General features: G+C 68.6%; 56 protein-coding genes, 2 tRNA genes and 2 pseudogenes (2 of these 60 running past the window's edge). 23 read left to right on the top strand and 37 right to left on the bottom strand.

Annotation, left to right across the window (positions count from 1 at the left end; all coding sequences use genetic code 11):
* Positions 1-782: the 5' portion of an SDR family oxidoreductase gene (locus ACIRVK_RS03575; protein ID WP_404243562.1), read on the bottom strand. It extends 73 nt beyond the left edge of the window; only the first 782 of its 855 coding nucleotides appear in the window; the start codon lies at positions 780-782; its stop codon lies off the left edge, out of view.
* 92 nt (positions 783-874) lie between these two features.
* Between ACIRVK_RS03575 and ACIRVK_RS03580 the strand changes: the two genes are divergently transcribed.
* Positions 875-1,276 (top strand): winged helix-turn-helix transcriptional regulator, encoded by a 402-nt coding sequence (locus ACIRVK_RS03580; protein ID WP_404243563.1) that lies wholly within the window; start codon positions 875-877, stop codon positions 1,274-1,276.
* Positions 1,277-1,364: 88 nt separating this feature from the next.
* Here the strand turns inward: ACIRVK_RS03580 and ACIRVK_RS03585 are convergent, their stop codons facing one another.
* The 5 genes from ACIRVK_RS03585 to ACIRVK_RS03605 all read right to left on the bottom strand — a co-directional run bounded on the left by ACIRVK_RS03585 (position 1,365) and on the right by ACIRVK_RS03605 (position 8,295).
* Entirely contained in the window at positions 1,365-2,444 is a 1,080-nt protein-coding gene (locus tag ACIRVK_RS03585) for a 2-oxoacid:ferredoxin oxidoreductase subunit beta (protein WP_404243566.1), read from the bottom strand.
* Positions 2,437-4,380 carry a 2-oxoacid:acceptor oxidoreductase subunit alpha gene (locus tag ACIRVK_RS03590; protein WP_404243568.1) on the bottom strand — a complete coding sequence of 648 codons (1,944 nt, stop codon included), beginning with the start codon at positions 4,378-4,380 and terminating at the stop codon, positions 2,437-2,439. The genes ACIRVK_RS03585 and ACIRVK_RS03590 overlap by 8 nt, the downstream gene beginning before the upstream one ends.
* A 268-nt stretch (positions 4,381-4,648) precedes the next feature.
* Entirely contained in the window at positions 4,649-5,308 is a 660-nt protein-coding gene (locus tag ACIRVK_RS03595; protein ID WP_404243907.1) for a LuxR C-terminal-related transcriptional regulator, read from the bottom strand.
* Positions 5,309-5,564: 256 nt separating this feature from the next.
* The gene (locus ACIRVK_RS03600; protein ID WP_404243570.1) at positions 5,565-6,929 is read right to left on the bottom strand and encodes a sensor histidine kinase; all 1,365 of its coding nucleotides are present in this window, start codon (positions 6,927-6,929) and stop codon (positions 5,565-5,567) included.
* A 121-nt stretch (positions 6,930-7,050) separates the two neighbouring features.
* Entirely contained in the window at positions 7,051-8,295 is a 1,245-nt protein-coding gene (locus ACIRVK_RS03605) for a sensor histidine kinase (RefSeq protein WP_404243572.1), read from the bottom strand.
* 185 nt (positions 8,296-8,480) lie between these two features.
* Between ACIRVK_RS03605 and ACIRVK_RS03610 the strand changes: the two genes are divergently transcribed.
* From ACIRVK_RS03610 to ACIRVK_RS03670, 13 genes are all read left to right on the top strand, one after another.
* Positions 8,481-8,876 carry an NADH-quinone oxidoreductase subunit A gene (locus tag ACIRVK_RS03610; RefSeq protein WP_404243574.1) on the top strand — a complete coding sequence of 132 codons (396 nt, stop codon included), beginning with the start codon at positions 8,481-8,483 and terminating at the stop codon, positions 8,874-8,876.
* Positions 8,867-9,499, top strand: coding sequence for an NADH-quinone oxidoreductase subunit B (locus ACIRVK_RS03615; RefSeq protein ID WP_404243576.1), 633 nt, complete (start codon positions 8,867-8,869; stop codon positions 9,497-9,499). The genes ACIRVK_RS03610 and ACIRVK_RS03615 overlap by 10 nt, the downstream gene beginning before the upstream one ends.
* Positions 9,496-10,845, top strand: a complete 1,350-nt coding sequence (locus ACIRVK_RS03620) for an NADH-quinone oxidoreductase subunit C (RefSeq protein WP_404243578.1) — start codon at positions 9,496-9,498, stop codon at positions 10,843-10,845. Before ACIRVK_RS03615 ends, ACIRVK_RS03620 begins: the two co-directional genes overlap by 4 nt.
* Positions 10,842-11,810: an NADH-quinone oxidoreductase subunit H gene (locus tag ACIRVK_RS03625; RefSeq protein WP_404243580.1), complete on the top strand. Its 969-nt coding sequence runs from the start codon at positions 10,842-10,844 to the stop codon at positions 11,808-11,810. The genes ACIRVK_RS03620 and ACIRVK_RS03625 overlap by 4 nt, the downstream gene beginning before the upstream one ends.
* A 2-nt stretch (positions 11,811-11,812) precedes the next feature.
* Positions 11,813-12,472 carry a NuoI/complex I 23 kDa subunit family protein gene (locus tag ACIRVK_RS03630; protein ID WP_404243582.1) on the top strand — a complete coding sequence of 220 codons (660 nt, stop codon included), beginning with the start codon at positions 11,813-11,815 and terminating at the stop codon, positions 12,470-12,472.
* Entirely contained in the window at positions 12,469-13,200 is a 732-nt protein-coding gene (locus ACIRVK_RS03635) for an NADH-quinone oxidoreductase subunit J (RefSeq protein WP_404243584.1), read from the top strand. Before ACIRVK_RS03630 ends, ACIRVK_RS03635 begins: the two co-directional genes overlap by 4 nt.
* Positions 13,200-13,598: an NADH-quinone oxidoreductase subunit NuoK gene (nuoK, locus tag ACIRVK_RS03640; RefSeq protein ID WP_404243586.1), complete on the top strand. Its 399-nt coding sequence runs from the start codon at positions 13,200-13,202 to the stop codon at positions 13,596-13,598. Before ACIRVK_RS03635 ends, nuoK begins: the two co-directional genes overlap by 1 nt.
* A complete protein-coding gene (locus ACIRVK_RS03645) occupies positions 13,595-15,589 on the top strand; it encodes an NADH-quinone oxidoreductase subunit L (protein WP_404243588.1) in 1,995 nt (664 codons plus the stop codon). The genes nuoK and ACIRVK_RS03645 overlap by 4 nt, the downstream gene beginning before the upstream one ends.
* Before the next feature lie 6 nt (positions 15,590-15,595).
* Positions 15,596-17,194, top strand: coding sequence for a NuoM family protein (locus ACIRVK_RS03650; protein ID WP_404243590.1), 1,599 nt, complete (start codon positions 15,596-15,598; stop codon positions 17,192-17,194).
* Positions 17,191-18,699 (top strand): NADH-quinone oxidoreductase subunit N, encoded by a 1,509-nt coding sequence (locus ACIRVK_RS03655; protein WP_404243592.1) that lies wholly within the window; start codon positions 17,191-17,193, stop codon positions 18,697-18,699. Before ACIRVK_RS03650 ends, ACIRVK_RS03655 begins: the two co-directional genes overlap by 4 nt.
* A 197-nt stretch (positions 18,700-18,896) precedes the next feature.
* A complete protein-coding gene (gene htpX / locus ACIRVK_RS03660) occupies positions 18,897-19,760 on the top strand; it encodes a zinc metalloprotease HtpX (protein ID WP_404243594.1) in 864 nt (287 codons plus the stop codon).
* Positions 19,757-20,149: a YccF domain-containing protein gene (locus tag ACIRVK_RS03665; RefSeq protein ID WP_404243596.1), complete on the top strand. Its 393-nt coding sequence runs from the start codon at positions 19,757-19,759 to the stop codon at positions 20,147-20,149. The genes htpX and ACIRVK_RS03665 overlap by 4 nt, the downstream gene beginning before the upstream one ends.
* 270 nt (positions 20,150-20,419) lie before the next feature.
* Entirely contained in the window at positions 20,420-20,986 is a 567-nt protein-coding gene (locus ACIRVK_RS03670; RefSeq protein WP_404243598.1) for an SMI1/KNR4 family protein, read from the top strand.
* A 129-nt stretch (positions 20,987-21,115) separates the two neighbouring features.
* Here the strand turns inward: ACIRVK_RS03670 and ACIRVK_RS03675 are convergent, their stop codons facing one another.
* Entirely contained in the window at positions 21,116-22,375 is a 1,260-nt protein-coding gene (locus tag ACIRVK_RS03675) for an APC family permease (protein WP_404243600.1), read from the bottom strand.
* Between the two features lie 222 nt (positions 22,376-22,597).
* On the opposite strand from ACIRVK_RS03675, the gene ACIRVK_RS03680 reads away from it, so the two are divergent.
* Positions 22,598-22,864 (top strand): GlsB/YeaQ/YmgE family stress response membrane protein, encoded by a 267-nt coding sequence (locus tag ACIRVK_RS03680; RefSeq protein ID WP_404243602.1) that lies wholly within the window; start codon positions 22,598-22,600, stop codon positions 22,862-22,864.
* Between the two features lie 138 nt (positions 22,865-23,002).
* Here the strand turns inward: ACIRVK_RS03680 and ACIRVK_RS03685 are convergent, their stop codons facing one another.
* Positions 23,003-23,491 carry a YajQ family cyclic di-GMP-binding protein gene (locus ACIRVK_RS03685; protein ID WP_404243604.1) on the bottom strand — a complete coding sequence of 163 codons (489 nt, stop codon included), beginning with the start codon at positions 23,489-23,491 and terminating at the stop codon, positions 23,003-23,005.
* A 224-nt stretch (positions 23,492-23,715) separates the two neighbouring features.
* Between ACIRVK_RS03685 and ACIRVK_RS03690 the strand changes: the two genes are divergently transcribed.
* Positions 23,716-23,797 (top strand) — tRNA-Tyr (locus tag ACIRVK_RS03690).
* 134 nt (positions 23,798-23,931) lie between these two features.
* Here the strand turns inward: ACIRVK_RS03690 and ACIRVK_RS03695 are convergent.
* The 19 genes from ACIRVK_RS03695 to ACIRVK_RS03785 form a co-directional block, all read right to left on the bottom strand.
* A complete protein-coding gene (locus ACIRVK_RS03695; RefSeq protein WP_404243605.1) occupies positions 23,932-25,344 on the bottom strand; it encodes a tyrosine-type recombinase/integrase in 1,413 nt (470 codons plus the stop codon).
* A 61-nt stretch (positions 25,345-25,405) separates the two neighbouring features.
* A complete protein-coding gene (locus ACIRVK_RS03700; protein WP_404243607.1) occupies positions 25,406-25,594 on the bottom strand; it encodes a helix-turn-helix transcriptional regulator in 189 nt (62 codons plus the stop codon).
* 449 nt (positions 25,595-26,043) lie between these two features.
* Complete coding sequence (locus tag ACIRVK_RS03705) at positions 26,044-27,519, bottom strand: ATP-binding protein (protein ID WP_404243909.1); 1,476 nt, start codon at positions 27,517-27,519, stop codon at positions 26,044-26,046.
* A 2-nt stretch (positions 27,520-27,521) separates the two neighbouring features.
* Entirely contained in the window at positions 27,522-28,355 is an 834-nt protein-coding gene (locus tag ACIRVK_RS03710; RefSeq protein WP_404243609.1) for a bifunctional DNA primase/polymerase, read from the bottom strand.
* Positions 28,352-29,203 (bottom strand): hypothetical protein, encoded by an 852-nt coding sequence (locus ACIRVK_RS03715; RefSeq protein WP_404243611.1) that lies wholly within the window; start codon positions 29,201-29,203, stop codon positions 28,352-28,354. The genes ACIRVK_RS03710 and ACIRVK_RS03715 overlap by 4 nt, the downstream gene beginning before the upstream one ends.
* A gap of 91 nt (positions 29,204-29,294) precedes the next feature.
* The gene (locus ACIRVK_RS03720; RefSeq protein ID WP_404243613.1) at positions 29,295-29,765 is read right to left on the bottom strand and encodes a hypothetical protein; all 471 of its coding nucleotides are present in this window, start codon (positions 29,763-29,765) and stop codon (positions 29,295-29,297) included.
* 16 nt (positions 29,766-29,781) lie between these two features.
* Positions 29,782-30,084, bottom strand: coding sequence for a hypothetical protein (locus ACIRVK_RS03725; protein ID WP_404243615.1), 303 nt, complete (start codon positions 30,082-30,084; stop codon positions 29,782-29,784).
* 272 nt (positions 30,085-30,356) lie between these two features.
* Complete coding sequence (locus ACIRVK_RS03730; protein ID WP_404243617.1) at positions 30,357-30,881, bottom strand: hypothetical protein; 525 nt, start codon at positions 30,879-30,881, stop codon at positions 30,357-30,359.
* An 88-nt stretch (positions 30,882-30,969) separates the two neighbouring features.
* The gene (locus ACIRVK_RS03735) at positions 30,970-31,197 is read right to left on the bottom strand and encodes a hypothetical protein (protein ID WP_398963045.1); all 228 of its coding nucleotides are present in this window, start codon (positions 31,195-31,197) and stop codon (positions 30,970-30,972) included.
* Between the two features lie 26 nt (positions 31,198-31,223).
* Positions 31,224-33,722 carry a hypothetical protein gene (locus tag ACIRVK_RS03740; RefSeq protein WP_404243619.1) on the bottom strand — a complete coding sequence of 833 codons (2,499 nt, stop codon included), beginning with the start codon at positions 33,720-33,722 and terminating at the stop codon, positions 31,224-31,226.
* Between the two features lie 101 nt (positions 33,723-33,823).
* Complete coding sequence (locus ACIRVK_RS03745) at positions 33,824-34,216, bottom strand: hypothetical protein (RefSeq protein ID WP_404243621.1); 393 nt, start codon at positions 34,214-34,216, stop codon at positions 33,824-33,826.
* Between the two features lie 2 nt (positions 34,217-34,218).
* Positions 34,219-35,532 (bottom strand): hypothetical protein, encoded by a 1,314-nt coding sequence (locus ACIRVK_RS03750; RefSeq protein ID WP_404243623.1) that lies wholly within the window; start codon positions 35,530-35,532, stop codon positions 34,219-34,221.
* 117 nt (positions 35,533-35,649) lie between these two features.
* Entirely contained in the window at positions 35,650-35,838 is a 189-nt protein-coding gene (locus tag ACIRVK_RS03755; protein ID WP_404243625.1) for a hypothetical protein, read from the bottom strand.
* Positions 35,839-36,063: 225 nt separating this feature from the next.
* Complete coding sequence (locus tag ACIRVK_RS03760; RefSeq protein ID WP_404243626.1) at positions 36,064-36,201, bottom strand: hypothetical protein; 138 nt, start codon at positions 36,199-36,201, stop codon at positions 36,064-36,066.
* Between the two features lie 29 nt (positions 36,202-36,230).
* On the bottom strand, positions 36,231-37,289 hold the full coding sequence (locus ACIRVK_RS03765) for a hypothetical protein (RefSeq protein WP_404243628.1): 1,059 nt from the start codon (positions 37,287-37,289) through the stop codon (positions 36,231-36,233).
* A 40-nt stretch (positions 37,290-37,329) separates the two neighbouring features.
* Positions 37,330-37,707: an RRQRL motif-containing zinc-binding protein gene (locus ACIRVK_RS03770; RefSeq protein ID WP_404243630.1), complete on the bottom strand. Its 378-nt coding sequence runs from the start codon at positions 37,705-37,707 to the stop codon at positions 37,330-37,332.
* Positions 37,707-38,036 (bottom strand): hypothetical protein, encoded by a 330-nt coding sequence (locus tag ACIRVK_RS03775; protein WP_404243632.1) that lies wholly within the window; start codon positions 38,034-38,036, stop codon positions 37,707-37,709. The genes ACIRVK_RS03770 and ACIRVK_RS03775 overlap by 1 nt, the downstream gene beginning before the upstream one ends.
* The gene (locus tag ACIRVK_RS03780) at positions 38,033-38,479 is read right to left on the bottom strand and encodes a Pycsar system effector family protein (RefSeq protein ID WP_404243634.1); all 447 of its coding nucleotides are present in this window, start codon (positions 38,477-38,479) and stop codon (positions 38,033-38,035) included. Before ACIRVK_RS03780 ends, ACIRVK_RS03775 begins: the two co-directional genes overlap by 4 nt.
* Positions 38,476-38,769, bottom strand: a complete 294-nt coding sequence (locus tag ACIRVK_RS03785; RefSeq protein ID WP_398963018.1) for a hypothetical protein — start codon at positions 38,767-38,769, stop codon at positions 38,476-38,478. Before ACIRVK_RS03785 ends, ACIRVK_RS03780 begins: the two co-directional genes overlap by 4 nt.
* Before the next feature lie 806 nt (positions 38,770-39,575).
* Between ACIRVK_RS03785 and ACIRVK_RS03790 the strand changes: the two genes are divergently transcribed.
* Together ACIRVK_RS03790 and ACIRVK_RS03795 are read left to right on the top strand one after the other, a co-directional pair.
* Entirely contained in the window at positions 39,576-40,292 is a 717-nt protein-coding gene (locus tag ACIRVK_RS03790; protein ID WP_385228908.1) for an XRE family transcriptional regulator, read from the top strand.
* Positions 40,293-40,294: 2 nt separating this feature from the next.
* Positions 40,295-40,768, top strand: a complete 474-nt coding sequence (locus tag ACIRVK_RS03795) for an NUDIX domain-containing protein (protein WP_404243637.1) — start codon at positions 40,295-40,297, stop codon at positions 40,766-40,768.
* Here ACIRVK_RS03795 and ACIRVK_RS03800 read toward each other — a convergent pair.
* Together ACIRVK_RS03800 and ACIRVK_RS03805 are read right to left on the bottom strand one after the other, a co-directional pair.
* Positions 40,756-41,322, bottom strand: coding sequence for an HD domain-containing protein (locus tag ACIRVK_RS03800; RefSeq protein WP_385228914.1), 567 nt, complete (start codon positions 41,320-41,322; stop codon positions 40,756-40,758). The two genes, ACIRVK_RS03795 and ACIRVK_RS03800, sit on opposite strands and share 13 nt — an antisense overlap.
* 1 nt (position 41,323) lies before the next feature.
* The gene (locus ACIRVK_RS03805; protein ID WP_404243639.1) at positions 41,324-41,785 is read right to left on the bottom strand and encodes a GntR family transcriptional regulator; all 462 of its coding nucleotides are present in this window, start codon (positions 41,783-41,785) and stop codon (positions 41,324-41,326) included.
* Between the two features lie 297 nt (positions 41,786-42,082).
* Between ACIRVK_RS03805 and ACIRVK_RS03810 the strand changes: the two genes are divergently transcribed.
* On the top strand, positions 42,083-44,011 hold the full coding sequence (locus ACIRVK_RS03810; protein ID WP_404243641.1) for a hypothetical protein: 1,929 nt from the start codon (positions 42,083-42,085) through the stop codon (positions 44,009-44,011).
* A 210-nt stretch (positions 44,012-44,221) separates the two neighbouring features.
* Here ACIRVK_RS03810 and ACIRVK_RS03815 read toward each other — a convergent pair whose 3' ends face one another.
* Positions 44,222-45,064, bottom strand: coding sequence for a hypothetical protein (locus tag ACIRVK_RS03815; RefSeq protein ID WP_404243643.1), 843 nt, complete (start codon positions 45,062-45,064; stop codon positions 44,222-44,224).
* A gap of 334 nt (positions 45,065-45,398) precedes the next feature.
* Between ACIRVK_RS03815 and ACIRVK_RS03820 the strand changes: the two are divergent.
* Positions 45,399-45,488, top strand: a pseudogene (locus ACIRVK_RS03820) (DUF6233 domain-containing protein); the annotation flags it as partial.
* A gap of 67 nt (positions 45,489-45,555) precedes the next feature.
* Here the strand turns inward: ACIRVK_RS03820 and ACIRVK_RS03825 are convergent.
* A complete protein-coding gene (locus tag ACIRVK_RS03825; RefSeq protein WP_404243917.1) occupies positions 45,556-45,717 on the bottom strand; it encodes a hypothetical protein in 162 nt (53 codons plus the stop codon).
* Positions 45,714-46,914 (bottom strand): annotated as a pseudogene (locus ACIRVK_RS03830) (IS701 family transposase). The gene ACIRVK_RS03825 and the pseudogene ACIRVK_RS03830 overlap by 4 nt, the downstream one beginning before the upstream one ends.
* Positions 46,915-47,116: 202 nt before the next feature.
* On the opposite strand from ACIRVK_RS03830, the gene ACIRVK_RS03835 reads away from it, so the two are divergent.
* Positions 47,117-48,127 (top strand): hypothetical protein, encoded by a 1,011-nt coding sequence (locus tag ACIRVK_RS03835; RefSeq protein WP_404243645.1) that lies wholly within the window; start codon positions 47,117-47,119, stop codon positions 48,125-48,127.
* Between the two features lie 441 nt (positions 48,128-48,568).
* On the opposite strand, the gene ACIRVK_RS03840 is transcribed toward ACIRVK_RS03835, so the two are convergent.
* Together ACIRVK_RS03840 and ACIRVK_RS03845 are read right to left on the bottom strand one after the other, a co-directional pair.
* Positions 48,569-50,239: an HNH endonuclease gene (locus tag ACIRVK_RS03840; RefSeq protein ID WP_404243647.1), complete on the bottom strand. Its 1,671-nt coding sequence runs from the start codon at positions 50,237-50,239 to the stop codon at positions 48,569-48,571.
* Positions 50,240-50,537: 298 nt separating this feature from the next.
* The gene (locus ACIRVK_RS03845; protein ID WP_404243649.1) at positions 50,538-51,968 is read right to left on the bottom strand and encodes a DUF262 domain-containing protein; all 1,431 of its coding nucleotides are present in this window, start codon (positions 51,966-51,968) and stop codon (positions 50,538-50,540) included.
* 298 nt (positions 51,969-52,266) lie between these two features.
* Here ACIRVK_RS03845 and ACIRVK_RS03850 point away from each other — a divergent pair.
* A tRNA-OTHER gene (locus tag ACIRVK_RS03850) sits at positions 52,267-52,334 on the top strand.
* Between the two features lie 180 nt (positions 52,335-52,514).
* Positions 52,515-52,928 carry a hypothetical protein gene (locus tag ACIRVK_RS03855; RefSeq protein ID WP_404243650.1) on the top strand — a complete coding sequence of 138 codons (414 nt, stop codon included), beginning with the start codon at positions 52,515-52,517 and terminating at the stop codon, positions 52,926-52,928.
* On the opposite strand, the gene ACIRVK_RS03860 is transcribed toward ACIRVK_RS03855, so the two are convergent.
* The 3 genes from ACIRVK_RS03860 to ACIRVK_RS03870 all read right to left on the bottom strand — a co-directional run.
* The gene (locus tag ACIRVK_RS03860; RefSeq protein ID WP_404243652.1) at positions 52,895-53,578 is read right to left on the bottom strand and encodes a collagen binding domain-containing protein; all 684 of its coding nucleotides are present in this window, start codon (positions 53,576-53,578) and stop codon (positions 52,895-52,897) included. The two genes, ACIRVK_RS03855 and ACIRVK_RS03860, sit on opposite strands and share 34 nt — an antisense overlap.
* Before the next feature lie 364 nt (positions 53,579-53,942).
* Positions 53,943-54,599 carry an SDR family oxidoreductase gene (locus tag ACIRVK_RS03865; RefSeq protein WP_404243654.1) on the bottom strand — a complete coding sequence of 219 codons (657 nt, stop codon included), beginning with the start codon at positions 54,597-54,599 and terminating at the stop codon, positions 53,943-53,945.
* Between the two features lie 243 nt (positions 54,600-54,842).
* Positions 54,843-55,610: the 3' portion of an amidohydrolase family protein gene (locus tag ACIRVK_RS03870; RefSeq protein ID WP_404243656.1), read on the bottom strand. The gene runs 522 nt beyond the window's last position; the window shows 768 of its 1,290 coding nt (coding positions 523-1,290); its start codon lies off the right edge, out of view; the stop codon is at positions 54,843-54,845.

Raw genomic sequence — 55,610 nt, forward strand, 5'->3', positions numbered from 1 at the left:
CCGCTGGTCACGACCAGCTCGCCCTTCTCTACGGAGGCGTCGACGCCGGCAATGACCGCCGCGACCGGCTCGGGCAGCCCGGCGCCGGTCAGGATCCCGGTGTAGGCCTCCACGGTGACCGGGTTGTAGACGATCTCCTTGCCGGTCTGCTTGCTGAGCTCGGCCGCGTACTCGGCGAAGCTCCACGCCTCGTCGCCGCCGAGCTCGTACGTCTCGTTCTCGTGGCCCTCGCCGGTCAGCACGGCCACCGCGGCGGCCGCGTAGTCGGCGCGCGAGGCGGAGGAGACGCGGCCCTCGCCGGCCGCCTGCACGACGGCGTTGTACTCAAGGACGGGGCCGAGGTTCTCGGTGTAGTTCTCGTGGTACCAGCCGTTGCGCAGCAGCACGTAGGGCACGCCGGAGTTGACGAGGATCTCCTCGGTGCCGCGGTGGTCGTCGGCGAGGGCGGCCTTGAGGGTGCCGGGGGCGCTGGTGTAGGCGAGCAGGGCGACACCGGCGGCCTTGGCGGCCTCGATGACGACCCGGTGCTGGCCGACCCGGTCGTTGCCGACCTCGCTGCTGCTGATGAGCAGCACCTTGTCGCCGGCGGCGAAGACGCTGTCGAAGGTCTCGGGGGCGTTGTAGTCGGCGACCGCGAGCTTCACGCCGCGCGCGGCGAGGTCGGCGGCCTTCGCCTCGTCCCGTACGACGGCCGTGATCTGCTCCGCGGGAACCTTCTCCAGCAGCTGCTCCACGACGCGGCGGCCGAGGTGTCCGGTGGCTCCGGTGACGACGATGCTCATGATCTGCGATCTCCTTGTGGGGTGCGGATGCCACTAACCCTAGGGGTTGCGCTAACTCTGCGAAAGTACCCACTTTGAAGTAAGGTACTGGCATGGCCGTAAGCACCCCCGAACCCATCGCCAAGTACGACACCGGCGAGGCGATGTGCCCCTACCGTCTCGTCCTGGAGCACGTCACCAGCCGCTGGGGCGTCCTGGTGCTGATCGAGCTCCTGGACCGCCCGTACCGCTTCAGCGAACTGCGCCGGGCCATCGGCCGGGTCAGCGAGAAGATGCTCACCCAGACCCTCCAGACCCTGGAACGCGACGGCCTCGTCCACCGCGACGCCCAGCCCGTGATCCCGCCCCGCGTCGACTACTCCCTGACCGACCTCGGCCGCGAGGCGGCCGAGCAGGTGCGGGGGCTTGCGGTGTGGACGCAGGAGCGGATGTGGCAGGTGCAGGAGGCGCGCGAGGCGTACGACACGCGAAAGCGAGTCTCCGAGCAGGGCTGAGGCGCCGGTCCGGGCGTCTGAGCTGTGCCGAGGGCCCGGGTGCAGTGCCTACGTGCACCCAGGCCCTCGTAGAAGCGCCGTCAGGCCGTCAGCCGACGACCGTCCAGGTGTCCCCGCCCGCCAGCAGCGCGGCCAGGTCGCCCTTGCCGTGCTGTTCGACCGCCGTGTCGAGCTGGTCGGCCATCTGGGTGTCGTACACCGGCCGGTCCACCGAGCGCAGGACGCCGATCGGCGTGTGGTGCAGGGTGTCCGGGTCGGCGAGGCGGGAGAGGGCGAACGCGGTGGTCGCGGACGCGGCGTGCGCGTCGTGGACCAGGATGTGGGACTCGTTGTCCGCGGTCACGTCGACCACCTTCAGGTCGCCGGTGACCTCGTCTCGTACGACCCCCCGCGAACCGTCCGCCCCGAAGCGGATCGGCTGGCCGTGCTCCAGGCGGATCACCGCTTCCTCGGCCTGCTGCTTGTCCTTGAGGGCGTCGAAGGCTCCGTCGTTGAAGATGTTGCAGTTCTGGTAGATCTCGATCAGGGCCGTGCCGGGGTGGGCGGCGGCCTGGCGCAGGACCTCGGTGAGGTGCTTGCGGTCCGAGTCGATGGTCCGCGCCACGAAGGACGCCTCCGCGCCGAGGGCGAGGGAGACCGGGTTGAACGGCGCGTCCAGCGAGCCCATCGGCGTCGACTTGGTGATCTTGCCGACCTCGGAGGTCGGGGAGTACTGGCCCTTGGTCAGGCCGTAGATCCGGTTGTTGAACAGCAGGATCTTCAGGTTGACGTTGCGGCGCAGGGCGTGGATGAGGTGGTTGCCGCCGATGGAGAGCGCGTCGCCGTCACCGGTGACCACCCATACCGACAGGTCCCGCCTGCTGGCCGCGAGCCCTGTCGCGATCGCCGGCGCCCGGCCGTGGATGGAGTGCATGCCGTACGTGTTCATGTAGTACGGGAAGCGGGAGGAGCAGCCGATGCCGGAGACGAAGACGATGTTCTCCTTGGCCAGGCCCAGCTCCGGCATGAAGCCCTGCACGGCCGCCAGGATCGCGTAGTCGCCGCAGCCGGGGCACCAGCGCACTTCCTGGTCGGACTTGAAGTCCTTCATGGACTGCCGGGCCGCGGCCTTCGGGACGAGTGTGAGCGCCTCGATCGTGCCCGTGCCTTCCGTGGTCGTCTCAGCCATCGATGGCCTCCTTGAGAGCCGTGGCGAGCTGCTCAGCCTTGAACGGCATGCCGTTGACCTGGTTGTACGAGTGGGCGTCGACCAGGTACTTCGCCCGGATCAGCGTGGCGAGCTGCCCGAGGTTCATCTCGGGGATCACCACCTTGTCGTACCGCTTCAGGACCGTGCCGAGGTTCCGCGGGAACGGGTTGAGGTGGCGCAGGTGGGCCTGCGCGATGGACTCGCCGGCCGTCCGCAGCCGCCGTACCGCCGCCGTGATCGGCCCGTACGTCGAGCCCCAGCCCAGCACCAGCGTGCGCGCCTCGTGCGGGTCGTCGACCTCGAGGTCGGGGACGTCGATGCCGTCGATCTTGGCCTGCCGGGTGCGGACCATGAAGTCGTGGTTGGCGGGGTCGTAGGAGATGTTGCCCGTGCCGTCCTGCTTCTCGATGCCGCCGATGCGGTGCTCGAGACCGGGCGTGCCCGGGATGGCCCAGGGCCGGGCGAGGGTCTGCGCATCGCGCTTGTAGGGCCAGAAGACCTCGGTGCCGTCGTCCAGGGTGTGGTTGGGGCCCTGCGCGAACTGCACCGTCAGATCCGGCAGCGCGTCCAGCTCGGGAACGCGCCAGGGCTCCGAGCCGTTGGCGAGATAGCCGTCGGAGAGCAGCATCACGGGCGTTCTGTACGTCAGCGCGATCCGCGCCGCGTCCAGCGCCGCGTCGAAGCAGTCCGCCGGCGTGCGCGGCGCGACGATCGGCACCGGTGCCTCGCCGTTGCGGCCGTACATGGCCTGCAGCAGGTCCGCCTGCTCGGTCTTGGTCGGCAGACCCGTCGACGGCCCGCCGCGCTGGATGTCGATCACCAGCAGCGGCAGCTCCAGGGAGACCGCCAGCCCGATGGTCTCGCTCTTCAGCGCCACACCGGGACCGGAGGTGGTGGTCACGCCCAGGGAGCCGCCGAAGGCCGCGCCCAGGGCGGCGCCGATGCCGGCGATCTCGTCCTCGGCCTGGAAGGTCCGCACGCCGAAGTTCTTGTGCTTGGACAGTTCGTGCAGGATGTCCGAGGCCGGCGTGATCGGGTAGGAGCCCAGGAACAACGGCAGGTCGGCCTGGCGCGAGGCGGCGATCAGGCCGTAGGCGAGGGCGAGGTTGCCGGAGATGTTGCGGTACAGGCCCGGCGGGAACGCGGTCGTGGCCGGGGCGATCTCGTAGGAGACGGCGAAGTCCTCGGTCGTCTCGCCGAAGTTCCAGCCCGCCCGGTAGGCCGCCAGGTTCGCCTCGGCGATCTGGGGCTTCTTCGCGAACTTCGCCCGCAGGAACTTCTCCGTGCCCTCGGTCGGCCGGTGATACATCCACGACAGGAGCCCCAGCGCGAACATGTTCTTGCTGCGCTCGGCCTCCTTGCGGGACAGGTCGAAGTCCTTCAGCGCCTCCACCGTCAGCGTCGTCAACGGCACCTCGTGCAGGCTGTAACCGTCGAGCGAGCCGTCCTCCAGGGGCGAGGTCGCGTAGCCGACCTTCTGCATCGCCCGCTTGGTGAACTCGTCGGTGTTGACGATGATCTCCGCGCCGCGCGGCAGGTCGCCGATGTTGGCCTTGAGGGCGGCGGGGTTCATGGCGACGAGCACGTTGGGCGCGTCACCGGGGGTGAGGATGTCGTGGTCGGCGAAGTGGAGCTGGAAGGACGAGACACCCGGGAGGGTTCCGGCAGGCGCCCGGATCTCGGCGGGGAAGTTCGGAAGAGTGGAAAGATCGTTGCCGAAGGACGCCGTCTCCGAGGTGAAACGATCCCCGGTGAGCTGCATCCCGTCACCGGAGTCTCCCGCGAACCTGATGATCACCCGCTCCAGCCGGCGTACGTCCTTCGTCCCCGCCGGCCTGCGCTGCTCTCCTACGGCGGGTCCGTCCGCCGGTTCCGCGTCTGCCTGCTCCGTTGTCCTGCTGACCTGGCTGGTCACTGAACTGGACCTCCCTCGAGGCGGCTGTCTGGGACCGGCCTTCCCGCAGGCCTTCCCAGGATCAACCCTACGTCCGTTAGGGTCGCCTTCCCTCGGCCATTCGCATGATGGACACGGTTTTGAGATGGTCCGACGCCCTGGATTGTCATGATTTCCCGCTCCCTGGCGCCTCCCTCGAAGACGCTGACCACCGTTTGTCCGGTTCTCGGGCCGGACGGACGGCGGATTCCTCACGGAGCGGCGATTCTGACCCGCCGTCAGCTCATCATCAGGAGTTCAGGTAGGTCAGAACCGCCAGGACACGCCGGTGGTCCCCGTCGCTCTGGGACAGCCCGAGCTTCAGGAAGATGTTGCTCACGTGCTTCTCCACGGCCCCGTCGCTGACCACCAGCTGCCGCGCGATCGCCGAGTTCGTCCGTCCCTCGGCCATCAGCCCCAGGACCTCCCGCTCGCGGGGTGTGAGTCCCGCCAGCACGTCCTGCTTGCGGCTGCGCCCGAGCAGCTGTGCGACCACCTCCGGGTCCAGTGCGGTGCCGCCCCGGGCCACCCGTACCACCGCGTCCACGAACTCACGCACCTCGGCCACCCGGTCCTTGAGCAGGTAGCCGACGCCGTGACTGGAACCGGCGAGCAGCTCGGTGGCGTACCGCTCCTCCACGTACTGCGACAGTACGAGTACCCCGAGACCGGGATGTGCCTTCCTCAGCTGTACGGCGGCCCGTACGCCCTCGTCCGTGTGCGTCGGCGGCATCCGCACGTCCGCGACCACGACGTCGGGCAGCGCGCCCTGGCCGTCCAGCTCCTCGATGGTCTTGATCAACGCGTCCCCGTCGCCGACCCCGGCGACGACGTCGTGCCCGCGGTCGGTCAGCAGCCGCGTCAGGCCCTCCCTGAGCAGCACCGAGTCCTCGGCGATGACCACCCGCACCCTGTCCTCCACGATCTCCGGCCCCCCCCCACGCCCGATTCCGTCTGCCAGTGGTCCAGCATTCCAGCATCCGGACCCGACCGGGCCCCGGCCACGAGATTTCAGCGGGGAATCAACGGGAAAACACGCACGACACGACCGGTTCCGGCCGCCTGACGGCGCGTTGGCGATCATCGACCGGCGCGAGCGGCCCGCGGGGGAGGGGAGGGCAGGCTGGTCCTGAGGGTGAGGGGAGAGGAACCCCAGCCGACCGGCGTCACCCGAGCGCCCGCTCCCCCCGCCACGGCAGCTCCGCCGTCACCCGCGTGGGCCCGCCCGCCGGCGAGTCCACCACCAGGATCCCGTCCACCGCGTCCAGCCGTTCCGCGAGCCCCGCGAGGCCGGACCCCGTGGAGGCGTCCGCGCCGCCCACGCCGTTGTCCATGACCTGCACCATCAGCCGGCCCTCGACCCGCCACACGTCCACCGCCGCCCAGGTGGCCCGCGCGTGCTTGCTGATGTTCTGCAGCAGCTCCGACACGGTGAAGTAGGCGATCCCCTCGATGGCCGGCGCCGGCCGCTCCGAGAGCTCCACGTCCACCTGCACCGGCACCGTGCAACGGGACGCCACCGCGGACAGCGCCGCGTCCAGCCCCCGGTCCGTCAGCACCGCCGGATGGATCCCCCGCGCCAGGTCCCGCAGCTCCTGCAGTGCCGTCTTCACCTCACCGTGCGCCTCGTCCACCATCCGCGCCGCCGCCCGCGGGTCCTCGGCGAGCTTCTCCTTCGCCAGCCCCAGATCCATCGCCAGCGCCACCAGCCTGGCCTGCGCCCCGTCGTGCAGGTCCCGCTCGATGCGGCGCAGGTCGGCCGCCGCCGTGTCGACCACGACCCCCCGGTCCGACTCCAGCTCCACCACCCGCGCCGACAGCCGCGACGGCCCCAGCAGCCCGTGCACCATGACCCGGTCCACCATCGTCAGCGCCCGCACGATCCACGGCGTGGCCAGCGTGAACAGCAGCCCCACCAACGCCGTGACGGTGATCTCGAACGCGTTGTCGAGGTAGACCGCGTGGTGCGCGTCGCCGTACAGCTGGAGCCCGCCCTGACCGGCGTACACCGGGAAGACCCAGAACCACAGCGGATACGTCAGCAGCGCCCACCCGTACGCCCAGAAGTTCACGGCGACCACGAACGAGAACACCGACCAGGGGAACTGCACCAGCGCGTACAGCAGCGTCCGCCACGAGGTGCCGCTCTTCAGTACGGCCCCCATCCACGCCATCAGGCCGGACTTCCTCATCCGCAGCGGCTCGGGGTCCCCGACCTCCAGCCCCAGCATCCCGCGCGCCCGCGCCCGCTCCAGTGCCCCGAACCCCCGGCAGCCGGCGAGCCCCGCCGCCAGTACCGGGATCCCGAGGAACGTCACCAGCAGCCCGGCCCCGAGCGCCACCATCGTCACCGCGTACGTGAAGAGCATGACCGCGATCGGCAGGCTCAGCAGCACATACCCGAACTCGCGCCAGCTGCGCGCCTCGAACGGCGCCCGCAGCCCTGCCGGCAGTCGGCGCCGCCGCGGCTCCGCGAGCCCGAAGTCACTGTCGTACCCGTGCCCGTAGCCCTGTCCGTACTCCGTGGCCATCGGCGTCGTCCGTTTCTACTCGTCCGTCCCTCGTGCGGCCTGTCCCGCCCTGCCTCCACCTTGCTGCGTCGCAGGTGCGGGGACCATGGAGTGCGTCGGCATCTTCGGAGGGGGGTTTTCCCTACCCTCTGGCCCCCTTGGCCCCCTTGGCCGTCGTGGCGCCCGTGGCGCCCGTGGCGCCGGAACGGTCCCGCCAGGGCAGCTCCGCCGTGACCACGGTCGGCCCGCCCTGCGGCGAGTCGACGACGAACAGCCCGTCCACCGCGCCCAGCCGCTCGGCGAGCCCCCGCATGCCCGAACCGCCGTCGAGCCGCGCACCGCCCCGGCCGTCGTCCTCCACCTGGATCAGCAGCCGGTTCTCCGTCCGCCACACCTCGACGACCGCGTTCCTCGCCCCGCTGTGCTTGCTGATGTTCTGCAGCAGCTCCGAGACGGTGAAATAGGCGATGCCCTCGATCGCCGCGGCCGGCCGGGACTCCAGGTCCACGGTCACCTTGACCGGCACGGTGCACCGCGAGGCCACCGCGGACAGCGCCGCGTCCAGCCCCCGGTCCGTGAGGACGGCGGGATGGATGCCCCGGGCGAGGTCGCGCAGTTCCTGCAGCGCCAGCTTCACCTCGCCGTGCGCCTCGGCGACCATCTCCGCCGCCGAGTCCGGATCCTCGAGCAGCTTCTCCTTCGCCAGGCCCAGCCCCATCGCCAGATTGACCAGCCGGGCCTGCGCCCCGTCGTGCAGATCGCGCTCGATGCGCCGCAGATCCGCGTTGGCCGTGTCCACCACGACCCCCCGGTCCGACTCCAGCTCGGCGATGCGCCGCTCCAGCTCGTCGGAGGGCGACAACAGCCCGCGCACCATCGCCCGGTCCGCGTTGGCCAGCCCCCGCGCGATGAACGGCAACACCGGCCACAGCACGAACAGCGAGGTCAGCGTGGTGACGAAGGTGAGGATGCCCCAGGGTAGCCGGACGAACCCGTACAGCGCCCCGCGCCAGGCGACCGGGTCCTTCAGCGCCATCCACAGCCACGGCAGGAAGCCGCCCGCCGCCGCCCGGCCCGGCAGCCGGCTCGGCTCGTCGACCCGCACCCCGAGCAGCCTCCTGGCCCGCGCCCGCTCCATCCTGCCCAGCAGCCGCGAGCCCACCAGCCCCGCCGCCAGCAACGGGAACCCGACCACCGTCACGGCCAGCCAGAAACCCGTGAACAGCGCCACCACCACGTAGACGAACCCGACCAGTGCCACCGGAAGGTTCACCAGGAGATGCGCGATCTCCTTCCAGGTGTGCCGGTCGTAGGCGAAGCGCACGGGTGGCAGGCGGTCGTCTGCGCCCTCCGGGGCCCGGGCCCGGCGCGAGAATCCTTCGGTCATATGGGCTAGCGTGCCGCGCGCCGGGCGCCCGCGCCATGAGGTCGGCCGCCTCCGTCCACTGGGGAAAACCCCACCTCGGAATCTCAAGGAGATCTCAAGGCGTGACGGGCTGCTTACCGCCCCTTTATCAGGGCCTAGACTCCGTGCGTACAGATCGTCGAACAGCAGCGAGTGAGGGGACGGACGTGCGGGAACCGACCGTCGTCGTCGCGGCGGGCTACTTCCAGTCGTACTCGGTCGTCGGACTGCTCGCCGTGGTCGGCGTGCTCTTCGTGGCCGTCGCCTTCGGCGCGGGCCGCCTGCTGCGACCGGTGGTCCCCACCCCCGAGAAACTCCTGACCTACGAGTGCGGAGTCGACCCCGTCGGCGAGGGCTGGGCCCACACCCAGGTCCGCTACTACGTCTACGCCTTCCTGTACGTCGTCTTCGCCGTCGACTCGATCTTCCTGTTCCCCTGGGCGACGGTCTTCGCCGCCCCCGGTTACGGTGCCACGACCCTCGTCGAGATGTTCGTCTTCCTCGGCTTCCTGGCCGTGGGCCTGCTGTACGCATACAAGAAGGGCGTTCTGGCATGGACGTGACGCCAGACACCGACGTCAACGACGCGCAGCCGGTCCTGCTGCCCGAGCCGAAGCGGCTGGGCGCCCTCGCCCGCCTCGCCCCCGAGCCGATGAAGGTGATCCTGAACTGGGGCCGGCGCTACTCGCTCTGGGTCTTCAACTTCGGCCTGGCCTGCTGCGCCATCGAGTTCATCGCCGCGTCGATGGCCCGCCACGACTTCATCCGCCTCGGCGTCATCCCCTTCGCGCCGGGCCCCCGCCAGGCCGACCTGATGGTCGTCTCCGGCACGGTCACGGACAAGATGGCCCCCGCGGTGAGGCGCCTGTACGAGCAGATGCCCGAGCCCAAGTACGTCATCTCCTTCGGCGCCTGCTCCAACTGCGGCGGCCCGTACTGGGACTCCTACTCGGTCACCAAGGGCGTCGACCAGATCATCCCCGTCGACGTCTACGTCCCCGGCTGCCCGCCCCGCCCCGAGGCCCTCCTCCAGGGCATCCTCAAACTCCAGGAGAAGATCGCCCGGGAGTCGCTGGGGGAGCGGTACGGGACCACCGGCGCCGGACGCCCCTCGGCGGCAGCGCTGCAGAGCGGCCTGGTCAAGGGCCCAGGGCAGCCGGGTGCGGCTCCCGAGGAGGGCCGATGACCACGGTCGGCTGGCTGCCCGCCCCGGTCGAGGATCTCTTCGGTACGGAGGCCACGGCCGACGTGTCCTACGAGGTCCTGACGGTGGACGTGCCACCCGAGTCCTGGCTCGCCGCGCTGGCGGCGGCCCGTGACCGGCTGGGCTGCACGTACTTCGACTGGCTCAGCGCGGTCGACGAACCCGGCACGGGATTCCGCGTCTGCGCCCACGTCGTGGCCCTCTCGCCGGTCCGCCGCCTCCTCGTCCGCACGACCGTCCCCCACGGCGCGCCGACCCTGCGCAGCGCGGTGGACGTCTACGCGGGCGCCGCCTGGCACGAGCGCGAGACCCACGAAATGTTCGGTGTGGTCTTCGAGGGGCACCCCGCCCTGGACCACCTCCTCCTTCCCGAGAACTTCGAGGGCCACCCCCTCCGCAAGGACTTCGTCCTCGCCGCCCGCGTCGCCAAGGCCTGGCCCGGCGCCAAGGAACCCGGCGAGTCCGAGCACGGCGGCCCCAAGCGCCGCCAGATGCTCCCCCCGGGCGTCCCCGACCCCAACGAATGGGGCCCCCTGAAGGGCCAACTCCCCCCGGCACCGACCCGCCCGGGCCGAGCCGCCCCCGGCGAACGCCCCACCCGAACCCCGGCCGACCGCCCACCCCGCCGAACCCGCACCGCCTCCCAAGGCTCGACAAGCCAGACACCGCCGACCGCTGGCGAGCCTCCGACGACCGCGGGCACGGGCGGCTCTCCCGGCGACTCGGCACCCGCGCCGGCCACACCCCCGCGCCGAATGCGCTCGGCGACGGAGGGCTCGGCGAGCCAGTCTGCCGGGGGTGCGTCCGGGGCTGGGCCACGCCGGGCTCGTACAGCGGCTGACGGTTCAGTGAGTCAGGCGACCTCGGGAACGGGGGGCGCCCCGGGCGACTCGCGGCCCGCGACCGAGGGCACCGCGCCTGTGCCGGAGGCACCCGAGTCCGCGGCCGACGCCGCCACGTCGGGGCTGGCGAGCTCCGAGGCCTCGACCGGCGTTTCGGAGACCCCGCCGGCTGGGGTTCCGGTCGCCCGGCGTCGTGCGCGGAGCGCGGGTGAGGGCTCGGCGAGTCAACGGCACGCGGCACCGGCGGAGGCCACTCCCGAGGGCGCCCCGTCCCCGCGCGGCGAGACCACCTCCCCTCCCAAGCCCTCGACCGCCCCGCGCAGCCCCGACGCGCCCTGGCACCACGCGCGCCCGGCCTTCGACGAACCCGCGCCGAGCGACCCCCCGACCCCCGAGCCGGAACCACGCACGGACGCCGACCAGCCGGCTGCCGACGGGCCCGCGCCCGAGGACGCCCCCGACAACCCCGCAGGAGGTTCGCAGTGAATGACGCGCTCGACGTCGCCCTGCGTCTCCTGGTCGTCTTCGTCGTCTTTCTCACCTTCCCCCTGGTCGTGGGACAGACCGAACACAAGGTGATGGCCCATATGCAGGGCCGCCTCGGACCGATGTACGCGGGCGGATTCCACGGCTGGGCCCAACTCCTCGCCGACGGCGTCAAGTTCGCCCAGAAGGAAGACGTCGTCCCGGCCGGCGCCGACCGCCGTGTCTTCCAACTGGCGCCTGCCGTGGCCCTCCTCCCGTACCTCGTCGTCCTCCTCGCCATCCCCATCGGCCCCGGCGAGGGCGCGGTCGGCCAGGTCCTGGACGCCGGCATCTTCTTCGTCCTCGCGGTGATGGGCGTCGGCGTCCTCGGCTCCCTCATGGCCGGCTGGGCCTCCGCCAACAAGTTCTCCCTCCTCGGCGGCCTCCGCACGGCCGCTCAACTCCTCGCCTACGAACTCCCCATGCTCCTCGCCGCCGCCTCCGTCGCCATGGCGGCCGGCACGGTCTCCCTCCCCGGCATCCTCGACGCCTTCCACTGGTGGTGGCTGCCCTGGCAGATCGTCGGCGCGGTCGTCTTCTTCGTGGCGGGGCTGGCCGAGCTCCAGCGCCCCCCCTTCGACATGCCCGTCGCCGACTCGGAGATCATCTTCGGCGCCTACACCGAGTACACCGGCCTGCGCTTCGCCCTGTTCCTCCTCGCCGAGTACGCCGGAATCATCGTCCTGTGCGGCCTGACCACCGTCCTCTTCCTCGGCGGCTGGCACGGCCCCTGGGGCGCCGACGGCCTCGGCTGGGTGTGGACCCTGCTGAAGACGGCCGTGCTCGCCTTCGTCGTCATCTGGCTCCGCGTCACCTACCCCCGCCTGCGCGAGGACCAGCTGCAGAAACTCTCCTGGACCCTCCTCGTCCCCCTCTCCCTCGCCCAGATCGCCCTCACCGGCATCGTCAAGGTGGTGATCCACTAGCCATGTCCGAGCCCCTCCCGCCCACCAGCCGCGGCGCTCACCCGCCCGCCCGGCCCCGCATCCCCGGCTCCGGCCTGGCCAAGGGTCTGGCCGTCACCCTTCGCACGATGACGAAGAAGACCGTCACCGAGCAGTACCCCGACGTCCAGCCCGACCTTCCGCCCCGCAGCCGCGGTGTCATCGGCCTGTTCGAGGAGAACTGCACGGTCTGCATGCTGTGCGCCCGGGAGTGCCCGGACTGGTGCATCTACATCGACTCCCACAAGGAGACGGTGCCGCCCGCCGCCCCTGGTGGCCGCGAGCGCAGCCGCAACGTGCTCGACCGCTTCGCCATCGACTTCTCCCTGTGCATGTACTGCGGTATCTGCATCGAGGTATGCCCTTTCGACGCCCTGTTCTGGTCCCCGGAGTTCGAGTACGCCGAGACCGACATCCACGAACTCACCCACGAACGCGACAAGCTCCGCGAGTGGATGTGGACCGTCCCCGCCCCACCCGCCCTCGACGCCGGTGCGGAGGAGCCGAAGGAGATCGCCGCCGCCCGCAAGACGGCCGAGAAGCTCGCCGCCGTGCAGGCCGAGACGCCGTCCGAGCCCACGGGGCCGGGGCCGACCGGGCCCGAGCCGACCGGTCCCGCCGATCCGCGAGGAGGTGAGTCGTGACCCTCGCCGCAGTCAGCGCCACGGCGGCCCACGCGACCACGGCCTCGCCGCACAGCCACGGCTTCCTCTCCCCGACCGGCGTCGAGATCGCCTTCCTCCTCGTCGGCCTGGTCACCTTCGGCGCTGCCCTGGTCACCGTCACCACCCGGCAGCTCGTCCACGCCGCCCTGTGGCTGGTGGTCACCCTCGGCGGGCTGGCCGTCGAGTACCTCCTGCTCACGGCCGAGTTCATCGCCTGGGTGCAGGTCCTCATCTACGTCGGTTCGGTCGTCGTCCTCCTTCTCTTCGGTCTGATGCTCACCAAGGCCCCCATCGGCCGCTCCCCGGACGCCGACTCCGGCAACCGCTGGGCCGCCCTCACCGTGGCCGTCACCGCGGCCGCCGCCCTCGTCTGGGTCGTCGTCGACGCCTTCCGCACGACCTGGATCGACCTGGACGGTCCCGCCTCCGGAACCACCGCCGTCACCGGCGCCAGCCTCTTCAAGAACTGGGTCCTGCCCTTCGAGGCCCTCTCCGTCCTCCTCCTCGCCGCACTGGTCGGCGCCATCGTCCTGTCCCGCAAGGCTAAGTCCGAGTCGAGCCCTCCCCCTGTGAACTCCCGGGCGTCGACCGATGGTTCCCCATCCGTCCCAGATTCCCGGAATCACCCGATCGGGGGACGGACCCCGGCCGAGCGTCCCGTCCCGCCCGAGCGCCCCGCCGCGGCCGAGCAGGAAGGCGCACGCTGATGCACCTCGCCTATCCCGCGGTCCTGGCCGCCCTCCTCTTCTGCACCGGTCTGTACGGAGTGCTCGCGCGTCGTAACGCGATCCTCGTCCTCATGTCGGTCGAGCTCATGCTCAACGCCGTCAACCTGAACCTGGTCGCCTTCGACGCCTGGCTCAGCCGGACCGCCCGGGAGACCCTCCACTCCGGCCAGGCGCTGACCCTGTTCACCATCGCCATCGCCGCCGCCGAGATCGGCATCGGCCTGGCGATCGTCCTCGCCGTCTACCGCAACCGCGGCACCTCGGACATCGACAAACTCCGCGACACCGCCGAGGGCCACGAGTCCGACGGCCCCGACCGCGACGCCCCTACCACCGAGCAGGCCGGCCGGGCCGGGAAGACCGAGGCCACCGCGTGACCACGACCACCCTCGCCGTCCTCGTCCCCCTCCTGCCGTTCCTCGGGGCCGCCGTCGGTCTGCTGTTGGGCCGTACGGCCCCCGGCTTCGTCCGTCCGCTCGCCGTCCTGCCGACCCTCACGGCCCTGGTACTCGCCGTACTGGTCGCCGCGGACCAGGGCGGCGGCCGCGCCGTCGACGCACACACCGAACTCACGCCCACCGGCTCGGTCCCGGTCGAACTCGCCCTGCACATCGACGGTTTCGCCGCTCTCGTCGCCGTCCTCGTCGGCGTCGTCGCCACCTGCGTGCAGATCTACTCCACGGGCTACCTGCGCGACGACCCGCGCTACCCCTCCTACGCCGCTCTCGTCTCCCTGTTCACCTCCGCGATGCTGCTCGTCGTCTACTCCGGCGACCTGATCGTGCTGCTGGTCGGCTGGGAGATCATGGGCATCTGCTCCTACTTCCTGGTCGGCCACTACTGGGAGACCCCGGAGGCCCGCGCCGCCTCCGTCAAGGCGTTCCTGGTGACCAAGCTCGGTGACGTCCCCTTCCTGATCGGCCTGTTCGCGCTCGCCACCGACGCCGGCTCCTTCCGCATCACGAAGGTCCTCGACACCGTCGCGAACGACGGACTCGACCACCCGGTACTCGTCGCCCTGCTGCTCCTGGCCGGCGTGGCCGGCAAGTCGGCGCAGTTCCCCCTGCACACCTGGCTACCCGACGCGATGGCGGGCCCGACACCCGTCTCCGCGCTGATCCACGCCGCGACGATGGTCGCCGCCGGTGTCTACTTCGTCGCCCGGCTCCTCCCGGTGTTCGAGGCCTGCAGAGCCGCGATGATCGTCCTCGCCGTCATGGCCGCCGTCACGATGCTCGGCTCCGGCCTCGCCGCCCTCGCCCAGGACGACATCAAGCGGGTCCTCGCCTACTCGACGATCGGCCAGCTCGGTTACATGACCGGCGCCCTCGCCGTCGGCGACCGCTCGGCCGCCGTCTTCCACCTCCTCACGCACGGCGCCTTCAAGGCGCTGCTGTTCCTCGCGGCCGGTGTGGTCATCCACGCCGCCGGCACCAACTCACTGGCCGCCATGTCCCGCATGACCAACCTGCGTGACCGCATCCCCGACGCCTTCTGGACGATGACCGTGGCGCTCCTCGCGCTCGCCGCGATCCCACCCTTCAGCGGCTTCTTCTCCAAGGAGTCCGTCCTCGGTGCCGCCGAGCACGTCGTCACCGGCCACACCGAGCACGCCCCCGGCGCCGCGGGCTGGATCACCCTGGTCGCCGGCCTGCTCACCGCCCTGCTCACCGCCGCGTACGCGATGCGCCTGTGGCTGCTGGCCTTCCACGGCCGGGGCGCCGATGCCCCCGACCACGGCAGGCAACCCCTGACCATGACCGTCGTGCTGTGGGTGCTCGCCCTACCGTCCCTCGCGCTCGGCGGCTTCACCTTCCGCCTGCTGCCCGACTGGTTCGACGGCCAGGACCTCACCCCGACCCTGACCACCTCCGTCGTCGGCACGGGCGTGGCCCTGGTCGGCGGCATCGTCACCTACGCGGCCTGGCGCCACACCACCGCCCTCGCGGCGCACGTACCGCTGGGTGCGGTCGCGGCCCACCCCGAGGGCGACGCCGCACAGGTCGAGGCCGAGGCCATCGCCAGCCACGCGCCCGCCTACGGGGGAGTCGCCCACGCGCCCGACCCGGCCGATCCGGGACGGCTGCTGCTCGGCCCGCTGCACCGGCACGCGGCCGTCGGCTTCCACCTCGACGCCGTGTACGCGGCCCTGTTCGTCCGCCCGGTCCAGGCCGGAGCGAGTCTCGTCCGCTTCCTGGACCGAGAGGTCGTCGAGACCTACGTACGCGGCGCGGGCGCCCTGCCCCGCCTCCTCGGGGCCGCCGTACGGCGGGCCCAGACCGGCAACGTGCAGACCTATGTGAGCGCGCTGCTCGCCGGCACCGTCGTCCTGGCGGTCGCCGCCCTCCTCGTCGCCACGGGAGCGTGAGCAGGCGTGATCGGTATCAACGAGTCCGTGATGCAGTTCCTTCTGGCGTTCGTCGTCGTCGGCCCGCTCCTCGGCGCCGCCGCCGCTCTCCTGCCCGCTCCGCCCGGACTGAAGGGGAAGTCACCGGAACAGGCCGTACTCCGCCACGGCGTGACCGTGACCGGCACGGTCCTCATCGCCTCGATCGTCCTCGCGCTCGGTTTCGACCACGACCACCCGTCGAAGATGCAGGCCAGCACCGACATCAGCTGGATCCCCGCACTCGACGTGCGCATCCACCTGGGCATCGACGGCATCTCCCTCCCCCTCCTGGTCATGACCGCGCTGCTGACCTTCCTCTGCGCGCTCTACTCCTACTTCAGGCAGCAACATCAGCGGCTGACACCGCGGGCTGCGGGCCCGAGCCCGAAGGCCTTCGTCGCACTGCTGCTGGTCCTCGAGTCCGGCACCCTCGCGACCTTCGCCGTCCTCGATCTGCTGCTGTTCTTCCTGGCGTTCGAGACGGTGCTCATCCCGATGTACTTCCTCATCGCCCGCTGGGGCGGCGAGGACCGGACCAGGGCCGCCTGGCGGTTCATCCTCTACACCCTGCTCGGTTCGGTCGTCATGCTGCTCGGCCTGCTCCTGATCGGGATCAAGGCCGGCACCTTCGACATGGTGGCACTCGCCACTGACAATGGCCGGTCGCTGACTGCATCCGTGCAGGTCATCGCGGTTCTGGCGATCGGGATCGGGCTCGCGGTGAAGACGCCGATGTGGCCGTTGCACAGCTGGCTGCCCGACGCCCACACCGCCGCGCCGACCGTCGGCTCGGTCCTGCTGGCCGGCGTCCTGCTGAAGATGGGTACGTACGGGTTCGTCCGAATCCTCCTGCCGATCGCACCGCACGGCTTCCACACCTTCGCCCCCTACCTCGCGGCCTTCGCCGTCGTCGGGATCATCTACGGATCCCTCGCCTGCCTGGCCCTCGCCAAGCGGGGCGCGAAGGGCGATCTCAAGCGGCTCATCGCGTACTCGTCCGTCGGCCACATGGGCTTCGTCCTGCTCGGCATCGCGACCATGACCCCGACCGGCGTCAACGGCGCCCTCTTCGCCAACATCGCCCACGGCCTCATCACCGGCCTCCTGTTCTTCCTGGTCGGCGCGCTGAAGGACCGCACGGGCAGCACAGACCTCGACACCCTGGCCGAGGAGACCGGTGCAGCGCTCTACGGCAAGGCCCCACGGCTCGGCGGCCTGCTCGCCTTCGGCGCGGTCGCTTCCCTGGGCCTGCCCGGACTGGCCGGATTCTGGGGTGAGATGCTCGCCCTGTTCGGCGCCTTCAAGCCCGCCGCCGACCTCAGCCGCCCGGCCTTCCTCACCTTCATGTCCATCGCCGCCCTCGGCACCCTTCTCACCGCCGCGTACATGCTCGCCGTGGTCCGCCGCGTCTGCATGGGCGCCGTACCGCAGGAAGCGCCGCGACTGGCCGACGTCCACACGTACGAGTTCGCGGCCTGGACGCCCCTGGTCGCCCTCACCGTCGTCGCCGGGCTGTGGCCCAGAGCCCTCCTCGGCCTCACCGACCCGGCCGTCCAGCAACTCCTCGCAGGAGGCACCCGATGAGCCCCCTGGCCGCGAACCTGGTCCAGTCCGTCGACTGGCTCGCCATCGCGCCGCCCACCATCGCGGCAGCCGCCGGACTCGTCGTCCTCGTCGCCGACCTGTTCGTCCCCGACGCCCGCAAACCGCTCCTCGGCTGGTTCTCCGTGGCGGGTCTGGCCGTCGCCGCGCTGATGCTCCTGCCCCTGCTGGACGGCGACCGCGCCACCTTCTGTGTGCACGGCACACGCGCGTGCAGCTACACGGCGGACCACTTCACCCTCGTCATCCAGTTCCTCGTGCTCGGCGGCGCCCTCCTCGCCGCCCTGCTGTCCGTCACCACCCTCAAGGACAGCGGCAGGCAGCTCCCCGAAGGCGAGTACTGGTTCCTCCTGCTGTCCTCCGCGGCCGGCGCCGCCCTGCTGCCGGCCTCCCGCGACCTCGCGACCCTGATCGTCGCCCTGGAAGTCGCCTCCCTGCCCGCCTTCGCACTCGTCGGCATCCGGCACGGCGACAAGAAGTCCTCCGAAGCGGCCCTGAAGTTCTTCCTCTCGTCGGTCACCGCCACCGCCGTCAGCCTCATGGGCATCAGCTTCGTGTACGCCTCCACCGGCACGCTCTACCTCACCCAGGTCGCCGACCGCATCCAACACGTCGACGGGCAACTCCACACGCTCGCCCAGACGGGAGTCGTCCTCACCCTCGTCGGCTTCGCCTTCAAGACGGCCGCCGTGCCCTTCCACTTCTGGGTGCCCGACACCTACGTCGGAGCGCCCCTCCCGATCGCCGCCTACCTGTCGGTCGTCGGCAAGGCCGTCGGCTTCACCGGCCTCATCCTCGTCACCGTCGTCGCCTTCCCCTCGTACGCCGACGTCTGGGGCCCCGCCCTCGCGGCACTGGCCGCGCTCACCATGACCGTCGGCAACCTGGGCGCCCTTCGCCAGCAGGCCACGCGCGCGTACAGCGCGGTACGCCTCCTCGCCTGGTCCTCGGTCGGGCAGGCCGGCTACCTCCTCGTACCGATCGCCGCGGCCGCCTACTCGGACAACGCCCAGCACTCCGTCGGCTCCACGGTCGCCTACGCCCTGATGTACGCGGCCGTGAACCTCGGCGCCTTCGCCGTGGCCGCACTCGTGGGCCGCACAAGAACCGCGAACCGCATCACCGACTACCGCGGCCTCTACGCCACGAACCCCCTCGCCGCCCTCCTCCTGGCCTTCTTCCTGCTCTGCCTCGCCGGACTGCCACCCGGCATCATCGGACTCTTCGCCAAGGTCACCGTGTTCTCCGCAGCCGTGAACGCCGGCCTCGGCTGGCTGGCCGTCGTCATGGCCGTCAACGTCGTCATCGCGCTCTTCTACTACCTCCAGTGGACGGCCCTGCTGTTCCGCGCGCCCGAGGGCGAACCCGTCAAGCACCACCTCCCGGCGCCCCTGACGGCCGCGATCACCCTCACCGGAGTCCTCGGCGTCGCCCTCTCCGGAGCCCCCCAGCTGGTCCTCCGCTTCGCCGCCACCGGCCTCTTCTGAGCAGCCCACCGAGCACCTCACCCGGACGGCCGAGGCATGTCCCCGTACGCACAAGGGAACTAGTGACCCTCGCCTGGCGTTGAGCAGGACGGGAGGGTCCACTGGACGTGACGACCACGACACCAGTGGCACCGGAGACAGGCAAGCAAGATCCGCAAGCAAAGGGTTCCCCTGCTGCACGACTTGGAGGGCGTACCGTGCACCGCCGGCACAACGGGCTAAGGACCGCAGTACTCCTCGGAGGACTGTCCGCCCTCATCATCGTCATCGGCAGCTTCTTCGGCCGCATGGGGCTCGTCGTCGCGGTTCTCGTCGCACTGGGCACGAACGCGTACGCGTACTGGAACAGCGACAAACTGGCGCTACGCGCGATGCGCGCGCGACCGGTGAGCGAGTTCGAGGCGCCGGCCCTCTACCGCATGGTCCGCGAGCTCTCCACCCAGGCCCGCCAGCCCATGCCACGCCTGTACATCTCCCCGACGGAGGCCCCCAACGCCTTCGCCACGGGCCGCAACCCGCGCAACGCCGCCGTGTGCTGCACGGAAGGCATCCTGCGCATCCTGGACGAGCGAGAGCTGCGCGGCGTCATCGGCCACGAGCTCAGCCACGTCTACAACCGCGACATCCTCATCTCGTCGGTCGCCGGAGCCCTCGCCTCCGTGATCATGTTCCTGGTCAACTTCGCCTGGCTGATCCCGATCGGCCGCTCCGAGGACGACGACGGCCCCGGCCTCCTCGGCATGCTGCTCATCATGATCCTGGGCCCCCTCGCGGCCACCGTCATCCAGCTCGCCATCAGCCGCTCCCGTGAGTACCAGGCCGACGCGTCCGGCGCCCAGCTCACCGGCGACCCACTCGCCCTTGCCGGCGCGCTGCGCAAACTGGAGACGGGCACCCAGCAGCTGCCCCTGCCGCCCGAGCCGCGCATCGAGACCGCGAGCCACATGATGATCGCGAACCCCTTCCGCCCCGGTCAGGGTCTTTCCAAGATGTTCTCGACGCATCCGCCGATGGCGGACCGCATCGCCCGGCTCGAGAAGATGGCAGGTCGCCCCCAGTGAAAACCATCCTGAACGTCATCTGGCTCGTCCTCAGCGGCTTCTGGCTGTTCCTCGCCTACCTCGGCGCGGGCCTCCTTCTCTGCATCACGATTATCGGCATTCCATTCGGCATTGCCGCTTTTCGTATTGGCGTCTACGCCCTGTGGCCCTTCGGGTACACGACGGTGGAGCGGCGTGACGCCGGGGCGCCCTCCTGCGTCGGCAACGTGCTGTGGCTGGTCCTCGCCGGCTGGTGGCTGGCGCTGACGCACATCGTCACCGGCATCGCGCTGTGCATCACGATCATCGGCATCCCGTTCGGCATCGCGAACTTCAAGCTGATCCCGGTCTCGCTGCTGCCGCTCGGCCGCGAGATCGTACGGACGGACGAGCCGTTCGCGGCGCGCTGACGGCGACCACTTCAACGGAAGGTACGGTCCGGCCCCGGCCGGCCAGTCCCGTCGCAGGGCCCGGACGAGAGAGCGGCGGTTCCCCCGGCCCCTGTCCCGGCCGTCGCGTCTCAACAGCCTGGCGTTTTCCAGTGCCCGGCGTTTTCCAGTGCCCGGCACCTCCACAGCCGGCGTTTTCCAGCCTGACGTTTTCCACAGCCAGCCTCTCCCCAACTCCGTGGTTGTCCACAGGCTCACCCGAGTGTCAGTGGCGCCTTGCATCATGAACCCATGACCGAGAACGAGCAGTTGCTGGCACGGGTGACCGCCAAGGCGCGGGACACCCGGCCCTGGGGTTGGACCTCCCTCCCCGAGCCCGTCGACGCCGCCACGGTGACCCGCGCCGAGGCCGCGCTGGGCTTCACGCTCCCACCGCTGCTCGCCGAGCTGTACCTGCGGATAGGGGACGGCGGATTCGGCCCGGAGTACGGCCTGTTGCCGCTGCTGGACGGTTCCCCGGCCGGCGAGGCCGCCGCCGTCGTGCAGTACCTCGCCAACCGCGAGAGCGGCCGCAAGGACCCGGACTGGCCCTGGCCCGAGGGCGTCCTGCCCATATCCCACTGGGGATGCGCCATGTACGCCTGCGTGGACTGCCGTTCCCCTCAGGCCACGGTCCTGCTGTTCGAGCCCAACCCGGGCGACCCCGAGCGAGCCTGGTTCGTGGACACCCCCGCTCTCGCGGACTGGCTGCACGCCTGGGTCGAGGGCACTGGCTGGTACGACGTGATGGACGACGAATTCCCGATGGTTCCCTGGACCGAATTCCGCATACGCACGGCCCAGAACCAGGTGCCCTGACCGCAGCGCGCCCCACATCGCCGACGCCCCGCTGTCCGGGTGGCCCGGCCACCTGCCCCCTTACACCACCCCGTCGGCCGCTGCCGCCCACCCGCGTCCGGCATCTCCCGCCGCATCCACCGCCCCACGTCAGACGCGAGGCCGCCCAGCCACTCGCCGCCGCAAGCCGAACGCCACTACACCCACCACCAGCACCCCCGCGCCCACGACCACCGAGACCCCCGGCAGCGAGAACGCCAGCACGATGCACCCGACCAGTCCCAGCGCCGGCAGTACCCGCGCGGCCGCGGCCGAACTCAGCGTCCATGCGGAGGCGTTGGCGATGGCGTAGTACGTCAGCACACCGAAGGAGGAGAAACCGATCGCGCCCCGCACATCCACCGTGGCGGCCAGGGCGGCGACCACCGTGCCCACGGCGAGTTCGGCCCGGTGCGGCACCTGGAACCGCGGATGCACGGCCGACAACGCGCCGGGCAGGTGTCGGTCACGGGCCATGGCCAGCGTCGTTCGCGAGACGCCCAGGATCAGGGCGAGCAGGGAACCCAGCGCGGCCACTGCGGCACCCGCCCGCACGACGGGCACCAGCCCCGGCACCCCGGCCGCCCGCACCGCTTCGGCCAGCGGAGCGGCCGCCCGCCCGAGCCCATCGGCTCCCAGCACGGAAAGGACAGCCACCGCCACGCACACATACACCGCGAGCGCGAGGCCCAGAGCCACCGGGATCGCCCGGGGAATGGTACGGGCGGGATCCCGTACCTCCTCGCCGAGGGTCGCGATGCGCGCATACCCGGCGAACGCGAAGAACAGCAGTCCGGCCGCCTGCAGCACCCCGCCCACACCACCCGACGTGCCGATGCCCAGCCGCCCGGCGTCCGACGCGCCTGAGCCGAGGCACACCACCACCACGGAAGCGAGGACAGCCAGCACCACCGCCACGATCGCCCGTGTCAGCCAGGCGGACTTCTGGATGCCGCCGTAGTTCACCGCGGTCAGCGCCACCACGGCCGCGACGGCCACGGCATGCGCCTGGCCCGGCCAGACGTACGCCCCCACGGTGAGCGCCATCGCCGCACAGGAGGCCGTCTTGCCGACCACGAACGACCAGCCCGCGAGATAACCCCAGAACACCCCGAGCCGCTCGCGCCCGTAGACGTACGTGCCGCCGGAGGCCGGGTAAAGCGCGGCCAGTCGGGCCGACGCGGTGGCGTTGCAGTACGCGACCACGGCGGCGACCGCGAGGCCGATCAGCAGCCCGGAACCGGCGGCGCGGGCCGCCGGCTCAAGGGCGGCGAAGATGCCCGCACCGACCATCGAGCCGAGCCCGATGACCACGGCGTCCCCGACTCCGAGGGTGCGCCGCAATTCGGCGGCGGAGGCGGTCTGTGACATGCCTGCACCCTACTGATCGCTGCAACCGGGGAGTGCCACCGTGACGTCCTCTTTCCCAACAGAGCACGAACAAGCGCGCTACGAGCCGGTCAACCCGGATCCCGGGCCGGACGGCAGACGAGCGCGCACGGCGGAAACACGTCGCACGGCGCACAGCTTGTCCGCACCGAAATCACACCGTTCGGACAGTGCAGGCACAGTGCGGGAGGGCAGGTTCACGGCATGACGATCATCAGCTGGATCATCCTGGGGCTGCTGGCCGGGGCCATCGCCAAGTTCCTGCTGCCGGGGCGCGACCCGGGCGGCCTCATCGGCACGACGCTCATCGGCGTCGCGGGCGCTTTCATCGGCGGCTGGATCTCGGCCCGCTGGCTGGACCATCCGATCACCAAGAACTTCTACGACGGAGCCACCTGGGCGGCGGCGATCGGCGGCTCGCTGGTCCTGCTGATCGTCTATCGCATTCTGTTCGGCAACTCGCGCGACTGAGCAGGTCCGACCAGGACTGGCCACATCCCGAGGACTGCAGCCGGCAGGAGGGGAGGGTGGGCGCCGACGGGGTGCCCACCCGCACCGTTGACGCAGCGCACCTTCTCGCACCCTCCCCTCACCGAGATCAGCCGTCGCTCACCGGTAGTTCACGAACTGGAGCGCGAAGTCGAAGTCCTTGCCCTTCAGGAGGGCGATCACGGCCTGCAGGTCGTCGCGGCTCTTGGAGCTGACCCGCAGCTCGTCCCCCTGAACCTGGGCCTTCACGCCCTTCGGCCCCTCATCACGGATGATCTTCGCCACCTTCTTGGCGTTCTCCTGGGAGATGCCCTCCTCGATGGAGGCGAAGATCTTGTACTCCTTGCCGGACAGCTGGGGCTCACCGGCATCGAGCGCCTTCAGGGAGATCCCGCGCTTGATCAGCTTGGACTGGAAGACGTCGAGGACGGCCTTGACCCGGTCCTCCGAGTTCGCCTCCATCAGGATCTTGTCACCGGACCACGAGATCGAGGCTCCCACGCCCTTGAAGTCGTAGCGCTGCGAGATCTCCTTGGCGGTCTGGTTGAGGGCGTTGTCGACCTCCTGCCGCTCGACCTTCGAGACGATGTCGAAACTGGAGTCGGCCATGTCCTGTGGCTCCTTGTATCGGGGTGCGTGTGGGGTGCGGATCGGCGGGCGTGGGGGTGGCCGCCGAGCCCGGTGTGGTGCCGGGCCGCATCCGGACAAGCCTAGCCACCCGTGGTCGTCCGAGCGCAGATCAATCGGGTGGCGAAGCACCCCTCGGCATCGGGTATTGTTTACGTCGTTGCCAGCGAGCACCGCCGAAAAGCGGTTCGAACGGCAGCAACCCCGGCGGTGTGCCCGAGCGGCCAAAGGGAGCAGACTGTAAATCTGCCGGCTCAGCCTTCCCAGGTTCGAATCCTGGCGCCGCCACGCTGAGAGAGACCCCCTCCGAACTGCGGAAACGCAGAGCGGAGGGGGTCTTTTCGTATTCGAACAACGTCATTCGAACGTGGGTCGAAATGGGTGGCTTGTCTCACCTAGTCTCGGGTGAGTCCCAGGCCTGATCAGCGCGTGTCCCCCAGGCGTCCCCCGGGGGATGGGCCAGCTCCGTCCCATTCCCGCAGGCCAGCCTCGATCTGGTGGTTCGCTCGCTCCTGGGCTTGCGCCAGAACCTTTGCGTAGACACGCAGCAGCACGGCGACCGAGTGTCCGGCTCGACGCGCCACCTCCATCGGGTCGACTCCGCTGTAGAGCCAGAACGAGACCCCGGCGCACCGGAGGTCGTACGGTCGCCGGGCGAGCGGCGATGCCTCCTGCTCCGGCGTCAGTGCGTCGACTCGGGCACTTGCCCACACCTCGCCGTACCCCGTGTCCTGAATCACCCCGCCACGGTTCGTGCGGAACAGGCGGCCGTCCGGAGCCGTGCCGTAGCGCTCGATGTGCCAACGGAGCATCGCGACGAAGTGGGGAGGGATGGGCACCACGCGCGAGTCTCGCTGTGCTCGTGCCTTGAGGTGACGGTCTTGGTGGGCGCGACCGTCGTCCGTCCAGTCGCGGCCGGCGTGGACGATTCCGCCGCGAAGGGTGAGCTTGCCCCACCCGCTCTTCGGCAAGTGGCACTGGGACGCGGTCAGCCCAACCGCTTCGGCCGGGCGCATGGCGGCGTAGTACAGGCACCCGAAGAACGCCTCCAGGTGTGCGCCCCGCTCACCCTGCCCCCGTACGCCCTCAAGCAGAGCCCGCACTTGGCGAGGGTTGGCGACGCTCGCCGGGTCAACCTCTTCGGTCGACTTCGGAGCCGACCACTTCACGGTGGATAGCGGGTTGACCGGAACGCTGAAGTAGCGCCGCTCGACCGCGAGCCCCAAGACGTCACTGAGGCATGCCCTCTTGCGCCGCGCCGTGCGCGCGCCGGCGGAGGAGCCGTTGAGGAGTGTCGACAGGGCGTCCAGAGCCAGACGGAGCGTGGCGGGGTCTTCGAGAGCGGCCACGGGCAGGGAGTTCTTCTCCAGCCAGCGGAGCGCGTCCGTGACGTCGCTGGGGTGCTCCTGGGACCAGCGGCTCTTGTTGTACGCCCAGCCGTACAGGGCGGTGCGGAGTATGCGGGGCGAGGGCTGCCCGACGGTTGTCTTCACGAGTGCGGGGGTGATGGTGGCCAGGGCGTCGGCGTCGTTGCGGCGCGACTTGGCAGGGAGCTTGTCCCACCTGCGGTCGATGTAGGCACGCGTGTGCTCGTACCAGGTCACGGAGCCGTTCAGCGCGCGGAGTTCGGAGGCGGGGAGGCCCGTCTCTACGTCGAACTGTTCGCCCTTGCGCAGGGCGGTCATCAGCTCCGAGCGACGGCCGTCAGCCTGGGCTTTGACGGTGTAGCTCTTGGAATGCTTCTGGGGGCCCACAAGCCACCGGACGCGGTAGGGCTTTGGGCGGTCGCGGCGGGTCTCGATGCTGTAGATGCGGACGTCGTAAGTGAGGGGCATTGTTCTCCAGAGCAGCGAAAGAGCCCGCCCCATCTGGGGCGGGCTCGAAGGGGTGGTGTCCTTAGACGGCGGTTTCCTCGCAGCGCTCCCACCAGGCGTCGAGGTCGGCGCGGCTGACGCGGACTTGGCCGTTGGGGAGCTTGCGTATCCGGGGCGCGTGGCCGCGGGCGCGCATGCGGTAGAAGGCGGCGCGGCTCATCTTGATCTCTGCGAGGACTTCGGGGAGCTTGAGCATCTGGGGGCGTGCCACAGTCGACTCCTTCGAGGTTCTGGTCATGGCTGGGCTGGCACCTGTCCGAGGTTCGGATTTCTGCGTCACCGCGTCACCTGCGTCATTCAGGTCGCTGACCTGCGGTTATCGGTGACGGAGCACGGTGGGGCTGCGTCACCGCCGCGTCACCTGCGTCACCGGGGGGTGACGCAGGTGACGCACGATGACGCAGGCGGTTGGGCTCTGCGTCACCGCCTTCTCTGCTGGTCAGGGGCCGCTTTCCGGCGTGGGTGACGCAGGTGACGCAGCATTCCCCTACTTAGGAAAGAGAGGGGGTGGTGTCTGTTGTTGTGCGCGGCTCAGAGCGCGAAGAAGGAGCCGCTGCGCGGCACGTCCTTCGGCCGGTGCTACGCACCGAACAGCAAGAGGAGCACCCATCGCCGCGTCGCCCCGGGTGCTCTTCTTGCTGTTGTGCGGTGACCTTGCGTTCAGAACGCGGTCTCCTGTTGCGGCCCGGGTGCCGGTACGGGTTCGGTGAGTTCGATGTAGCGGGCCGTTTTAGTGCGTCCCCAGTCGACGACCAGGCCGCGGGCGGCGAGGGTGGGCTGAAGGCGCTTGAGCCGGTCGGAGAGGACCTTGCCGGTGGTCGGCCACCCCTTGGGCAGCGGGCGGCAGTCCTCGCCGCTGTAGAGCCGGGTGAGCAGGTGCAGCCACTCCGCGGACGACATCCGCTCCTGCGCCCCGGGTTCCATGCCGGCCGCGTACTGGAGCACGGTCTGCGCGAGCAGGTCGCCCTCGATGACGTCGTCGTTGAGGTCGTCCAGCCCGGCCCGGTAGGCCGCCAGCGCCCCGAGGCCCATCGCTTCGTCGAGCTGCGCGCACAGGTGGGCGAAGTCCGCCATGCGCAGGTCGGTTGGCGTCTCCGCGGTGGCGGCGCGGACCTTGACGGTCAGGTCCAGCAGGGAGCCGAGCATGACAGGCAGGGCTTCCGCATACTCCGCCCACAGTTCCGCCTCGGTGCGCCGCACCTTCGGCCGCTCCAGCCGCAGCGGCAGCAGTCGCTCGGCGAGGTCGGGGCGGATGACGCCGACGTCGATGCCGGTCAGGAGCAGGGGGCGGCGATAGCGGGCGCGGAAGACGTCTCCGTCGGTGAACAGGGCGCGCTTGACGCTCTCGGCTCCGGTGACGATGCAGCACATCGCGTCGGACAGGTCCGGGGTCATGTGGGAGAGGTTGTCCAGCGCCGTGACCCATCCCGCGGCCACGGCCGCGATCAGGTTGTCCTCGTCCTTCGGGGCCCGGCGCAGGTCCCCCGTCATGCCCTCAATGAGCCGGATGAGCATCCGCCCGCCGGTGGACTTCCCCGCGCCCTGGGGGCCGGTGAGGAAGGGTGCGGGGACGGGCACGGAGGGTTCCAGGCAGCCGATTAGCCAGGCCATGGCCAGGCACTCGGTTTCGGCGCCTGCGAAGTTGCACAGCCGGAACAGCGCGTCGATGCCCTTGCCGTTGGTGTCCTTGGCAGGCAGGGGCAGTTCGCCGGTGAGCTGGGTGCGCCGCCAGCACACCTCGCTCGGGTCGGGGACGGCGATGTCCCAGCCGGTGGGGTGGATGCGCACGGACCGGCCGTCGTTGCGGCCCAGGTCCAGCCAGGTGGCACCGTCCAGGCCTGGGGCGACGCGGATGTGGACGGGCTGGACCTGCTCGGTGAGGGCGAGTGCTTCGATCAAATCGAGTGCCTCCTTCATCGCGGTGCCGTTGAACGTGCCGAGTCCGTCCTTGAACAGGCCGACCAGGAGTTCTTGGCGGTGGCTTCCGGTGGTGCCCTGGGAGCGGATCGGGCGGGCCACGGGGTGGCCTTTGCGCTGTGCGTAGACGGTGCCGTCGGCGGTGCGGAAGTAGCGGAAGCGCTCTTGCGCGTAGTCCGCGATGACCTTCCGGGCCGGGTTCTTGTCGTCGTCTTCCATGCTCAAAGCCCCAACGTGGTGCGGGCGTTGGTCCATGCGTCCGTGCAGTGCCGGGCGGTCTCGCCCTTGGCCTGCGCGGCGGTGAACAGGCGGGCGATGTGATCCTCGGTGAGGCAGCCGCACCGGCCGTGCGTCGAGAGCACGGCCAGGAACGTGCGGTAGACCGTGGCGTGCACGCCGCTGCAGGCCTCGGTTATGCGCTGCTCCGCCATGGCGATGCCACGCTCCAGATAGACGGGCGTGCGGTGAGGGCACTCCCCGCCCCCAGTGGGCAGGGTGAGGGCCGTCGGCGCCGGCCGGACCGGGGCGGGCTTGCTCGCGGCCAGCGCGCGCACGACTTCCGGCAGCTCGGCCATGTCGCCGGTACCGAAGCCGAGCCAACGGGCGTAGGCCATGGTCGACTTGATGTCCACGCCAGGCCGGACCGCGTTCGCGGAGTGCATCCGACCGAGGTAGAGCCAGTGCTCGCCCCGGGTGGTGGGCACGGTCTGTGTGGCGGGCAGGTTCTCGCGGGCCCAGGCGATCGCGTCGGCGTTGTCCAGGTCGACAACCGTCAGTCCCGCCCCGCCCGGGTGGTAGGCGATCGCCTCGGCGTGCAGCCATGCGCGGCGCCAGGGCCCGGAGGTGATGACGTCCGGGTCGGTGGTCGCGGCAGCCCACGCGTGGCAGGGCCCGGGGCAGACGCACGGCCCCGGAGTCTTCATGTTCGGCCGACCGCCGCAGGCGTTGTCGGCGCAGCGGCGGCAGTTGCCGAACGGCACCTTCCCCACCCGCAGGGGCAGAGGCGGAATGCCGGATGCGGCCAGGTCGAGCGCGGTTTGCAGGAGCTCCCTCATGCAGCGGCCTGCCGGGGCGAGGTGGAGGTGAAGCAGCCGCAGCCGCCGTCGTCGAACAGGTCGAGCTGTTCGGGCTGCTCTTCGATGCGACGGCGCAGCGCGGCCAGCGTGAGCGGCTTCGTTGTGCCGCCCCGGCGATCCCGCAGGATCGACACGTCCTTGCCGAGCAAACGGCGCATCTTCTCCTCCGCGGCCTCGGCGCGGGCGTACCGCTCCGGGAAGACCTTCAGCAGCCGTACCCATTGGGCCTGACCGCCCTTGATGCACATACCGCCGCAGTTGTTGTGTGCGAAGCCGAGCCGGTACAGGCGGGGGTCGATCAGCCCGGCCGCGCGGGCTTCCGCCCGGAGCTGGTCCTTGTCGCGGTACGGAGGCTCGGTCAGGGGATATTCCGCGCGCCACGGCTTCCAGCTGGCCCGGTTGCCGGGGATACGGTCGGGCTCCGACCAGTCCAGACCGATGTACAGCACCGTGTTGGTGAACGTGAGCTGCGGGTTGGCGGCGAGCCAGTCGCGGCACATCTTCAGCTTCAGCTCAAGGGCGCAGTGCGCGAGCTGGGTGTTGCCGAGCCAGCGCTTGTCCTCGAAGACCTGCCACGGGTCGCGGCCGTCGACGACGCGGGTGATCGGTACGCCAAGCTGCGCGCTGGCCTGCTCGTTGAACGTGTACAGGTCCTCGTCCTCGATCAGGGTGTCGGCGAAGAGAAGGACCGTGTGGGCCGTGCCGTGCTGGGCGACGACGTGGCGGGCGGTAGCCCATGACGTGATGCCGCCGGACCACATCACGACATGTGTCAGATCGCGGCACAGCCTGTCGGCTGCTCGCCGGATGTCGGTGGGTTGGGTCATGCTGGGGGTCTCCAGTTCCGTAGATGGATGCTGGGTGGCAAGGGCGGCCCCGTGATCTTTGGCGAGATGAGGGGGGCCGCCCTTGGCGTCGCTAGAAGGGCGATTCGGGCCGCTGTTCCTGTTGGCGCCATGCGGCGTACTGCTGTCGGACGTAGGCGCGCGGGTTGTAGCCGTCGAAGGCGTTGTCGAGGGCCATCAGCCGGGTTGCCAGGTCGAGGGCGTTGCTGCTGCTGGCCGTGTAGCCGGGGATGAGGCCGCTGGCCATGCGGTCCATGAGGGCCGCGCGACGCAGCCACCACTCACGCCCCCGGTCTCCGGTGTTGCTGAGCCACACCAGCTCACCGCCCGGCTCGGGTGCGGCGGCGTACGCCTGGAGGGCGCTGGGCCAGTCCGTGCGGTCCCGCTCGGGCGTGTGCTTGTGGTCGGCGCGGAGGTAGAGGCGGTTCTTCTCGCCGTCCCGGCTCGGATAGACGGTCACGGTTCCGGCGTTGAATGCGCCGTCCAACGCGGCGACAACGTGATCGGTGTCGGCGGGGTCGCAGATGATGCGGATCTCGAACACGGTGCTCCTTTGCAGGTCAGCGATTGGAACTGAAGATTCCGATGGTGATGCGGCCAGCACCGCCGGCGCTGGCGTGACCGGTGTCAGGCTGTGTGTCAGGGGCCGTGTTCGTGCTGCTCGGTCCGGGCGTGGATGGTGTGGGCCTGGTGTGGCCGGGGTGCGGGGCCCGGGATGGCTGGTGGGTTCCGTCCTGGTGGGTGCCGACGTACAGGCCGATGAGCAGTCCGGCGATGGCGAGGACTTTGTGCCGGTTGGCCTGCCACCAGGTGGGTGGGGTGGGTTCGGTGAGCACACCTATGACGGTCGGGGCTTTCGCCACAACGGGGTCTCCTTCGCTGGGTGGGGTGGTGGGGGAGGCCGGGCGGCCTGTTCAGTGCTCGCATGCCGCGCCGGGGCGGGTGGGCGAGGACTGGACGGAGCGTCCGGAGGTGCGCATGCGAGAGGGCCCGCACCCTCGCGGGTGCGAGCCCTCAATGACAGACATGCCTCAAAGGCCGGAGGTGAGCCTTTCTCCGGGAGACGGCGGGGGATCCTGCGTTCCAGGTGCGACCGCCGGTGGCTACTGGGGAACAGTCTGTTTCCCGGTGGGATTCATCCGTGGATCTCGTTGTGGGTCTTGCCGAGCCATCGGGTGTCGGTGTTGACGTGCAGGGTCCTGTTCTCGATGTACGAGGTCCCGTGATGGTGGTTGTGCACCTGGCCTGGCGGCATCGCGGACGCTGCCTGGGCGACGCCCTCACCGCCTTCCTTGACGGCGCGGCCGATCATCTTTGCGGCGATGCCGCCCGCGAGGACCAGGCCGACGGGGGCACCGGCGCCGATGGCGAGGTTGACCGGGCTGGTCTGCCCCACCACGTAGAGCACGAGGGCGGTCATGCCGCCGATCGGGAGGGAGGCCAGGCCCGCGGCGAGCATCACGCCGCTGATGTCCGTGGCCTTCTGGCTCATCGCGGTGCGTCCGTGCTGTGCCACGGGCTGCGCTCCTGTCGGACGCACGGGCGTGGTGTCGCGGTACGCGGAGGCCACGGGGCCGTTGTCGCTGATCCAGTCGGCGATCAGCCGGGCTGCTTCCGCGTCGGCGTGCGCCTTCTCTTCGGGGGTCAGCTCGTGGGACATATGCGCTCCTTGCTCGGGAGACGGCTCGAACGGCAGAGACCGCCCCGTGCCTCCGGAAGGGAGCGGGGCGGTCTCGTGCCGAACTGGCCTACTTGCTGCCGACGTTGTTCACGGTCTGGCTGGCGGTCTGGGCACCGGTGCCGAGCATGTGCTGAACGGTGCTGACGACGTTGCCGCCCCACGGGGTGGCGACCAGGCAGATCCAAAACAGCGAGACCGCGATGAACTCGCGCTTCTTGAAACCGCGGTCCTTCCACATCCAGATGCCGAGAGCGGCGGCGATGATCAGGAACAGGGCGGTGGCGGTGATGGTCATTCGGGTACTCCGTTTCGAGGGTCGTCTCAGGCGTCCAGACGTTCGGCCGTGTGCCAGTCGAGGCCGACCTGCGTGAGCTTGTTGAGGCGTTCGAGCCGGGCCGTCACGTTGGCGACGTTGGACGGCTTCAGCTCGGTGACCTCGGCGATCTGCTTGTTGCGCCGTGCTCCGCCGTCCACGGCGTTCCACACGCGAACCCGGGGCGGAAGGGGCACCAGGGTGTCCAGGTCTTCGTCCTCGACGTCTGCGTTCGCGTCGGCCTCGACGGCCGGGGCCGCGGACTTGTGCATGTCGATGACGACGACGCCTGAACTCTTCTTGCCGGACTTGGACTTGAGCAGGGCGGTCAGGAACGCCTCTTCCTCCGTGGCGTCCATGTGCCGGTACTCGTCGCGGTGCAGGTAGGCGATACCGGCCGCGTCCGCCTCGCGGTCTGTGAGGGTCTTTTGGGGCAGCGTGCGGAACACCTTGGCCGCGTTGTGGTGGTACATGACGCGGGACTGCGTGTACTGCGCTCCGCCGTCGGCGATGTAGCACAGGCCCCCGGTGCCGGACCCGTTCGGGAACGTCTCGGGGATCGGCTCAAGGCGGAACTCGGGGGTGCGCGAGCCCAGCGACATGGTGTCCACGTCGGTGCGCGCGGTGCGGAACAGGGCGATGTTGCCGGACTGGAGCATGTCCCGCACCGCGTTGGCGTCGGCGTTCGAGCCGATGGCGTCCAGGTTGGGCAGCTGCACGTGGGCGCGCGCCCCGATGCCGGCGGCGCGGGTCTGGCGTCCCAGGTGCGAGACGCCCCGCAGGACGGCGGCGGCGTTCTTGCTGCGGCTGCCGTCCTTGGCCATCTCGTTGAACTCGTCGAAGGTCACCGCCATGGGCGCGAACGGCTCGCCCGGCACGAAGAACGACCGGCCCGTCTCCAGGTCGCCGTCCGCGTCACGCCACTGCATGCGCATCTGCTCGGCAAACCGGTGTTTGCCCACGTTGGAGGCGGCCTGCGCCATCAGGGCGAACCCGAGCGGGGACTTGACCAGCCAGTCAAGGTCATCGGTCCACGACGCGTAGCCCACCCCGCCCTTGCCGTCGGCCACCCACGAGACGAACCCGTTGAGGGCCTGGGCGATCAGCAGGGCTTCCTCCAGGGAGGTCTTGCCCGCCCCGGTGGTGCCGGAGTCGAAGGAGTGCACGGCCGACATGCCCGGGGCTCCGGACAGGCCGAACTTGCCCGCGTTGGGGATCATCAGGCGCCACCGGGCGGGCTGGCCGTAGATGTCGCGGCCGACCGTCACGTAGCCGTTGGCGTCCATGCGCAGCGCGTCCAGGTCCAGCGGGACGCCGTCCTGCAGCGGGTTCGAGATCATCTCGTTGACCTCGATCCGGCGGGCGTCCAGGGCCCGCAGGTGCAAGCGGGAGACGGCTTCCTCGCCGGGCATGTCGAGCGCCTGGGCGATCGCGCGGGGCTGCACGGCCGTGGCTGACGTGCCCTTGCGCGGCAGCAGGATCGTGAACTTGCGGCCGGTCTCGGTCTCCTCCACGCCGTACAGCTCACTGCCCTCGTACGGGTTGTACTCCTGCCACACCGACGGCAGGTCATCGCCCGCCTTGACCGTGAGCGGCTTGAGCCGCACGGTCAGCTTGGCCCGGTTGGCGGCCATGTCGTCGGGCCGGTAGATGTTCACCGCGCGCGGCGGGACCTCGAAGGCAATCGAGACCTCGTCCTGGCCCACGGACAGGGCCGACTTGGCGGTCGTGGAGACAATGACCGCCGTCAGCTTGTCCTCGTCCAGCACGACCGAGGTGAGATTGGAGGCAGGCAGCGGGCCCCGGTCGGCGGCGATCCACTCCGCCCACCGGGTGAGGTACCAGTCCTCGTCATGCCCGGCGGCTGGAGCTGTCGTGCGCGGGTCGGGCTTGTCCCACACCCACACCCCCCAAGAGGTGCCCGCGGCCATTGCGACGAGGCGTCCCCACCAGGGCAGTTCTATGTAGCCGGAGGCGGGCAGCGCCACCAGAGGACCGGCCCGCAGCGCGATCTCCGCCGGGCTGTACCGGCGCCACCAGCCGCGCTCCCAGTCCGGCAGCAGCCGGGACCAGGCCGCGCGCAGCGCCTCGCAGCGGCGCTTGCGGACCTCGGCTGTCGCGGCCCGTACCAGGGCGGGGCGGTCGGGGTGGGCGTACCAGCCTGGCAGCGGCTCGTACGGTGCGACCTTCAGGCGCCGGCGCATCCGGCGCAGGCTGCGGCGGTAGCCCCGGCGGCTGCTGCGGCACATCCACTCCCAGGGCTCGCCCTGGCCGGGCAGCCACCGCCACGGGCCCGGCAGCATGCCCAGGGCCGTCCATCCGGCGGCCACGGCACTCGTGCCCAGGGTGGTGACCATCAACAGTTCGCCGCTGAGCAGGGCACCCGCGGCGGCCAGGGCACCCCCCGCATACAGGCCCGGGGAGCGCTGGAGTTCGGCCACCTTCAACCGCAGGCCGCTGACCTCCTGCTTTTCGGTTTCCTTGTTCGCTACGGTCGTTGCTGTCATCGGGCTCCTACTCCGTTCGCGATGACAGAGGGCGGGGCCGCTCCAACGGCCCCGCCCTCAGCGGTGTTCGTGATCTCCGGCCTGCGCCCGTGCGGCGCGGGTCAGCGACGCTTGATGAACTCCCGGTCGGCCATCTGCACGGAGTGCGTGCGGTTCGCGTCCGCCATCCGCCCGTGCTGCGCCTGCGCCTCCTGGCTCAGCCCCTCAGCCGCGTTCGACAGCCCGTCCGCCTCGGAGACGATCCTGCCGACGTTGACGGCCATCGCCTCCGAGAGCGTCGCGACCTCCATGTACGCGGTGGTCGTCGGCTCGTCGACGCTCAGCAGGGTCATCGCGTCGGAGAGATAGCGGGCGGAGTCCGCCCGGTCCTGGAAGCGGGCCTGAAGCCGTTCCACGGCCGACTTGGTGCGCGCGGCCCTGATCGCGTAGGCGCCCGCACGGGCGATGACGGCCGCGTAGGTGATGACGCTGCCGACGGTCTTTGCTGCCCCCATGGTCAGGCCCCCCGGGTCTCGTAGGTCTCGGTGTGCGCGTTGGTGTCCTCGGAGTCGACGGCGTCCGAGACATAGAACTCGCGGTCGGCGACGTCCTCCATGTCCTTGGCGATGTCCGCGTAGACGCCCTGCCCGGTCTCCAGCAGGGTCTTGGCCTTGATCACGGCCTCGCCCTGGGCGACAGTGTTGTCCTTGAGTTCGTCCAGGCTGGAGTGGATGCCCTGGTACTTCTCCAGGGCCCGGGAAATCCAGCCGATGACGGACTCGCCAACGCCCGCGTTGCGCGCGTCGGCAATGAGCGCATCGGCACGGCCGATCTCCCGCTCGCAGCGCACGCCGATCCGGTCGTAGACCTTCACGTCCTCGTCGCACATCAGCGACAGTTCGTCGCTCTCGTCCATCACGGACTCGTAGGTGACTTCCGCTGCCATACGGCCAACTCCGTTTCGTGTCCGTGCCGTTCCGGAACCCGGGGCGGATCCCGGCGGTGTAGCGGGGGTGGTGCCTTCTGCCGCAGGCTCCGGCGCCTTCTCGGCAGCCGTGTCGGCTGCTGCGCCGTCCTCCGGCTTGCGGGGCTCCGGGACCGTCGCGCGCTCTTCAGCGGCCGTCTCCGGCGCTGTCTGCGCCTCCCTGGCGCTCTCCGGCTCGGATGCCTCCTCCGGCACCCTGGCGGGCTCTTCGGCGGCTTCCTCGACGATGGCGGGATCCGGCTCGATGCCCAGTCCGGCGCGCTCCAGCACCTCAGTCCATCGCGCCACCTCGGCATCGTCGGGATAGACCGGGGCGGCCTCCGGAGGTCCGGGGCCCGCTGTGGGCTCCGGCTTCTCGTGAACGGTGGGCGCCTCCTTCGGGATCGGCGGCACCGCCGGCGGGACCGTCGGGGGCAAGGGCACCAGGACCGGGGCGGGGTCGTCGTGCCCCTCCGCCGTGCGGCGTTCGCGGTACTCGCGCACCGCGCTCTTGCCGGTGTCCTTGGCCCAGGCGACGCCGCGCGCAGCCCAGGCGCCGGCCCGTCCCGCGCGACGGCCCATCGGGGTGTAGGTGCGCTCCACCGGGACGTGGCTGCGGTAGCCGGAGCGGAAGGTGCCCGGGACGACCGGGGCCCCCGTGGCGGGGGCAGGTTCCTTCCACGGCGAGACGCCCGGCAGGGGCGCCGGGGGCCGCACGCCGTGCTTGTCCGCGATCTCCCGCACCGCTTTCTCGTGGCGGCGCTGTTCCTTGGCCAGGGCTCGGTCTGCCGGACCGAGGCCCATCGACTCCGCTTCGCTCTGTTTGCCCGCCAGGAAGGCGAGGGCGCAGAGCAGCAGGATCTCCATGCTGTCCCCTCACGGGTGGTCACCGGAGGGACGTGAACGCCTGCCTCGCACGCGTACGCACGCGTATAGGGCATGGAATCGTTCATGTCCACCCCGCGTGAACGTGAACGTGAACGATTACCGTGCGTACCTCTCCGTGATCGCCTGGACGGCCGCCTTCAGCTCGTTCCAGGCGCGAAGCTGCATCGCCGGGTCCAGCTTGGCGACGGCCCCGCGGAAACGGTCCAGCCGCTTCAGCGCACCCGCCTTGGGTGAGATGGCATCCGCTTTCGCGATCGCCTTGGACCAGTAGCCGGCGCCGCTCATCGGCTCAACTCCCTTCGTGCTCTTGTCCGGTCGGGTGGTGTGTTCAGCTCACCGGGTCTGCGCCGGGTCTGCGAGGGTGCCGCTCGCCGGGGCTCACCGGGTCTGCTTCACTGGTGCGGTCGACTGCTTCCGGCAGTCGCAACGACGGCCAGCCCAATTCGCCTGGGCTGGCCGTCATTGGTGTGTGCCGGACAAGGTGTGCGTGACGAAGCCGTGCGGGGTGCGTCAGGCTTCGTCGGCGCGGTTCTGCTCACACGGATCACACATCGCTACCTGCCAGTCCTCGTCGCAGACTTCCCAGGCGAACGGGTCCCGCCTGACGCGCACGTCCGGCTTGTCCTCGGCGCAGAATTCGCACTTCACGCTGGCTCCTTGCTGGTTGGGGCGGGTGATCAGTTCAGGTCGGATTCCTCGTGGGACATCAGCGAGCCCCACGCCTTGCGCACGCGCTGTTCCCCGCCGACGAACCCCACCTCACGGAACGCGGCGACGGCCTGGCGGTAGGACAGCGGCGGATCGTCGCTGTAGCGCAGGTGCCGCAGCACGACGACGAGTTGAGCGTCGCTGAGCGGCTCCCCGATCGCGGGCGCGTCGACCCCGGACACGGCGGCGATTTCGTCCAGCGTCACGGGCGGTGTGACGGGGGCCGTCACGGGCGTGACGCCCTGCGGCGGCACGGTCTCCAATTCGCCCGTGACCTGCGTGTCTTCATCCGTGACGGGGGGTGTGACGCCCTCCTCGCCTGCGGCCTCGACGGCGCGCGGTTCGGGGGCGGCCGTCACGCCCGTGGCGGGGGCCGTGACGGGAAGGGCGAACATGCCCGCCAGTGCATCGTTCGCGCCGATCGTCATCCGCTCCCGCTGCACGTCGACCAGGCGCGCCCCGAGCAGGGCATCCCCGGTGCCGACCTTCTTGGCGAGCTTCCAGGACTCCCGCTCGGAGTCCTGGCGGGCGTCCTCGTCGGGGTGGTTGGCGGCGCGGGCCCGGTGGTAGGCGAGCTTCTGCATGACCTCGGCGTTGCGGCGCTGGGCTTCGGCGTCCACGCCGGTGCGGTAGACCACGATGCGGCGCGCGAGCAGGCCCATGCCCTCCGCGGCCACGCACATGGCCATGGGGGTGAAGGCGAACACCACCGACTCCGTGCCGGACGGCGCGATGACGGCGCCGGTCAGGGAAGCTACCGCGGGCAGCGTCCACAGCCCGATGCGCACGGGCGCCGGGGAGGACTGGCCCAGCATGGTCAGGCCCACCAGGGTCAGCGCGAGCACCAGGGTGGCGCCCTCACCCGCGGCGACCACACCCAGCGCGGTGGCGGAGCGGTGGAACACGGACGTGATGTTGGTGTAGGTGCCCCACGCTCCCAGACCGCCGGCGGCGACCATGGGCAGCGCGGCGGCCACCAGTACAAGTGCCTGGCCCCAGCTCAGGGACCGTTCCGGGGGATGCTTCACGGCTTGCTCCTTCTCGGGAAGTTACCGCCGAACCAGGCGGTCAGGCGGCTTGCTGGTCGTCGGGGTAGGCGCACGGGACGCACACCCCGAGCGAGACGGGGATGACGTATCCGGCATCCCGGCGGCACTGCGGGCAGGTACGGCGGGCGCGCATCGCGCAGCCCAGGGCCCGGCGCTTGGCCGGGGTCATCGGCCGTACCGGCTTGGCCTTTTCGAGCCTGTAGAGGTAAGCGACCAGTGGCCCGCGTCGGCAGCGCGGCCGGAGCACCTGTGCCGCGATCGGCTGTCCGCCGGGGCGCAGGCCACGGGCTCGTAACTGCCGTCTGGTCGCGAATCCGTCCGGTGCACAGCGCCAGGGGTAGGTGGGGATGCCGTAGCGGGCGCCGGTCGGGTCGAAGCACTTGGCCAGCGCGGCCATCAAGCCGCTGCCCCGACCGATGCCGGGGCGGGGACGTCGCCGTAGCCGACCAACTCCAGCTCGGCACCCGCGTACGCGATGGTCGTGCGCAGGACGCGCGTTCGGCCGTCGCTCTGCAAGCGGTAGGTCACCTCCTCGGGAGCGACGCCCAACGCCTCGCGCCAGGCCTCGAACCCGGTCAGACCGGAGTGAAGCGCCAGCTCCAACCGGTCCGGGTAGATGGGTGAGATGCCCACGGTCGGTGCCGGCAGGTGCCCGAAGTCCACAACCAGCAGACGTAGCGCCCGCAGCGGCACGGCCAGGCCGTCGAGCGTCAGACCGTCGTTCATGCCACACCCCCCAACGCGAGCAGGGCAGCCAGGATGAGCAGGGCGCCACCCGCAAAGGTCAGGTCGATGGCGCGGCGCAGGCAGGTGAACTTGGCTACCGCCAGCCGGGACAAGCCTGCGACGTCGGCGGCGAGATCACCGGAGACCGCGGCGGGAATCTCCTGCGGCGTCAGCGTGGCCCACAGCGGGAAGCCGTGCCGCCCGCGCAGGTTCGGCCGCACCGACCGCAGCAGCAGACCGGCCGCCGCAACCATGAGCGCTAGACCGAGTCCGCCCGCCACGTACGCGGGGGCGTTCAGCGGCAGGTCACGCGCCACCGTCCACGCGCCGGCGAGCACCGCGCCGACGAACGCCAGCAGCAGACCTGTCTTGGTGTCGGTCCGCGCAATCTCCGCCTTCACCTCGGCGTGCGCGGCCGTCAGATCCTGTCCGGCGGCACTCATGCAGCCACCCCCCGACCTGCCGCACGGCGGCGGGCAGGGCGGACCAGCGGGACCACGTTGAACAGGTCCAGGTGGTCCTCAACCACCCGCGCGGCCAAGCGGATCAGATCGTCCGGGAGCTCCCGGTACTCGGGGTCGGCCAGGATGTCACGCGCCGCGTCCAGACGCGCCGCACGCTCCTCGTCGCTCTCTCCCTCCACTCCCAGCCACAGTTCAACCGGGGTACCGAGCGCCAGTTCCGCGAACTCCGCGTCAGTGACGGCCTGATGACCGGCAACGATGTACTTCATGGGCGTCTCTCCTCACAGTGGAGCGGCCACAACGCCTGGAGAAGCCTCAACAGGCGCGCGCCGCGGGAAAGGAACCGCACCTGGACGGGGCGCGGTTGGAACTCGGAAGTGCTCATCAAACGGGCAGGCCACCGACGTGATCGGCGCCCTGCCCGCATGACGAGTGACGGGCCATGACAGGCCCGCCCTCGTGCCTAAGTGCAGCCGCGTGGGCGTCTGTGACGCTGCGGCCGTGTCTTCCAATGACATCGCCCGTTTCGGCTCTCACGCGCAACGTGAGGGACTGCCTAGTCCGTTCGTGGTGACACTCGGAAGCTGTGTCGCCGCGGTCCTATCCACCGACCGGTCGTCGCGGGGAGTCGCCCTCGCTCGGGATTCGGTGTCTCAGTGCCAGTGCACTCACGAGCCTGCGAAGTTCGGTTCCGCGCTCGTGGACCGCTGTCCAGGTTGTTCGCACCGGGTCTGACAGCCACGGGCTGCGTCTGCCGCTCCCCTCCGGCCTGACGGTCGGCGGGTGGTGCTGCTGCCGCTCGAACCGCGTGTAAGCGGGTCCGGCGGACCTTGCTGTTGCAGTATCTGTTTTACAGGTACTGCATAGAGGTCCGTCAAGTACCGGTGTCGGACCCTGTGGTGTTCACGCCGGGACTTCTTGGCGCACAATCAGAATCGCCCCAGGTCAGGGGAGTTCGTCACCCCCTGCATGGACAGCTCCAAATCATGTGGCTACCGTCAAGAAGTCCCTAGAAGTCCATGCGGGGGTAAAGGTGTCCAACGAACGGTTGAGGTCTGCCCTGTTAGCTCGTGGCATGACGATCCAGGACCTGTCCGCTGAGATTGGGGTGATCCCCAAAACCATCGAGCGCTGGATCACGCAGGGCAAGGTGCCGTACAGGCGCCACCAGTACGCAACGGCGGCGGCCCTCCGGGTTGACGTGACGATGCTGTGGGACGACTCCCGGACTCAGGAATCCGCAACTGACCTGAGCAAGGCCGAGATCGTGACCGCCTACCCTCACCGGCACGTGGTGCCGTCAACCCTCTGGCGCGAGATGTGTGAGCGCGCCACGGAGCGCATCGACATCCTCGTGTACGCAGGCATCTACCTGGCGGAGGATCCACTGTTCTTCTCGACCCTGAAGGAGAAGGCGGAGAGCGGCGTGCGCATCCGAGTGCTGATGGGGGACCCAGAGTGCGAAGCAGTCATCCGTCGAGGCATCGACGAAGGGCACCGCATCATGGACGGCAAGATCCGCAACGCGCTGGTCAACTACCGACCGCTGTTCACCAGCCACCCGGAGATTGCCTTCCGCCTGCATGACACGGTGCTCTACAACTCGATCTATCGCGCCGATGACGAGATGCTGGCCAACACCCATGTGTATGGCATTGGCGCCTACATGGCGCCCGTGTTCCACCTGCGGCGGCTTCCGGGAGGTGGGCTCTTCGACACCTTCGCCAACAGCGTGCAGCAGACCTGGGAAGGCGCCAGGCCGGTAACCGAACACGACATCACGGGAGCTTGAGTATGGGGCGCATCGACTACCTGCACGATCCGGACGCTCCTCCGGCCAACTCAGTCGTTCCCTCGGTCGTGGCGTTTGTCCAGAACGATGCGGGACAAGTGCTCATGATCCAGCGATCCGACAACGGACGTTGGGCGCTACCCGGCGGTGGCCACGACGTGGGCGAGTCCATCAGTGACACGGTGGTTCGGGAGGTCTGGGAAGAGACCGGTATCACGGCGGAGGTCGTCGATCTGTCCGGGATCTACACAGACCCTGGTCACGTTATGCGGTACGACGATGGCGAAGTCCGGCAGCAGTTCAGCATCTGCTTCCGCGCGCGGCCCGTCGGCGGCGAGTTGCGTACGAGCAACGAGACGACGCAGGTCCGTTGGGTCGACCCAACGGACCTGCGAGAGCTGGACGTTCATCCCACGATGCGGCTCCGTATCGAGCACGCCATGGATCGAACGCGAACCGCTCCCTACATCGGCTGACGCTTGGCGGCGGCGACGCGTTCGAGGACACGGGACGTGCAAGCGTGGATCTCGGGCTCAGCGCGGCGGATGAACTTTCCGATCAGGCTGTCGGGCCCATAGCGTCCAGCGATCTCGTTGATCCGGTCGATCGGGTTCGTGGGCGTGCCGTCCGGCGTGGTGTTCATGTCGCAGTAGCAGAGCGCGTCGTTCAGGTGTGCACTCTCGCGCGGGAACTCTTCCTCCAGTTCTTCGCGCAGGCCGCGCGCATCCGCTTCCAGCCAGGAGCAAGAGTGATGGGCGACCAGGTTGATGACGCGCCGGTCGGCGTTGGCTACGTCCCGGAGGTAGCGGGCGCCGTCGAGCGGGTGAAAGCCCGTCTTGGCCAGGTCCGGCGCATAGCCGATGTCGTGCAGTACTGCCGCCGCCTCCAACAGATCCGCATCCTGCCCAAGAACGAGAGCGATCGTGCGTGCCCTCTCGGCAACCCCTAGGCAGTGCTTCCACCGCCGCGGCAGCGGCTCGGCGAGCAGGGACTCAGCCAGGGGATAGGCCCACTCCGTCAACGTCGGCAAGCTACGAACGCTCCTCTCGTGTTGGCACGGCGCGGACTGTCCGCACCCTGCCCTGTCCTCCCCCCGCCAGCACGCCGGCGGTTTCCAACTTCTCCAGAGCTTTGGTCACCGTGGGACGGGAGACCCCGAACCGTTCGGCGAGCACGGAAGCACTCGGGAACGCTTCCCCTACCGCGAGTCCGTCAGCCGTGATGATGTCTGCGATCCGCTGATCGAGCGGACGCCGGTCGACTCGTGCCCCCGCGCGCACGACGCGCCATCGCTCGCCCGGCGCCGGCTCGGCTACACCCTGCTGCCGCAACACGCCGAACGCGCGGAGGGCGACCCCGCGCGAGACCTTGTGGTCGCGCATGACCTCAGCCAGCGACGGGAGCTCCTTCATGGTTGGGTCGGCCGCGATCCGGGCCTTCACTGCATCCGCGACCTTCAGGAAGGTGCCTCGGGGGCTCGCTTGCTGCGACACGTGTTGTCCCTCCCAATCTCAGCTCGTCGCCTGGTCCAAGCTTCCCATGCTCGCTCGGGGCAACGAAGACGGCTAGGCATGAGGGGGCCTCGTTACCGACTTGACGTGCTGCGCATTTCTGCCCACCCGGCTCGTTCGTGCGGGTGCAAAAAATCTCCAGAATTGAGCATGGTCCCCGCGTAGAATGTGAACCGAGTGATCGACTCCTTGACCGTCGTTCGTGTTGTCGTGCTCGAAGAAGCTCGGAGTCAAGGAATCTGCGACTTGCGGTATAGGACTTTTTGCGGGGAGGGCTTCGTGAGTGAGGGCGATTCCGTGGCCAGCAGTTCGGGTCTTTCTGATGAATCGCGATCCAGTGTTGACCCTCCTGGTCCGGAAGCAATCACGTATCGGCATGATCCATCCTTGGTTCCTGCCTTGGCGGGCCTCGCGGATGCAGCATGTGAAGAGGCAGACGACCTGGTGACAGCAAGTCTACGCATTCGACAAATCGCGGAGGATTCCGAGGCGTCGTTTGATCTTTCCGCTCTACAGGTGCTGACCACAACCTTTACGTATCATCTTGCGACGCGTCCATTCATGTCGGCCCAGCCAGGTGCATCTCTGGTTCCGCTGGATGGGCCGTCAACTTTTCCGATGGCGCTGCGCGACGCCGATAGTGACGTTCGAGCACTGTGGCTCTCTCTTTATTCAGCCGTGACGCATCCTGTGGTGAAGGCCCGCTGTGCAGATATCGTCTTTAGTCTTCGTCTGGCAAATGCCCGTGACGCTGCGGAAGAAGCGGTCCGCGCTTATCTGGATTCAATCGGGAGTAGCCTTTCTATTACTGAGCAGGGAACAGGTTTGTTGCGCGCGTGGGAGCTTGCGCGTTCAGTAAATCTCTCGTCAATGATGCAGCGGGTTAAGACGGTCATGTTGGATATGGCGGAGAGTCTGCTGAACGATGGAGAAGAAGGGTACATCTTCATCAATCTGATGGATGCCTTGAGTGCGCCGCAACGCAAGAAGAATGCGCAGCCGGTAGACCCCAGGGTCGACGATCTGCTCGAAAGGGCGCTTCTGGCCTACCCGGGTACGCTTGTCGTTGGTCAAATAGCTGCGCTTGTCCGGCGTAGAGCTGCTGCTACAAACGACGATGCCCGTGCTCGGCACGCCAGCGAGGTTGAGGTCAAGGCTTATTTGAGTGATGCCGATAAGGCCGTTGACGCGCTAGTCATCAGGGCCCATTTGAATGACGCGGCATCGCTCGCTCGTCGACTCAACGTTCCGGAACTGGAAAGTTTGGCCATCTCTCGTTTGCAGTCTGCTCCTCCTGTCAAGTGGCAGACCGTAGTAATTGAGGGCAAAATCCCGAATGCTTATATTCGTGGCTACCTGCGGCCATACAGAAGGGTCGAGACATGGCGTAAAGCCCTGCATGTCTGGTTCAATAGCGAGGCGCCCAGCGGTACCCTGGCTAGCAATGAGGCGGTAGCACGCGGTGTGCTGACTCGTTCGGTGTTCACTAGGCTTGCAACGACGGTCGTATTTGGTCCGGGCGATCTCCCCAGACGTGTTCTTTCAGAAGGCGACGCAGCATTCGAGCACGAGCTAGTCCGTGCAGAGACCTGGGGGATCAATTTTCACGGGATACTTCTTGCTGACGCTCTAGATATTATCAAGGAACGCTTTGGGATCCCTTGTTTCAGGGATCTGGAAGAGTTTATTGTCGCATCGGGAACTCATCTTGCGTCGGGTAGAGCTCTTGCGAAAGGACTGATTCTCTACTGGGTCGGCGAGTTTGATGCTTGTGTGCATCTCGTTGTCCCCAAAGTTGAAGCATCGGTTCGGGCGCTCCTGCTGGAATTGAATGAGCCTGTTTATAAAACGCAAGTCGGCGATGGAGTGGGGCAATTTCCGGGCCTTGGCGCGCTTCTCCCATACCTGATGGAAAATGGGTTCGACCCTGACTGGGAGCGTTTCCTGAGAACTTTTCTCCTTGGAGACGGTATGGGTGTCCGCAACCTTGTTGCTCACGGATTTATGGACACTGTGAGCCGTGAGAAGGCCGCTCTGGCGCTCCGGGCGTACTCGCTGCTGGTGCTCATTACCTCCCACGAGCACGCCGAGAGGGATGCGGGGCTCGTGAAGGCTAGCTTGGCCAACCCGCTCGGAGTGCCGTCACGTCTGTGGTGGCGGCGCATCGGGCGTGCTCTGCGAGCGGCCCGAAACGAGCTACTTAGGTAAGCGTGCTGGGCTTCAACTGGTCTAAACGGCCGCTTATTCCATGGCTAGCCGGTCGCATCCGCTCAAGTCTCACAGGGCTTGTGGCTATGTAGGAAGCCGAGTGTGTCCCGCAAGCCAAGTCATCGTGCCAGCGCCACTGGCAGCAGATGCGGCCCCAGCGGCGATTAGAGCGACAGCCGTCTCTGACATGTAACGCCTCATCACCCGGTTCTACGTGAGGATATTGTTGAGAAACGGAACGTACTCTGTCATGTTGGGAGTGGGTTTCGAGAAAACAAATTCAATTCCCTCCGTCCTTCCGAGCCCTGGCCAGGCGATCTTGAGAAGCAGATAGCATGCAGCCAACGTCTCCCGGAATTCATTCTCGACGGTGACCAAGGCGCTGGGAACATGGACAGGACCATTACTTTCCCAGAAGTCCGCATTGTTGTAACCGGCCCGGCTGTGCGCATAGCCACACAAGCGGCTGTAGAGCTTTCGAAACCATGCATCGCTGTCCTTAGCGTTTCTACCAAAGATGCCCAGCGGGGCTGCTGCGCCTTCAACCTGGAGACCTGGCACGCTTTCTCTCAGCCAAACACAGCTTTGACCGAAGGAAACTTCCTGACCTCGGCGCCATTTCTCATAGAGTTCGGGATTCGAGTGAACCGTTAGAGCCGCGCCTACGGTCATTACCTCCAGGGCGTTTCTTAGGCACCCGACAGCTTGCCGGTAATAGCCGTGCACGGCATTGAAGACGAGTGCATCGAATTCTTCGCCAGCAAGGAGTTGGATTTCATCCATGCTCGGGCAAACTCCTGGATCTGGCCAAGAGAAAACCCAGCCAGATTCCAGTTGATGCAGAGCGGCGAACGTATTCCCCTGGTGGCTGCTGGTCCGAAGAACCACATCAGTGGGGAGATTCATCACGCTATCCCAATCATCTCGCGGGACAAGATCCCGCGGTGGCAAATCCGGTTCCTCGCTCGAAAGCGCGAACAGGTGGGGTGCAAAGAGAAAGCGTTGTCTACGGAAATCTTCTTCGGGGAGGTGGATGTAGTCGGACTCAGTCATTTTTGGATCGTACGCCTCGATCGTCTTCGGTTGCCAGGGGTAGGTTCACACCTTATTGCGGCAAGGTACCGACGGCACCTTGCCGGCAGCAGCGATGGACGTCGCCGCATTCGCATGTCATCTCTTTGAACGCCCCGATCCACATTCGGAACTTGCTATGAGCTGTCGCCTCCTTGGAGCAGCAGGCGTGCATGACCGGACGCCCGTCGGGACACGGTGAGGTGGAAGCGACCGCCGCCTGGGATGGCGATGGTGCTGATCCTGCGCGGCTGTAGCGCTCCCGGGCGATGTACCGGAGCGCCTCACTCTGCCCCGGGTGGTAGTGCGCCGTTGCGTGCATGTCGGGGACTGCTGGAACGCGGGCATGCGCTGCCGGGCCATCTGCCGGGACCAGGCTCGGCGCGCGCTCGACGACAGGATCAAAGGGCATGCCTGCAAGTCCAGCCCGATGCGGCCCTGCGGATGCTGGACTAGTACTACAGCCGGTGGTTTCACGGTGAGTGAGCGCGGGCCGCGCGGGTGCGGTAGTGGCTGGCACGGGCCCGGACTTGGTGGCGGGTGCGCCAGCGGTGCCAGTGCATGGCCAGCCAGGTCCGGGCGGTGCGGGCGGGGGCGAGGACGAGCCGGTCGTACAGGCGGCGGATCTCGTTCACGGTCGGGTGTCGGGCGTCGGCGACTGACTGGGTATTAGCCGGCTCCGGACAGCGACCAGGAAGGCCATCGCGAGCATGCACACGGTGGTGTGCCGGTACCACGAGCACCACTTGCGCACCTCGTGCTCATCCAGCCCCACCTGCCCCTTCGCCACCTGGAATGACTCTTCCACCATCCAGCGCCGCCCGGCGGCGACCACCAGCTCGGCCAGGGTGGCGCCCGGATCGGTGTGACACAGGAAGTAGGCGACCTCGCGGATGAGTTGACCGGTCCTCTTGTCCTTCTTGTTGGGCACGGTGGAGCGGCGGATCAGCAGGTGGCGCTCCAGCCCCTGGGAGGTGGGCTCGAGCTGGACGGCTGCCCAGTCGTACTCGCGCGGCCCCTTGGCGCCGTCGGCGCACGAGCGGCGCTCCAACGCCTCCTCGGGCACGACCGCATACAACTCGCGGGCCTGGCGCGTCCGGCCGTCCGGCAGCAAAACCACCTCGTCTTTGGGCACCGCGAGCACGTAGCGCACCTGGCGTTCTTCCAGCCAGTCGCGCAGTGAGCGGCACTGGCCGTACGCCTCGTCGGCCAGGAAGTAGGAGAACGACACCCCGGCGGCCAGGGCGCGCTCGAGCATGCGCCGGGCGAGCTCTGGTTTGGTGGCCACCGCGGTGGCGCGTTCGGGTGGGATGCCCTGCTCGGTGCAGCGGCGTTCGTGTTCGGCGGTGGTGCCCGCCCATGCCCTGCCGAGGTAGAGCTCGCGGTCGATCAGGGTGCGGCCTCGGCTGGACCCATACGACAGGTGCACGCTGACCTGGGCGTTCTCGATCCTGCCCGCGGTGCCGGAGTACTGCCGCTGCACCCCGGCGCTCTTGGTTCCCTTCTTCAGGTCCCCGGTCTCATCCGCGATCAGCACTGCGTCCTGATCGGCCAGCGCAGCGACCGCGTAGTCCCGCACCCGGTCACGCAGCTCGTCCGCGTCCCACGCGGCTTTGGCCAGGAAGCCCTGCAGCCGGTCGGGGTTGGGGTGGGCCGGCGAACTCGGCCAGCTGCCACATGTTCTTCCGCGGCACCTCGCTCAGCAGCCCGCGAACCATCGCCCGCAGGTTCTCCCGCGAGGCCGGACGCGCGAAAACGTCATCGACCGAGGCGCACAACGCCTCCAACTCCCCGTCCAGCACCCGGATCTCGGCCTCGTCCAGCTCGCCCATTCCAACCGCCTGCGGCGGCAGTATCAGTCCCACGAACGGAGCAACGAGCCGACCATCATCACGTCACGTGAACCACCGGCTGTAGTACTAGGTGCTGAGGCAGTGATGAGCATCACACAAGACGCTCCAAGATTTTCTTTGTTTCGGGTCCTTCCTGCGCCTAGAGGTAGGAAACCTCATCTGGGACCAGCAAGGAGTCCGCATGTCTTTCGTTGCGCGCTCGGGCCAAAGTCGGCTCTCCGCTACTCATTGCGACGGCCTGTGCCTTGACCCGCAAATCGTCTTGAGCGCCAGTCGGCCAGCGCCGGACCGGAGCTTCCCCTGCACCCGCCGTGCCGATGCACTGCCCCATCCGCTAGAGCCTGACCCCGAAGATGTTGTCGCCGGCATGTACCCCCTGCTTCCCCGCAAGGTGTTGGTCAAGCTAGGGGTATTCGAACGCGAAAGCTATGCTGGCTCGATCCGCAGCGTCATCCTTTGCGTCGTTCTGCCCGCAGATTTGATGTTGCAGCGTATGCCCCCTGCGTCGCAGAAACGCCGAGTAATCCGCCCCGGACAAGCAGCTGACTACCTGTTGACGCTTGTCCAGTGCTGGCGAAAGTTCCCCACACCGCCGGTCCGCAGTGCTCTCCTTGCTGCGCTGATTGCCCGTAACGCTGCAATCGACGGAGACGTGGACCAGGTGGATGCCTTCGCCCGAACATGGCTGGGCTTGCGCCGGCCAGAAGCATGGCGTGAGGCCGTAGAGATGGCGCTGCTGGGCAATTGGGTTGAGGAACTGACCCAAGGAGTGGCAAGCGATTCAGTCCTAGCCCAGCTTCTGCACCGACAAGCGCGCATTGAGCACCGTCACTTGCAGCCTCTGTGGGAGCACAGAGTACGAAACAAACACATCGTGCTACTCAGCCAAGAGATTGGCGCCAGCCTCACCGTGGAGGATCTGTTAATCGACCGCCATACGCCGGAAACGCAAGCCCTTCACGGCCAACCAATCAGCGATCCAATCGCGTCGGTGTTTCGCGGCCTGTCCGAAACCGAGGCAGCAATCGCCCTCCAGAGGGCGTACTCGGGTGACACCTGGGCTGCCGCAGCGATTCGGAAGGGGATGCCCGCTGCCTATGGCGAACGAGTGCGGTCCAAGCTCAGGCGACTTGGGGAGAAGTACACCGCACGACGCGCATCGGCCAATGCGACGACGGCGGTGATGTCGTGAGAGTACTTGTCGCGGCCCTGCCAGAGTTTCTGGGCAGTCTCTGTGCCGCACTTGTCATCGCTAGCGCCAGGCGCATGTGTAGCCGGATGAAGGAGCGACCGGCCCGATCGGCACCGTCGGAAGACACTGGCAACGATCCGCTAGCCGCCGTCTCTCCTGAGCGGTGACTCCCCTGACGGACTGGACGGAAGGTCCTCGTCTGCGCCTCTACGCTGCGCCGTCACCGACCGCAGATTTCCAAGATCAGGACGAGACGTGGACGAGATGCTCCCACTCGGCGCCCGGACGCGGCTAAGCCGCAGGTCGGAGGAGGTGAAGAGTGGCGATCTTGAGGGGACTGTAAAACTGCCGAGCATGGCTGTACTCAGGGACATTCTCTGGGAGCACGTACAAGGCAGCCGCCCGCTCCACAGCGTGACGGGCGGCTGATGCCGATGTGCGCTACCCCAGAGACTTCGCGTGCAGGCGGCGCGCAGTCCCTGCGAGGAGGCGTCGAAGCTTGTCCCTGCGGGCACCGTAGGTCTTCAGCGCGTGGCAGTTCGGGCACAGGGCGATCATGTTCGACGGGAGGTCAGCTCCGCCCTTTGCGAGGTCTTGTACGTGGTCGACCTGCAAGATCGGCTCACCTGCGGTGGTGCGTTCCTTGGGGTGACCGGCACACTCAGGACTTTCGCAGTTGCCTCCGCTACGGCGGATGACCGCTGCCCGGGCGCTCGGGTCTCGGATGTAGCGGTCAACGAGGGAGAGCTTCTTTGCCTGCACCCGCCGTTGGGCGTTGGCTTCCGCGGCTTGAGCCAGGCGCTTGTAGGCGTCTTTGTCCGTCTCCGTACTGTCGCGTACCTCGGGGTCCAGGTCGCCCGGGCGGTAGCTGGCGGTGTCATCGTGAACCGCGCCGGTGTCGGCCTCGAGCACATCGAGCACATCCTGCGGCCAGCTCTCGCGTTCAGGGGAAGGCACGGGGGCCAGGATCCAGAGGAACTCGCGGCGCCACTGGCCGTCGTCGCCTACGCCCCAGCGCAGCCGGCGTTGAACGATGACGGCCCAGGTTTCGAAGCTGAACTGTCCTTGGAAAGGCTTGTGCCAGTAGCGCAACGGGCGGCCGACGGACTGATACTCCGCCATGAGTTCATTGCCGTCTGTGATCCGCTGATCTCCGGAGAGTCCGTCGCCTACATAAGCGATCCAGCCGGTGTCAGGTAGACGGCCGTCAGCGTAGGGGCCCTTGTCGTCCGAGAAGGCGCTCAGGATGCCGTCGGCGAGGCAGCCAATGCCTGCCATCTTCTGTCCGCCGTAGGCGCGCCAGATGGCGTCCCGGTCTTTGAAGGCCTCCCCGAGTTGCGGCCGCAGGGCATCGGCCCACCGGCCAGCGAGCAGGTCGTGGAGGCCGAAGTCCTGCAACAGTCCGGCCGGCAGGGGGTAGAAGTAGCGCAGGATGAGTCCTGCTGCGGCTTCCGCGGCAATCTGGGGTTGCGATCGCAGCAGCGCGTAGTCGTCCTCGCGTAACCCGCTCGACGGGTCAACGCGATTGAGGGACTCAAGAGTTGGGCGGCGGCCCCGACTGGTCAGGTCGAGATCCTGGGTGGAGTCCACCGTCCACAGGTCATCCTTCACGAGCGCCCAAAACGGGTACAGAGTGCCGTCCTTGCCGTCCTCGACGTGCGCGTACTTCTCCAGCAGGGGTGCCAATGCATCACGCGTCGTCGACCACGACTTCATGGGGGGTGCGCCCGCTACGGCCTGACCAATAGCCCAGAGGAGGAGGACAGGACGGTGCACTGCGGGGCCGCCTGCTCGACGCGCCGGCCGCACGTCCCCTACTCGTCTGAGGAACGTCTTCGGCGGCTCCACGACGGTGAAGCCCTCCCGCCTCAACCAGGCCACCGCATGCTTGAGTCCCCCACTGAACTGCGAGGGCTTGAGCGCTTCACCGAAGTCGTACTGGTGGGCAACGCCGGCTATCGCCTTGGAGTCGTACTGCCGTCCGTCGTGAACGAGCAGGTAGGTAGCAGCAGCACGGAAGCCGTAGGTGTTAAGGAACGTGTCTCGTCCGAGCCGGTCGTGCTCTGCAATCGCTTGGAGAATCCCCGCGCGCGTGATCTCAGCAGGTGCCATGGACGACACCGTAGATCACTGCACTGACAGAGCCTCTTGGAAGGGGACTGGAAGTCTTGTGCGGTACGTGCTGTCGCGAGGCAGGGTGATTGCTGTTGTGCTCGTTGGGCGGACGTTATGGGGCATCTGTGGGCCAGCGAGTCAGCCGAGAGTGGCCAGGGCTGTGTTGAGTAGGTCACCAGGCAGGAGGATGCAGAGAATGACGGTCTTGACAGCAGTCGCGGTCATAGCCTGGTAAGCCTGCGCCCCTGTCCCCGCGGGCCAGATTCTGGCAGAGAGATGTGAACGTACGAGATCGTTAGGGCGTTCCGGCGGAGCGGCGCCCCTTGGACAGATTGCAGAACCTATGCGTCAGCGCGGCATTGGCCTTTTCCGTCTTACCGCCATCGCTGTACGGGACGATATGGTCGACGTGGGCATCGTCAATGTCCCTAATTTTCTGCTTACAAATCACGCATTCCTGGCTCTCACTCCAGAGCTCCTCCTTTATTTGCCGACTGAAAAGTCGCCCCCCCTGCCCTGAATCAGCAAGAGCGCGATCGATGAAATCCTTCCACAGGTCAAACCTGCGCTCGATGCGCTTGGCTTCCGAGATGGTGTGAGTGATCAAGTCAGTGAATTCAGGGTTGGCCATGAGGTCGATTGCACCCTCGCGAATAGCGTCGGCGTTTGCGACATACTGACCTTTAGGGTGCCGAAGGAAACCTTGCAGTTGTACATCCATCAGGGCGCGGTTGATTCGGGTATCCCACTTCCCTTGGGGATTATCCTCGGAGCCCGCAATGAAGCGACGGGATGCTTGCGCCCCGAAAATCAGGCGAGAGAGTTCGATCGCTTGCCTGAAATCAACTTGAGCCTTCAGGCGCTCCTTTTCGTCAAAAGTGGCGCCGATCATCATTTGCTTATCGAGGAACTTTGATGTCTTCTTGTCTGGGTGATTCAAATACTTTTGATCACGGAAGGCCATGAAGCGTAGAACAAGCTCCACGTCGACCATTCGCGGGTGAGGCTTCGTTCCCTTAAGGTTCAGAATCTTTCGCCACTCCTGCTCGCCTGCCAACTTTTTCAGGAACTCGTTGTATGTCCCTCGATGGACAGAGTTGCGGAGCTCTTGATCATTCAGGCTGGTGGACCCTTCATTTAGTCGTTGAAACAGCATGAACTTAACTTCTGCATCAGACTCCTTCAGAATCGTAACGGTGTGTAGCTCATAACTTTCAATCCGATCCTGAAGGCTGTCAGGGAGTTCGGAAAATGCCTTCCCTTCTAGATGTTTTGAAACTCCCTTCAGTCGATAGTCTCCTCGCAGGTACTTGAAGATGGCCATGAGCCGCTGCTGGCCGTCAATGACATCTACGTTTTCATTCTCTTGCTGAGCTAGGTAGATTTGCGGAATCGGGAGGTCTAGCAGGATGGATTCAATGAGCTTGCTATTTTTCTGGGTCGTCCAAACTTCGTAACGCTGGAAAAATGGCTGCGGGTTTAGCTTCCTGCGCTCATATTGGCGCTTGAGGCTGGTCACATCCGGGCTGCCAAATTTCGTATACAGAAGTCGCGGCCCCATAGGGTCGATGGCGTCCTCTTCCTCGCTGTTTTCTGGCGCCGTCACGTCATCTGTCGGCGGCACGAAGAGGTGAAAGTGATCCTTACCAGCCTGGCAAACAGGGCAATTGAACTCACTCGGTTGATCGTCCAGCTCTACGCCCCCATGAGCCAACGGCTTGTACATGTACCCGCAGCTGTCACATTGGTACTGGTTGGGCGTTACCACAGGCGCTCCCGGACTGTCGGACTGTCTGAGCCCACAGTAGCGATGGGCGCGGTGAGAGCAACTCAAAACAGACGTTGCGTCTTGGCTCGCGCATCGGGGGCGGGGACTACCGTGAGATATGGCGGGGTGCTGGGGAGCTAACGCCGAGGGGTCTCACCGGCGGGTGCGGAGACGGACGAGAGGGCGACGGAGGAGAGGTTGTTTCCCCCCAGACGTCCCCCGACAAAGGCACTCGCAGGGAAAACCGCAGGCCGCAGGCGGTGGGCGGAGCCCGCTGTAAATCTGCCGGCTCAGCCTTCCCAGGTTCGAATCCTGGCGCCGCCACACGGAGGACATGGGGCCTCTGACCAGCCAAACGGCTGGTCAGAGGCCCCATGTCGTGCGTGCCGTCGCAACGGTGAGGGGCCGCAGGAATTCTGCCCGCCCACCAGTAGCCTCACCGCCGCCTCCCGTGCCGCGGACCCCTTTGACCACCTGCCCGGCGAGGTGGCGGGACGGAGTCTCGTGCTCGTCGGTGGCCCCGTCTGCAACCACCTCACGGAACTCGGGTCCCGGCACCCGGCCGCCCAGGCCGTGCCCGAGCAGCAGGGCGGTGCCGGCGAATGGGGTCTCCGGGTCCTGCTGGCCAACTGGCGGCGCATCGCCCGCAAATGCCGGCAGCGCCCCTGCGCCTTCCTTCTCCACGTCGACACGCGCAGCGCCCAGGCCCGGCTCCGGACCGGCTCGTCGGGGGACAACCGTTCACGCCCTGACCGCCCCTCGACGCCCCGGAGATCCTTCGCCTACTCGCCGGTGTGGGCGAGTTCGATGTGGTGGTCGTCCGCCCCGCCTCCGGAGACCGTGACCGTCGCCGCCCGGGGCGGATATCGCGTGGCGATGACCGTCTACGTGCCGCTGTCCAGGTCGGAGAAGGCGTAGGCGCCGTCCAGACCGGTCCGGGTCGTGCCGGCCACGTTGCACGCCGCGTCGACGAGGGTCACGCGGGCGTCGCTCAGCGGGCTGCCGCCTCCTCGGACGGTGCCGCGGACCTGGGCGCCGGGCCGGAGTTCGACCTCGACATGGGTGGTGCCGGTGCCGCCGATCTCGACGGGCAGGGCCAGCGGCCGGTGCTTGGGGGAGTTGACGGCGAGCGTCACGGGCCCCGGCACCAGGTCGGTGACGGTGAACTCGCCGAGCAGGTCCGTCCGCCCGGTGGTCAGCACGTCCCCGCGCACGTCGGTCACGATGATCACGGCGTCCGTGACCGGCGCTCCGCTGGCCGCGGACCGCACCAGACCGACGAGGCCGCTCGTGCCGCTCAGCAGGACGTCGTACGACACCGGAGCGTCCGCGAGGACGAGCGTCGAGGCCTGCGGCTGGAACCCCTCGGCGGACGCGATCAGGACGTACGAACCGGCGCGGGGCGCGGCCACACCGTAGGAGCCGTCGCTCCGCGAGAGCCCCCGGCTCACCTGCTCCCCACCGAACGTGATCAGCGTGACAGCGGCGCCGGCCACCGGCACCCGCTCGACACCTAAGACCTGCCCGCTCACCGGGACCCCGCTGCCGACCGGCTCCGCGACTCCCACGAGCCGCCCTGAGGTGCCCTCCGCGACCCCGCCCAACGAACCGGACGTACCCGCTCCGCCCCGACCCCCAGGGGTTTGTACCTCCGACAAGGACCCCCGCGCCGGCCGCCGCCTCGATGCCGTCCTCCTCGGCCCCGGCCGGCCCGCCCGCCGACGCCACCGTCCCCCGCGAAGCCCCCTTCGAGGCGCCCAAGCCCCCCGTCCCGTGCCGGGGAATGAACGACGCCACCGCGAAGGCGAGGAGGGCGGCGCCTCCGCCCACTGCGAGGACCGTCCGGAAACCGTTCTCCGAGGGGAGGGAGACCGGGCCCAGGCGGGTGGTCTTCCGTCGCCGAGGCGAACGGCCGCCGTCAGCCGGCCAACCTCAGTTCCCGGCCACCGACTTCACCGCCACCGACACCGGCGTCGACCCGCCGATCAGCTCCAGGGTCAGCCCGGCCGTGGCGGGAGTCTCGACCAGTTCCGCCAGTACGGCGGCCACGTCGTCGCGGGGGATCGCGCCGCGCCCGGTGTGCGCTTCCAGGCGTACGAGCCCAGTGCCGGGGTCGTTCGTCAGGGCCCCGGGGCGCAGAATCGTCCAGTCCAGCGCATCCAGATTCCGGACGTAGGCGTCCGCCTCACCCTTAGCCCTCTGGTACACGTCGAAGACGTCGTCGCCCTGGTGCTCGGGATCGGCACCCATCGACGAAACGACCACGTGCCGTCGTACGCCCGCCCGAACCGCCGCGTCCGCGAACAGGACCGCCGCACCCCTGTCCACCGTGTCCTTGCGGGCCGTCCCGCTGCCGGGACCCGCGCCCGCCGCGAACACCGCCGCGTCCGCGCCGCGCAGCCGTTCGGCGACCTCCTCGACCGAGGCGGACTCCAGATCCAGCACGAGCGGTTCCGCACCGGCCTCCCGCAGGTCGTCGCCCTGGCCGGCGTGCCGGATGATTCCCGCGACCTCGTCTCCGCGCGCTGCGAGCAGCCGCTCGAGTCGCAGCGCGATCTGACCATGACCACCAGCGATGACAATGCGCATGTCTCCGACCGTACGCCCGGACGGCCGCATCTGCCGCATGACTTGAGCCCCGCCCCAGGGGCGCACGGCCGTAGCACCCGGCGGCGTGCGCCCGGCGCACACAGGCACGACACGAACCCGGGGCGCACGCAAGTGGACGCATCAGCTCACGCCCCGGCGCGCACCCCACCCCCAAGCGCCCTCGGTGCACACGCATGCCCCGGCGTACGCCGTCGCAGCCCTCCCCTGTCCCCGTCGGCGCCCTCAGGACACATCGCCCCGCCCCTGCCGAGGCAGCCCCAGCTCCCCCGACGCGGCCGAGTTGCAGTACTCCCGTACCGCGCTCGTCCGGGTCACCACGCGGCCGCGATGGACGACGATCCGGCTGTAGGCGAGCGAGAGGGCGCCCGCCAGCCGGTCGCCACGCACGGCGAGCAACTCGGCCGGAAATCCCGCCTCGACCCGGACCTCGGGCAGCCCCATCGCAGCCCGCGCCGAGCAACTCACCGCGTCGTACGCGTCCTCGGGGCGCAGCCCGTACCGGGACGACAGGAGGTAGGCCGCCTCCAGCGGATCCCCGCGCCCGACCGGATTCGACAGGTCCCTCAGCGCACCGCTGCCCGCGGCCACGCGGACGCCGGCCGCACGCAGCAGCCGTACCGGAGCGGTGCCACGGCCGTCAGCGGCGCCGCACCCGCCCTGGGGAAGGCACACCACCGTCACCCCGGCGGCGGCGAGTTGGTCGGCGGCGCGCGCGGCCGCCTCGGAAGGAAGACGGCCCAGCCCACCGCACGGACCGAGGGTCACACCTGGACGCAGACCGCCGGCCATGGCGGCAAGCCGGGCGAGCCGGGCCGGATCGGCGGCATCCGTATGCAGATCAACAGGACATCCGGCCTCGGAAGCAACCTCCAGGACCGCCTCCACATACCCCGTCGGATCAGGGTCCAGATCGGGACAGCCGCCCACCACCGACGCACCCATCTTGACCGCGTCCCGCAGCATCGCCAGCCCGTCCGCCCCGGCGACCCC

Source organism: Streptomyces sp. NPDC101152 (genome assembly GCF_044768275.1).
In the GTDB taxonomy this organism is placed as follows: Bacteria; Actinomycetota; Actinomycetes; order Streptomycetales; family Streptomycetaceae; genus Streptomyces.

Bases quoted from the DNA above. Each gene is read 5' to 3' on its own strand.
- ACIRVK_RS03785 (WP_398963018.1), bottom strand. From the start codon at position 38,769: ATGAAGTACATCGTTGCCGGTCATCAGGCCGTCACTGACGCGGAGTTC.
- ACIRVK_RS03655 (WP_404243592.1), top strand. From the start codon at position 17,191: ATGAGCCCCCTGGCCGCGAACCTGGTCCAGTCCGTCGACTGGCTCGCC.
- ACIRVK_RS03730 (WP_404243617.1), bottom strand. From the start codon at position 30,881: ATGTCCCACGAGCTGACCCCCGAAGAGAAGGCGCACGCCGACGCGGAA.
- ACIRVK_RS03840 (WP_404243647.1), bottom strand. From the start codon at position 50,239: ATGGCACCTGCTGAGATCACGCGCGCGGGGATTCTCCAAGCGATTGCA.
- ACIRVK_RS03675 (WP_404243600.1), bottom strand. From the start codon at position 22,375: ATGTCACAGACCGCCTCCGCCGCCGAATTGCGGCGCACCCTCGGAGTC.
- nuoK (WP_404243586.1), top strand. From the start codon at position 13,200: ATGCACCTCGCCTATCCCGCGGTCCTGGCCGCCCTCCTCTTCTGCACC.
- ACIRVK_RS03750 (WP_404243623.1), bottom strand. From the start codon at position 35,532: ATGGAGATCCTGCTGCTCTGCGCCCTCGCCTTCCTGGCGGGCAAACAG.
- ACIRVK_RS03780 (WP_404243634.1), bottom strand. From the start codon at position 38,479: ATGAGTGCCGCCGGACAGGATCTGACGGCCGCGCACGCCGAGGTGAAG.
- ACIRVK_RS03795 (WP_404243637.1), top strand. From the start codon at position 40,295: ATGGGGCGCATCGACTACCTGCACGATCCGGACGCTCCTCCGGCCAAC.
- ACIRVK_RS03680 (WP_404243602.1), top strand. From the start codon at position 22,598: ATGACGATCATCAGCTGGATCATCCTGGGGCTGCTGGCCGGGGCCATC.
- ACIRVK_RS03670 (WP_404243598.1), top strand. From the start codon at position 20,420: ATGACCGAGAACGAGCAGTTGCTGGCACGGGTGACCGCCAAGGCGCGG.
- ACIRVK_RS03740 (WP_404243619.1), bottom strand. From the start codon at position 33,722: ATGACAGCAACGACCGTAGCGAACAAGGAAACCGAAAAGCAGGAGGTC.
- ACIRVK_RS03845 (WP_404243649.1), bottom strand. From the start codon at position 51,968: ATGTACAAGCCGTTGGCTCATGGGGGCGTAGAGCTGGACGATCAACCG.
- ACIRVK_RS03770 (WP_404243630.1), bottom strand. From the start codon at position 37,707: ATGGCCGCGCTGGCCAAGTGCTTCGACCCGACCGGCGCCCGCTACGGC.
- ACIRVK_RS03775 (WP_404243632.1), bottom strand. From the start codon at position 38,036: ATGAACGACGGTCTGACGCTCGACGGCCTGGCCGTGCCGCTGCGGGCG.
- ACIRVK_RS03790 (WP_385228908.1), top strand. From the start codon at position 39,576: ATGACGATCCAGGACCTGTCCGCTGAGATTGGGGTGATCCCCAAAACC.
- ACIRVK_RS03580 (WP_404243563.1), top strand. From the start codon at position 875: ATGGCCGTAAGCACCCCCGAACCCATCGCCAAGTACGACACCGGCGAG.
- ACIRVK_RS03745 (WP_404243621.1), bottom strand. From the start codon at position 34,216: ATGGGGGCAGCAAAGACCGTCGGCAGCGTCATCACCTACGCGGCCGTC.
- ACIRVK_RS03605 (WP_404243572.1), bottom strand. From the start codon at position 8,295: ATGACCGAAGGATTCTCGCGCCGGGCCCGGGCCCCGGAGGGCGCAGAC.
- ACIRVK_RS03710 (WP_404243609.1), bottom strand. From the start codon at position 28,355: ATGAGGGAGCTCCTGCAAACCGCGCTCGACCTGGCCGCATCCGGCATT.
- ACIRVK_RS03685 (WP_404243604.1), bottom strand. From the start codon at position 23,491: ATGGCCGACTCCAGTTTCGACATCGTCTCGAAGGTCGAGCGGCAGGAG.
- ACIRVK_RS03630 (WP_404243582.1), top strand. From the start codon at position 11,813: ATGTCCGAGCCCCTCCCGCCCACCAGCCGCGGCGCTCACCCGCCCGCC.
- ACIRVK_RS03615 (WP_404243576.1), top strand. From the start codon at position 8,867: ATGGACGTGACGCCAGACACCGACGTCAACGACGCGCAGCCGGTCCTG.
- ACIRVK_RS03815 (WP_404243643.1), bottom strand. From the start codon at position 45,064: ATGACTGAGTCCGACTACATCCACCTCCCCGAAGAAGATTTCCGTAGA.
- ACIRVK_RS03835 (WP_404243645.1), top strand. From the start codon at position 47,117: ATGTCTTTCGTTGCGCGCTCGGGCCAAAGTCGGCTCTCCGCTACTCAT.
- ACIRVK_RS03735 (WP_398963045.1), bottom strand. From the start codon at position 31,197: ATGACCATCACCGCCACCGCCCTGTTCCTGATCATCGCCGCCGCTCTC.
- ACIRVK_RS03585 (WP_404243566.1), bottom strand. From the start codon at position 2,444: ATGGCTGAGACGACCACGGAAGGCACGGGCACGATCGAGGCGCTCACA.
- ACIRVK_RS03715 (WP_404243611.1), bottom strand. From the start codon at position 29,203: ATGACCCAACCCACCGACATCCGGCGAGCAGCCGACAGGCTGTGCCGC.
- ACIRVK_RS03620 (WP_404243578.1), top strand. From the start codon at position 9,496: ATGACCACGGTCGGCTGGCTGCCCGCCCCGGTCGAGGATCTCTTCGGT.
- ACIRVK_RS03865 (WP_404243654.1), bottom strand. From the start codon at position 54,599: ATGCGCATTGTCATCGCTGGTGGTCATGGTCAGATCGCGCTGCGACTC.
- ACIRVK_RS03755 (WP_404243625.1), bottom strand. From the start codon at position 35,838: ATGAGCGGCGCCGGCTACTGGTCCAAGGCGATCGCGAAAGCGGATGCC.
- ACIRVK_RS03600 (WP_404243570.1), bottom strand. From the start codon at position 6,929: ATGGCCACGGAGTACGGACAGGGCTACGGGCACGGGTACGACAGTGAC.
- ACIRVK_RS03695 (WP_404243605.1), bottom strand. From the start codon at position 25,344: ATGCCCCTCACTTACGACGTCCGCATCTACAGCATCGAGACCCGCCGC.
- ACIRVK_RS03705 (WP_404243909.1), bottom strand. From the start codon at position 27,519: ATGGAAGACGACGACAAGAACCCGGCCCGGAAGGTCATCGCGGACTAC.